52 protein-coding genes, 4 tRNA genes and 1 pseudogene (2 of these 57 cut by a window edge) are annotated in these 56,718 nt (G+C 59.6%); 32 read left to right on the top strand and 25 right to left on the bottom strand.

Features of this window, described 5'->3' with window-relative positions; genetic code table 11:
* From msrQ to mrcB, 9 genes are all read right to left on the bottom strand, one after another.
* Nucleotides 1-436, bottom strand: partial view of a protein-methionine-sulfoxide reductase heme-binding subunit MsrQ gene (gene msrQ, locus AC3IX1_RS24285; RefSeq protein ID WP_489386100.1) — the 5' portion only. Its footprint begins 185 nt before the window's first position; 436 of the gene's 621 nt are visible here — the first part of the coding sequence; the start codon lies at nt 434-436; the stop codon falls past the left edge of the window.
* Nucleotides 436-1,449: a protein-methionine-sulfoxide reductase catalytic subunit MsrP gene (gene msrP, locus AC3IX1_RS24290; protein ID WP_489386101.1), complete on the bottom strand. Its 1,014-nt coding sequence runs from the start codon at nt 1,447-1,449 to the stop codon at nt 436-438. The genes msrQ and msrP overlap by 1 nt, the downstream gene beginning before the upstream one ends.
* Nucleotides 1,450-1,512: 63 nt before the next feature.
* Entirely contained in the window at nt 1,513-2,370 is an 858-nt protein-coding gene (gene pssA / locus AC3IX1_RS24295; protein ID WP_489386102.1) for a CDP-diacylglycerol--serine O-phosphatidyltransferase, read from the bottom strand.
* A gap of 143 nt (nt 2,371-2,513) precedes the next feature.
* The gene (gene ilvC, locus AC3IX1_RS24300) at nt 2,514-3,530 is read right to left on the bottom strand and encodes a ketol-acid reductoisomerase (protein WP_003228216.1); all 1,017 of its coding nucleotides are present in this window, start codon (nt 3,528-3,530) and stop codon (nt 2,514-2,516) included.
* Between the two features lie 45 nt (nt 3,531-3,575).
* Nucleotides 3,576-4,067: an acetolactate synthase small subunit gene (gene ilvN / locus AC3IX1_RS24305; RefSeq protein WP_003176102.1), complete on the bottom strand. Its 492-nt coding sequence runs from the start codon at nt 4,065-4,067 to the stop codon at nt 3,576-3,578.
* 2 nt (nt 4,068-4,069) lie between these two features.
* Nucleotides 4,070-5,794: an acetolactate synthase 3 large subunit gene (locus AC3IX1_RS24310; RefSeq protein WP_489386103.1), complete on the bottom strand. Its 1,725-nt coding sequence runs from the start codon at nt 5,792-5,794 to the stop codon at nt 4,070-4,072.
* Between the two features lie 483 nt (nt 5,795-6,277).
* Nucleotides 6,278-6,613, bottom strand: a complete 336-nt coding sequence (locus tag AC3IX1_RS24315; RefSeq protein WP_126047562.1) for a YqcC family protein — start codon at nt 6,611-6,613, stop codon at nt 6,278-6,280.
* A complete protein-coding gene (locus AC3IX1_RS24320; protein ID WP_489386104.1) occupies nt 6,613-7,350 on the bottom strand; it encodes a tetratricopeptide repeat protein in 738 nt (245 codons plus the stop codon). Before AC3IX1_RS24320 ends, AC3IX1_RS24315 begins: the two co-directional genes overlap by 1 nt.
* A gap of 16 nt (nt 7,351-7,366) precedes the next feature.
* A complete protein-coding gene (gene mrcB / locus AC3IX1_RS24325) occupies nt 7,367-9,685 on the bottom strand; it encodes a penicillin-binding protein 1B (RefSeq protein ID WP_489386105.1) in 2,319 nt (772 codons plus the stop codon).
* A 116-nt stretch (nt 9,686-9,801) separates the two neighbouring features.
* On the opposite strand from mrcB, the gene AC3IX1_RS24330 reads away from it, so the two are divergent.
* The 4 genes from AC3IX1_RS24330 to AC3IX1_RS24345 all read left to right on the top strand — a co-directional run bounded on the left by AC3IX1_RS24330 (nt 9,802) and on the right by AC3IX1_RS24345 (nt 12,964).
* Entirely contained in the window at nt 9,802-11,358 is a 1,557-nt protein-coding gene (locus AC3IX1_RS24330) for a bifunctional aminoglycoside phosphotransferase/ATP-binding protein (RefSeq protein WP_489386106.1), read from the top strand.
* A gap of 91 nt (nt 11,359-11,449) precedes the next feature.
* Nucleotides 11,450-11,794 carry a pentapeptide repeat-containing protein gene (locus AC3IX1_RS24335; protein WP_489386107.1) on the top strand — a complete coding sequence of 115 codons (345 nt, stop codon included), beginning with the start codon at nt 11,450-11,452 and terminating at the stop codon, nt 11,792-11,794.
* 247 nt (nt 11,795-12,041) lie between these two features.
* Nucleotides 12,042-12,314, top strand: coding sequence for a TfoX/Sxy family protein (locus AC3IX1_RS24340; protein ID WP_008053897.1), 273 nt, complete (start codon nt 12,042-12,044; stop codon nt 12,312-12,314).
* A 332-nt stretch (nt 12,315-12,646) separates the two neighbouring features.
* The gene (locus AC3IX1_RS24345) at nt 12,647-12,964 is read left to right on the top strand and encodes a Rieske (2Fe-2S) protein (RefSeq protein ID WP_489386108.1); all 318 of its coding nucleotides are present in this window, start codon (nt 12,647-12,649) and stop codon (nt 12,962-12,964) included.
* Here AC3IX1_RS24345 and sfsA read toward each other — a convergent pair.
* Both sfsA and AC3IX1_RS24355 read right to left on the bottom strand, forming a co-directional pair.
* Nucleotides 12,961-13,674: a DNA/RNA nuclease SfsA gene (sfsA, locus tag AC3IX1_RS24350; protein WP_489386109.1), complete on the bottom strand. Its 714-nt coding sequence runs from the start codon at nt 13,672-13,674 to the stop codon at nt 12,961-12,963. The two genes, AC3IX1_RS24345 and sfsA, sit on opposite strands and share 4 nt — an antisense overlap.
* Nucleotides 13,674-14,846 (bottom strand): pyridoxal phosphate-dependent aminotransferase, encoded by a 1,173-nt coding sequence (locus tag AC3IX1_RS24355; protein ID WP_489386110.1) that lies wholly within the window; start codon nt 14,844-14,846, stop codon nt 13,674-13,676. Before AC3IX1_RS24355 ends, sfsA begins: the two co-directional genes overlap by 1 nt.
* 333 nt (nt 14,847-15,179) lie before the next feature.
* Between AC3IX1_RS24355 and dksA the strand changes: the two genes are divergently transcribed.
* The 16 genes from dksA (at nt 15,180) to AC3IX1_RS24435 (ending at nt 36,060) form a co-directional block, all read left to right on the top strand.
* On the top strand, nt 15,180-15,620 hold the full coding sequence (dksA, locus tag AC3IX1_RS24360; RefSeq protein WP_008053890.1) for an RNA polymerase-binding protein DksA: 441 nt from the start codon (nt 15,180-15,182) through the stop codon (nt 15,618-15,620).
* 77 nt (nt 15,621-15,697) lie between these two features.
* A complete protein-coding gene (gene gluQRS / locus AC3IX1_RS24365) occupies nt 15,698-16,588 on the top strand; it encodes a tRNA glutamyl-Q(34) synthetase GluQRS (protein WP_489306222.1) in 891 nt (296 codons plus the stop codon).
* 77 nt (nt 16,589-16,665) lie between these two features.
* Nucleotides 16,666-16,842 (top strand): hypothetical protein, encoded by a 177-nt coding sequence (locus tag AC3IX1_RS24370; protein ID WP_003176118.1) that lies wholly within the window; start codon nt 16,666-16,668, stop codon nt 16,840-16,842.
* Nucleotides 16,826-19,780: a sensor histidine kinase gene (locus tag AC3IX1_RS24375; RefSeq protein WP_223446840.1), complete on the top strand. Its 2,955-nt coding sequence runs from the start codon at nt 16,826-16,828 to the stop codon at nt 19,778-19,780. The genes AC3IX1_RS24370 and AC3IX1_RS24375 overlap by 17 nt, the downstream gene beginning before the upstream one ends.
* 22 nt (nt 19,781-19,802) lie before the next feature.
* Nucleotides 19,803-21,242: a sigma-54-dependent transcriptional regulator gene (locus tag AC3IX1_RS24380; RefSeq protein ID WP_489386111.1), complete on the top strand. Its 1,440-nt coding sequence runs from the start codon at nt 19,803-19,805 to the stop codon at nt 21,240-21,242.
* Nucleotides 21,243-22,084: 842 nt separating this feature from the next.
* Nucleotides 22,085-23,485, top strand: coding sequence for a polynucleotide adenylyltransferase PcnB (locus AC3IX1_RS24385; RefSeq protein ID WP_046041814.1), 1,401 nt, complete (start codon nt 22,085-22,087; stop codon nt 23,483-23,485).
* A gap of 3 nt (nt 23,486-23,488) precedes the next feature.
* Entirely contained in the window at nt 23,489-23,974 is a 486-nt protein-coding gene (gene folK / locus AC3IX1_RS24390; protein WP_489386112.1) for a 2-amino-4-hydroxy-6-hydroxymethyldihydropteridine diphosphokinase, read from the top strand.
* A 299-nt stretch (nt 23,975-24,273) separates the two neighbouring features.
* On the top strand, nt 24,274-25,074 hold the full coding sequence (gene panB, locus AC3IX1_RS24395) for a 3-methyl-2-oxobutanoate hydroxymethyltransferase (protein WP_095965623.1): 801 nt from the start codon (nt 24,274-24,276) through the stop codon (nt 25,072-25,074).
* Nucleotides 25,071-25,931, top strand: a complete 861-nt coding sequence (gene panC, locus AC3IX1_RS24400) for a pantoate--beta-alanine ligase (protein WP_489386113.1) — start codon at nt 25,071-25,073, stop codon at nt 25,929-25,931. The genes panB and panC overlap by 4 nt, the downstream gene beginning before the upstream one ends.
* Before the next feature lie 248 nt (nt 25,932-26,179).
* The gene (gene panD / locus AC3IX1_RS24405) at nt 26,180-26,560 is read left to right on the top strand and encodes an aspartate 1-decarboxylase (protein ID WP_104451429.1); all 381 of its coding nucleotides are present in this window, start codon (nt 26,180-26,182) and stop codon (nt 26,558-26,560) included.
* 224 nt (nt 26,561-26,784) lie between these two features.
* Nucleotides 26,785-28,449 carry a glucose-6-phosphate isomerase gene (gene pgi, locus AC3IX1_RS24410; RefSeq protein WP_489386114.1) on the top strand — a complete coding sequence of 555 codons (1,665 nt, stop codon included), beginning with the start codon at nt 26,785-26,787 and terminating at the stop codon, nt 28,447-28,449.
* Nucleotides 28,450-28,641: 192 nt separating this feature from the next.
* A complete protein-coding gene (gene acs, locus AC3IX1_RS24415; protein WP_489386115.1) occupies nt 28,642-30,579 on the top strand; it encodes an acetate--CoA ligase in 1,938 nt (645 codons plus the stop codon).
* 144 nt (nt 30,580-30,723) lie between these two features.
* Nucleotides 30,724-31,596, top strand: a complete 873-nt coding sequence (locus AC3IX1_RS24420; protein ID WP_489386116.1) for an oxygenase MpaB family protein — start codon at nt 30,724-30,726, stop codon at nt 31,594-31,596.
* Nucleotides 31,597-31,699: 103 nt separating this feature from the next.
* Nucleotides 31,700-32,716 (top strand): class I SAM-dependent rRNA methyltransferase, encoded by a 1,017-nt coding sequence (locus AC3IX1_RS24425; RefSeq protein WP_489386117.1) that lies wholly within the window; start codon nt 31,700-31,702, stop codon nt 32,714-32,716.
* A 60-nt stretch (nt 32,717-32,776) separates the two neighbouring features.
* Entirely contained in the window at nt 32,777-35,767 is a 2,991-nt protein-coding gene (locus AC3IX1_RS24430; protein ID WP_489386118.1) for a DUF748 domain-containing protein, read from the top strand.
* On the top strand, nt 35,767-36,060 hold the full coding sequence (locus tag AC3IX1_RS24435) for a DUF2845 domain-containing protein (RefSeq protein WP_489386119.1): 294 nt from the start codon (nt 35,767-35,769) through the stop codon (nt 36,058-36,060). The genes AC3IX1_RS24430 and AC3IX1_RS24435 overlap by 1 nt, the downstream gene beginning before the upstream one ends.
* A 152-nt stretch (nt 36,061-36,212) precedes the next feature.
* On the opposite strand, the gene AC3IX1_RS24440 is transcribed toward AC3IX1_RS24435, so the two are convergent.
* Entirely contained in the window at nt 36,213-36,569 is a 357-nt protein-coding gene (locus tag AC3IX1_RS24440; RefSeq protein WP_489386120.1) for a BON domain-containing protein, read from the bottom strand.
* Between the two features lie 299 nt (nt 36,570-36,868).
* Complete coding sequence (locus tag AC3IX1_RS24445) at nt 36,869-37,291, bottom strand: pilin (RefSeq protein WP_489386121.1); 423 nt, start codon at nt 37,289-37,291, stop codon at nt 36,869-36,871.
* Between the two features lie 227 nt (nt 37,292-37,518).
* On the opposite strand from AC3IX1_RS24445, the gene AC3IX1_RS24450 reads away from it, so the two are divergent.
* The 4 genes from AC3IX1_RS24450 to yacG are packed head-to-tail and all read left to right on the top strand — an operon-like array spanning nt 37,519 to nt 40,427.
* Entirely contained in the window at nt 37,519-38,736 is a 1,218-nt protein-coding gene (locus AC3IX1_RS24450) for a type II secretion system F family protein (RefSeq protein WP_489386122.1), read from the top strand.
* A gap of 1 nt (nt 38,737) precedes the next feature.
* Nucleotides 38,738-39,610: a prepilin peptidase gene (locus AC3IX1_RS24455; protein WP_489386123.1), complete on the top strand. Its 873-nt coding sequence runs from the start codon at nt 38,738-38,740 to the stop codon at nt 39,608-39,610.
* Nucleotides 39,607-40,230: a dephospho-CoA kinase gene (coaE, locus tag AC3IX1_RS24460; RefSeq protein WP_489386124.1), complete on the top strand. Its 624-nt coding sequence runs from the start codon at nt 39,607-39,609 to the stop codon at nt 40,228-40,230. The genes AC3IX1_RS24455 and coaE overlap by 4 nt, the downstream gene beginning before the upstream one ends.
* Nucleotides 40,227-40,427 carry a DNA gyrase inhibitor YacG gene (yacG, locus tag AC3IX1_RS24465; RefSeq protein ID WP_007970539.1) on the top strand — a complete coding sequence of 67 codons (201 nt, stop codon included), beginning with the start codon at nt 40,227-40,229 and terminating at the stop codon, nt 40,425-40,427. The genes coaE and yacG overlap by 4 nt, the downstream gene beginning before the upstream one ends.
* Nucleotides 40,428-40,462: 35 nt before the next feature.
* On the opposite strand, the gene AC3IX1_RS24470 is transcribed toward yacG, so the two are convergent.
* Nucleotides 40,463-41,152 (bottom strand): energy-coupling factor ABC transporter permease, encoded by a 690-nt coding sequence (locus AC3IX1_RS24470; protein WP_489388785.1) that lies wholly within the window; start codon nt 41,150-41,152, stop codon nt 40,463-40,465.
* 71 nt (nt 41,153-41,223) lie between these two features.
* Nucleotides 41,224-42,156: a LysR family transcriptional regulator gene (locus tag AC3IX1_RS24475; RefSeq protein WP_489386125.1), complete on the bottom strand. Its 933-nt coding sequence runs from the start codon at nt 42,154-42,156 to the stop codon at nt 41,224-41,226.
* Between the two features lie 121 nt (nt 42,157-42,277).
* On the opposite strand from AC3IX1_RS24475, the gene AC3IX1_RS24480 reads away from it, so the two are divergent.
* Entirely contained in the window at nt 42,278-42,520 is a 243-nt protein-coding gene (locus tag AC3IX1_RS24480; protein ID WP_489386126.1) for a DUF2790 domain-containing protein, read from the top strand.
* 9 nt (nt 42,521-42,529) lie between these two features.
* Here the strand turns inward: AC3IX1_RS24480 and AC3IX1_RS24485 are convergent, their stop codons facing one another.
* From AC3IX1_RS24485 to AC3IX1_RS24495, 3 genes are read right to left on the bottom strand one after another with little or no spacing between them, the layout of a single operon-like run.
* Complete coding sequence (locus tag AC3IX1_RS24485) at nt 42,530-43,798, bottom strand: OprD family porin (protein WP_489386127.1); 1,269 nt, start codon at nt 43,796-43,798, stop codon at nt 42,530-42,532.
* A 16-nt stretch (nt 43,799-43,814) separates the two neighbouring features.
* Entirely contained in the window at nt 43,815-45,035 is a 1,221-nt protein-coding gene (locus AC3IX1_RS24490; protein ID WP_489386128.1) for a benzoate/H(+) symporter BenE family transporter, read from the bottom strand.
* 3 nt (nt 45,036-45,038) lie between these two features.
* On the bottom strand, nt 45,039-46,382 hold the full coding sequence (locus tag AC3IX1_RS24495; protein WP_489386129.1) for an aromatic acid/H+ symport family MFS transporter: 1,344 nt from the start codon (nt 46,380-46,382) through the stop codon (nt 45,039-45,041).
* Between the two features lie 220 nt (nt 46,383-46,602).
* Here AC3IX1_RS24495 and AC3IX1_RS24500 point away from each other — a divergent pair, with 220 nt between their 5' ends.
* From AC3IX1_RS24500 to AC3IX1_RS24510, 3 genes are all read left to right on the top strand, one after another.
* Nucleotides 46,603-47,229 (top strand): DUF1780 domain-containing protein, encoded by a 627-nt coding sequence (locus AC3IX1_RS24500; RefSeq protein WP_007970534.1) that lies wholly within the window; start codon nt 46,603-46,605, stop codon nt 47,227-47,229.
* A 104-nt stretch (nt 47,230-47,333) separates the two neighbouring features.
* Complete coding sequence (locus AC3IX1_RS24505; protein WP_008022453.1) at nt 47,334-47,507, top strand: DUF3094 domain-containing protein; 174 nt, start codon at nt 47,334-47,336, stop codon at nt 47,505-47,507.
* A gap of 60 nt (nt 47,508-47,567) precedes the next feature.
* Nucleotides 47,568-48,866: an NAD(P)/FAD-dependent oxidoreductase gene (locus AC3IX1_RS24510; protein WP_223594588.1), complete on the top strand. Its 1,299-nt coding sequence runs from the start codon at nt 47,568-47,570 to the stop codon at nt 48,864-48,866.
* Between the two features lie 173 nt (nt 48,867-49,039).
* Here the strand turns inward: AC3IX1_RS24510 and AC3IX1_RS24515 are convergent.
* The 7 genes from AC3IX1_RS24515 to rluD form a co-directional block, all read right to left on the bottom strand.
* A tRNA-Pro gene (locus AC3IX1_RS24515) sits at nt 49,040-49,116 on the bottom strand.
* 95 nt (nt 49,117-49,211) lie between these two features.
* Nucleotides 49,212-49,287 (bottom strand) — tRNA-Lys (locus AC3IX1_RS24520).
* Nucleotides 49,288-49,292: 5 nt separating this feature from the next.
* Nucleotides 49,293-49,369: transfer RNA gene (locus AC3IX1_RS24525), tRNA-Pro, on the bottom strand.
* A 9-nt stretch (nt 49,370-49,378) separates the two neighbouring features.
* Nucleotides 49,379-49,454, bottom strand: a tRNA-Asn gene (locus AC3IX1_RS24530).
* Nucleotides 49,455-49,755: 301 nt separating this feature from the next.
* Complete coding sequence (gene clpB / locus AC3IX1_RS24535) at nt 49,756-52,320, bottom strand: ATP-dependent chaperone ClpB (protein ID WP_489386130.1); 2,565 nt, start codon at nt 52,318-52,320, stop codon at nt 49,756-49,758.
* 130 nt (nt 52,321-52,450) lie between these two features.
* A complete protein-coding gene (gene pgeF, locus AC3IX1_RS24540; RefSeq protein ID WP_489386131.1) occupies nt 52,451-53,176 on the bottom strand; it encodes a peptidoglycan editing factor PgeF in 726 nt (241 codons plus the stop codon).
* A complete protein-coding gene (gene rluD, locus AC3IX1_RS24545) occupies nt 53,173-54,135 on the bottom strand; it encodes a 23S rRNA pseudouridine(1911/1915/1917) synthase RluD (RefSeq protein WP_007990414.1) in 963 nt (320 codons plus the stop codon). Before rluD ends, pgeF begins: the two co-directional genes overlap by 4 nt.
* A 151-nt stretch (nt 54,136-54,286) precedes the next feature.
* On the opposite strand from rluD, the gene AC3IX1_RS24550 reads away from it, so the two are divergent.
* From AC3IX1_RS24550 to AC3IX1_RS24565, 4 genes and pseudogenes are all read left to right on the top strand, one after another.
* On the top strand, nt 54,287-55,309 hold the full coding sequence (locus AC3IX1_RS24550) for an outer membrane protein assembly factor BamD (RefSeq protein WP_489386132.1): 1,023 nt from the start codon (nt 54,287-54,289) through the stop codon (nt 55,307-55,309).
* A 200-nt stretch (nt 55,310-55,509) separates the two neighbouring features.
* Nucleotides 55,510-55,743, top strand: coding sequence for a PP0621 family protein (locus AC3IX1_RS24555; protein WP_489386133.1), 234 nt, complete (start codon nt 55,510-55,512; stop codon nt 55,741-55,743).
* Between the two features lie 46 nt (nt 55,744-55,789).
* Nucleotides 55,790-56,092 (top strand): annotated as a pseudogene (locus AC3IX1_RS24560) (hypothetical protein); the annotation flags it as partial.
* Nucleotides 56,089-56,718, top strand: partial view of a sigma-54-dependent transcriptional regulator gene (locus AC3IX1_RS24565; protein ID WP_489386134.1) — the 5' portion only. Its footprint extends 711 nt past the window's final position; only the first 630 of its 1,341 coding nucleotides appear in the window; the start codon lies at nt 56,089-56,091; the stop codon falls past the right edge of the window. The pseudogene AC3IX1_RS24560 and the gene AC3IX1_RS24565, both read left to right, overlap by 4 nt.

The raw sequence follows: 56,718 nt of genomic DNA on the forward strand, positions 1-56,718 counted from the left end.
GATGCAACTTCTTCCAGCGGGAACCCAATCGTCGCTGACTGTATCGATTGGAAGTCACCGCCAATGCCAGCAAACCAAGAAAACCCAGCACCCCGACAATAATGTAAGGCCGCTTGCGCAACTCGACACCCAGCTGCGACCAGTCAAAACCAAGAATGAATGCGCAATAACTACTGAGGTGGAGCAGCACATAGACAAAGCACCACAATCCCAACTGCCGCCGCACGGCATTCCACCCCGCCCAACCGGTGAGTTTCTGCAAAGGCGTCAAGCTCAAGATTACGAGCAGCAGAACAAGCGCCCCCAAACCCAGCCGGTCGACCAGTACCTTGCCCGGATCCGGCCCGAGAACATCCTCCAAGGCCTGATACAACCAAAGCATCGGCCACACCAGCACCACGACAAAGACACCGATACGCCAAAACGGATAGCGCATCAGTAGTTCTTCCTCAGGTCGAGCCCCGTATATAGAGAGGCGACTTCCTCTGAATAGCCGTTGAACATTTGCGTGTCGCGCACATTGGGCTTGAACAAGCCACTGGGCAGGCGGCGCTCACGGGCCTGAGTCCAGCGAGGATGGTCAACAGTGGGATTCACGTTCGCATAAAAGCCATATTCATCCGCAGCAATGCTCTGCCAGGTGGTTTTCGGCTGCTCGCTGACCAGACTGATACGCACGATGGACTTGATGCTCTTGAAGCCATATTTCCAGGGCACCACCAAACGCAACGGCGCGCCGTTTTGATTAGGCAACTCACGCCCGTACATGCCTACCGCAAGAATCGCCAACGGGTTCATCGCCTCATCCAGACGCAGCCCCTCTATATAAGGCCAGTCGATCAAGGCAAAACCGGAGCGCTGACCCGGCATACTTTTGGGATCCTGCAGGGTTTCGAAGCGAATAAATCTGGCTTTCGAGGTTGGCTCGACTTCCTTGAGCAAGGCCGAGAGGGGAAAACCGATCCAGGGAATGACCATCGACCAGGCTTCCACGCAGCGCAGTCGGTAGATTCGCTCCTCCAACAGATACGGTTTCATGAAGTCCTCCAGCGCATACCGCCCGGGCTTGCCCACCTCCCCGTCCACCACCACCGACCACGGCTCCGTCTTCAGCGTGCCGGCATTCGCGGCCGGATCACCTTTGTCGGTGCCGAACTCGTAGAAGTTGTTGTAGTGGGTCGCGTCCTTGAACGGCGTGATCGCCTCATCCTTGACGACAACCGCCCCCCACTTGACCGAGGAAAGCTTTTCGCTGAACCAGGAAGGCGCCTTGCCAGGCTCGACGTCCGCATAACGCGCCACATCGTCGGCAGCCGCCCACCGAGGAAGACCGCTCACGGCCAAACCGGCAACAGCAACACCCAATACATTGCGTCGAGAAAGATAGATGGACTCAGGCGTGACATCCGACTCATGGCAGTCGGATGCTTTAGGGACTTTGATCAGCATGGCTACTCCGCAGTATTGGAGAACAGATGCACCAACAGACTGCGGAGTATGAGGGAAATTACATCACTCGACGCTTTTACGCCGACGAAGATGTAACAGGTACTGAATCGGGCCGGACGCGGCATAGGCGAGGAAAACCAGCAGCAGAATACGCGGCGGGTCACTGAACACCACGGCGAACACCAGCACCACGGCGAGAATCGCCACGAAAGGCACTCGCCCCTTCAGGTCCAGCTCCTTGAAGCTGTTGTACTTGATGTTGCTGACCATCAGCATGCCGGCCGCCGCAACCATCAGCGCAACCAGGAAAGACATCTTGGAACCCTGGATGCCGTAGTCGCTGAACGCCCAGACGATACCTGCAACCACACCCGCAGCGGCAGGACTGGCCAGACCGATGAAGTAGCGCTTGTCCGCGGTGCCGACCTGCGTGTTGAAGCGCGCGAGACGCAACGCTGCGCCCGCCACATAGATGAAGGCGACCATCCAGCCGACCTTGCCCATGTCACCCAAGGCCCAACCGAAGGCCAGCAATGCCGGGGCAACACCAAAGGCAACCATGTCCGACAGCGAGTCGTACTCGGCACCAAAGGCGCTCTGGGTGTTGGTCATGCGAGCCACGCGCCCATCAAGACCATCGAGCACCATGGCGACGAAGATCGCGATGGCCGCGAACGCGAAATACTTGCTCGCATTGGCCGAGTCACCAGCACTCAAGGCCGCCTGGGCGCTCATCGAGTTGATGATGGAATAGAACCCCGCGAACAGGTTCGCAGTGGTGAACAGATTCGGCAGAAGATAGATACCACGATGCCGGACTTTACGACCTTCGGCGTCATGCCCTTCCTCGACATGTTCATCGATGGGTAGCAGGCTTTCGGCGTCAGAAGCCTGGTTTGGCTCTTCGGGGCGTTCGCTCATGGACATTACCTTGCAACGGGTGGAAAGTTTGGACAGGTGTCTGGGACGACGGTTCGGCCGCAAACGATGCAGCTTTATACCAGAACCGGCCCCCCAAACGAAAAAACGCGGCCTAAGCCGCGTTTTTCGTACAAGGGCGTGACTTAGTTTTTAGCTTTGTCGACGATCTTGTTGGCACCGATCCACGGCATCATGGAGCGCAGTTGCTCGCCGATGATTTCGATACCGTGAGCGGCGTTGTTACGACGCTTGGCGGTCATCGAAGGATAGCCGGTAGCGCCTTCGCTGATGAACATCTTGGCGTATTCGCCGTCCTGAATACGTTTCAGGGCGTTGCGCATGGCCTGACGGGATTCGGCGTTGATGACTTCAGGGCCGGTCACGTACTCGCCGTATTCGGCGTTGTTGGAGATCGAGTAGTTCATGTTGGCGATACCGCCTTCGTACATGAGGTCAACGATCAGCTTCAGTTCGTGCAGGCACTCGAAGTAGGCCATTTCCGGCGCGTAGCCAGCTTCAACCAGAGTTTCGAAACCGGCTTTCACCAGCTCAACGGTACCGCCGCACAGAACGGCTTGTTCGCCGAACAGGTCGGTTTCAGTCTCGTCCTTGAAGGTGGTTTCGATGATGCCGGTACGACCGCCGCCAACACCGGCAGCGTAGGACAGAGCGACGTTCTTGGCGTTGCCCGAGGCGTCCTGGTAGATAGCGATCAGGTCAGGGATACCGCCGCCCTTCACGAACTCGGAACGCACGGTGTGGCCTGGAGCCTTCGGCGCGATCATGATCACGTCGAGGTCAGCGCGCGGCACAACCTGGTTGTAGTGGATCGCGAAACCGTGGGAGAAGGCCAGGGTGGCGCCTTTCTTGATGTTCGGCTCGATTTCGTTCTTGTACAGGGAGGACTGGAACTCGTCCGGGGTCAGGATCATGACCAGGTCGGCAGCTGCAACAGCGGAAGCAACGTCGGTCACTTTCAGGCCGTGGGCTTCAGCCTTGGCAACGGTAGCCGAACCTTTACGCAGGCCGACAGTCACGTCAACGCCGGAATCTTTCAGGTTGCACGCTTGAGCGTGGCCCTGGGAACCGTAACCGATGATGGCAACTTTCTTGCCCTGGATGATCGACAGGTCGCAGTCTTTATCGTAGAAAACTTTCATGAATTTCCCCTATATCAGGCCGTTCAGGCCGTTCGCTAATTTGGTTTAGATGCTGAGTACTTTGTCACCGCGGGCAATGCCGGTCACGCCACTACGGACGGTTTCCAGAATCGAGGCGGTGCCGATGGACTGAATGAAGCTGTCGAGCTTGTCGCTGGTACCGGTCAGTTGAACGGTATACACGCTGGCGCTGACATCGACGATCTGTCCACGGTAAATATCGGTGGTGCGCTTGATCTCGGCGCGCTGGGCGCCGGTGGCCTTGACCTTGACCAGCATCAGTTCGCGCTCGATGTGAGCACTCTCCGACAGGTCGACCAGTTTTACCACTTCGATCAGCTTGTTCAGGTTCTTGGTGATCTGCTCGATGACTTCATCGTGACCAACCGTGGTCAGCGTCAGACGCGACAGGGTCGGGTCTTCGGTCGGGGCCACGGTCAGGCTTTCGATGTTGTAGTTGCGCTGCGAGAACAGGCCAACCACACGAGACAGAGCGCCGGGTTCGTTTTCCAGAAGCAAGGAAATAATGTGCCGCATGATTAAGTACGCTCCGTCTTGCTCAGCCACATATCGCGCATGGAGCCGTCTTTGATCTGCATCGGGTAGACGTGCTCGCTGGTATCGACCGAAACATCGATCACTACCAGGCGATCCTTCATGGCGAACGCTTCTTCCATCTTCGACTTCAAATCTTTCGAATCGGTGATGCGCATGCCGACGTGACCATAGGCCTCTGCCAGCTTGACGAAATCAGGCAACGACTCCATGTAGGAGTGCGAATGACGGCTGCCGTAGCTCATGTCCTGCCACTGGCGAACCATACCCAGCACACCGTTGTTCAGGATGACGATTTTTACCGGCAAACCGTATTGCAAGCAGGTCGACAGTTCCTGGATGTTCATCTGGATACTGCCTTCGCCGGTGACGCAAACTACGTCGGTATCCGGGAAGCTCAACTTGATGCCCATGGCGGCCGGGAAACCGAACCCCATGGTGCCCAGGCCGCCGGAGTTGATCCAGCGGTTGGGCTTATCAAACGTGTAGTACTGCGCAGCGAACATCTGGTGCTGGCCCACGTCCGAAGCCACAAAGGCGTCGCCCTTGGTCACTTCGCACAGGGTTTCGATCACGGTCTGCGGCTTGATGACACTGCCGTCGCCCTTGTCGTAAGGGAACAGGCCGCGATCACCACGCCACTCATCAACTTGCTTCCACCAGCTGGCTACGGACTCCTTGTTAGGGGTCTCGCCGATTTCCTTGAGGATCGCAACCATTTCGGTCAGGACGCTCTCGACCGGACCCACGATAGGCACGTCGGCCTTGATGGTCTTGGAAATCGAAGCCGGGTCGATGTCGATGTGAATGATCTTGGCGTTCGGGCAAAATTTCGAGGCGCCGTTGATTACACGGTCATCGAAACGCGCACCGACGGCGAGGATCACGTCAGCATGGTGCATCGCCAGGTTGGCGGTGTAGCTGCCGTGCATGCCGAGCATGCCGATGAACTGACGATCGGTGCCAGGGAAGCCACCGAGGCCCATCAGGGTATTGGTCACTGGCAGGTTGAGCATCTTCGCCAGTTCGGTCAGTGGTGCGGAACCACCGCCGAGGATCACGCCGCCGCCCGAATACATTACGGGACGCTTGGCCGCCAGGAGCATTTCTGCCGCCTTGCGGATTTGACCGGAGTGACCGCGAACAGCCGGGCTGTAGGAGCGCAACTTGGCTTTTTTCGGGAAGACGTATTCGAACTTCTCGGCCGGGTTGGTCATGTCTTTCGGGATATCGACAACGACCGGGCCAGGACGACCGGATTGCGCCAGGTAGAACGCCTTCTTCATGACTTCCGGGATTTCCGACGCGTGCTTGATCATGAAGCTGTGCTTCACGATCGGCCGGGAGATACCGATCATGTCGGTTTCCTGGAACGCATCGGTGCCGACCATGGTGCTAGGCACCTGACCGGAGATAATCACCATTGGAATGGAGTCCATGTAGGCGGTCGCGATACCGGTAATGGCGTTTGTTGCGCCAGGACCGGAAGTCACCAGTACCACACCGGCTTTACCGGTGGCACGGGCGTAGCCGTCAGCCATATGGGTAGCCGCTTGTTCGTGACGAACCAGGATGTGGGTCACTTCCGGTTCTTTGAACAGGGCATCGTAGACATGAAGAAGAGCACCACCCGGGTACCCGTAGATATATTTGACGCCTTCGTCACGCAAGAAGCGGACGAGCATCTCACCGCCAGATAAAAGCTCCACGTTGCTCACCTCTAAAACGCCAGAATACCGCCCACGAAAAATGGGACGGGTCTTAATAGGTTTACTTCTCGGCAGAGCATGAGCGACGGTGGTCGCCGACTACGTCAGCACTGACTGAGCAAGTATTGGGATCGTCCCAAGTGTTGCGGGGCTTTCCCACCCAGCGCGAGGTAACGCGTTGCGGGTGTAACAGGTCGACGCGGATATGCGCCTCATGATCTGCTGAGAGGGTCTGCTTCTGGCAGTCCCTGTACAGCGGACTTTGGATTCTTCTGTTTCGTCCCCTGCAAGTCAAGTCGTCTATGAGCTTTATTCTAGTAAGCACATGAGAACGCAAGAAAAAACCTGTAAATCAGCCGTGTGTTAGCTTCGATTGCGCAACTTTTGGCAAAAAATTGGCACGCGAATGCACTTACCCTGCGGCGGCCGACAAAATAGAGAGATATTGTGAACAACTGCCAGCGGACGCTGGCAGCTTCTGGCTCAGCGGGACGCGGTGATCAGTTGATCGAATTCTTTGAGCAGCACCTGTAACTGCCGATCCTTGCCCTGGACATTGCGCCCGGCAAAGACCATCTCAGCCATTTCCTGAATGCCCGATGCGTTGGGGAGCGGCAAATCCTGCTCGAGGATCATCTTCATGCGTGGCAGGAAGATCCATTGCAGCCATTGCTCGAAATCCAGTGTATCGACCGAAAACGGCTCGACACTGGAAAGCGCTTCAGCAGATGGCGAGACTTCATCCCACCATCCTTGCACCCGCAACTCGCGCTCGATCAACAACAGTTGATCGGCGATTTTCAGAAAGCGCGCATCCATCACAGCGTTACCTTGGCCTTCTGACGAGCCAATGCCGCGCCCTGGGAGTCACCCTGCTTCGCGCGCGCCTGGGCAATCAGCTCCCACAAGTTGGCCTGAAGGGCTGGACGGCCATTGGCAAGGGTCAGCCCACGGCGAGCGAACTGCTCGGCCTGGGCGGCATCGCCCTGAGCCATTCGCACCTGCGCCAGACGGTAAAGCACCTGCGGCTCACGCGGTGCAACGCGCTGGGCGCGTTCGAGGCTGGAGGAGGCACCATTGAGATCACCGCTCGCCTGTTGCTGTTGAGCGGTGGTCAGCAAAGCCAATACCGGGCCGTCCAGTTGCTCGTCGGCAGAAAGTCCGCCCGAACTGGCCGATGGAATCCCGCTTGGCGACGACGGCATGCTGTAGCTGCCCTGATTGATCGGCGCCGATTGGACCGGCGACGTGTCAATCGGCCCCGGCGTGATCGGCCCCGGGGTAATCGGCGTGGTACTGATCGGCGTCGAAGTCGTTGCCGCGCCTGGCACCATCACCACTACACCGCTGTCACCCTGCGGAATCGCCTGGATCTGCGACTGACCTTGCGCTGGGCGCTTGACGGTCGTCTGGCGGAAGCCGCCATTGGCCGAGATCCGCTCACTGTTGGACACGGCGGTGCCGGAATCCACAACCGGAATCGAGCCACGTTGTACGCTAGAACAACCGCTGAGCAAAGCTACGGCGGCAACCGCTGGAATCAACCACTTGTTCACTTGAAACCCTCTTTGCTTAATTCATCCAGCCCTTGACCCAGTCCATCACCGACTCAGCAGGGTTTTCACCACCGCAAGCGGCACCGGGAGGCGGTTCGCTGCCGCGAATATACGGCATCTGCACGGCACCCGGGCAACCGGCGTCAGAACCTTGCCCGGTTCGCGAATCAACCCAAGCCTGAACGATATTATCCGGCTGCGGCATGTCCAGCGGCAACGGGTCGGCCTTGCGCATGAAACTGGTCCAGACCTGCAAGGCCCCAGTGGCGCCGGTGAATGGCGTCTTGCCATTGTCGTCGCGCCCCAGCCAGACCACCGCCAGCAAGTCCTGGCTGAAACCGGCAAACCAACTGTCCCGAGAGTCGTTACTGGTACCGGTTTTACCCGCCAGTGTCAGGGTCCTTGGGAGAGCGTTATAGACCGAGCTGCCGGTACCTTCACGCATCACCCGCTGCATGGCGCTCTGGATCAGGTAAATGGAGGCCGGATCGAACCGCTGCTGGATCTGGAACGGATAACGCTTGAGCGGCTCGCCCTCGGCAGTCAGCACGCTACGAATCCCGCGCATCGGCGTATTGAAGCCGCCGTTGGCGAGGGTCTGGTACATGGTCGCCACTTCGATTGGCGTCATGCCGCCGGCCCCGAGCAACATCGACGGGAAGGCCGGGAATTCACGCGTCACACCCAGGCGCTCCACCGTCTTCAATACGTTCGGCACTCCGACCGCCAAACCGAGACGCGCGGTCGACAGGTTGTAGGAATGCGCCAGACCTTGATAGAGGAACACCGTACCGTGAGAGCGACGATCATAGTTCTGCGGTTTCCAGACCTGACCATCCGCGCCTTTGACCGAGAAGGACTCGTCCGACAGCCAACTGGTCAATGTGTACTGGCTTGGTTTCTCCAGCGCAGTCAGGTAAACCGCCGGCTTGATCAGTGAGCCGATCGGCCGTACCGCATCCAGCGCCCGGTTGAACCCGGCAAAACTGGCCTGGCGACTGCCGATCATGGCCTGCACTTCCCCGGTCTCCGGGTTGGTCACGACCATTGCCGCTTCGACGTCATCGGAACCCTTGCGCCCCGCCAGACGCTTGAAGGTGTCGTCGACCGAGGCTTCAGCCTTCATCTGCAGGATCGGGTCGAAACTGGTGAAGATGCGCAGCCCTTCTTCGGTCAAGTCTTCGTCGCGATAGTCTTCGCGCAACTGACGCTTGACCAGATCGAGGAAGCCGGGGAATGAACTGTCCGCCAGGCTGCCGCGCTTGGTCACGCCCAGCGGCATTTTCTTCGCCGCCTCAACCTGCTCGGCGGTCGCGACGCCCTGCTCTTGCAGCACATCGAGTACCAGGTTGCGCCGCTCGAGGGCACGCTCCGGATTACGACGGGGGTTATAGGAAGAAGGCCCCTTGACCATGCCCACCAGCAGCGCGACCTGATGCAGCTTGAGTTCGGCCAGCGGCTGGCTGAAGAAGAACTGGCTGGCCAGACCGAAACCGTGCACCGCGCGCTGACCGTCCTGCCCGACAAACACTTCGTTGAGGTAAGCCTCAAGGATTTCGCGCTTGTCGTAGTGCAGTTCAAGCAGCAGCGCCATCATCGCTTCGGTGAGTTTGCGGCTCAGGCTGCGCTCGTTGGTCAGGTAGAAGTTCTTGACCAACTGCTGAGTCAGGGTACTGCCGCCCTGACGCATGCGCCCGGACGAACCATTGACCCAGATTGCACGGGCGATCGACTTCGGCGAAACACCAAAGTGATGATAAAAATCGCGATCCTCGACCGCCACCAGCGTTTCAAGCAAGTACGGTGGCACCTGATCGATCTTGATCAGAATCCGGTCTTCGAGGTTTTTCGGGTACAGGCCGCCGATCAACAGCGGCTCCAGGCGCACCACCGACAGCTTCGAGCCTTTTGCCCCCGCCAACTCGGCCACGTAATCGCCGGAGAAACGCACCCGCACCGGTTGCGCTTGTTCCATGCCTTCATAGAACTGGAAGCCACGGGTGTTCAGATCAACGGTATTGCCGTTGACCGACGCCGCCCCCGGACCATTGGCCACGCTTTCACGGCGATAGCCCAGGGCATCGAGTTCGGTCAGGAAATCATCCCGGCTCAGCTTCTGTCCGACGAACAGCTCTAGCGGGCGCGCGTAAACCTTGGCCGGGATGGTCCAGCGCTTGCCGGAGAACTTCTCCTGGACGATTGCATCAAGGTAAACGGCGAATCCGGCCAGCACCACAAGGGCGACCAGACTGAGTTTAATGGCCCAGCCCAGCCACGGGCGCAGGCCCCTGGAGGGTGGTTTTTTCGGAGTGCGGGGAGTTCGAGTACGAGTCATGGCGGCGGATTATACGCACTTTATTCATCCTCAACAGGAGCGCTCCGAGGTTTGCGTCAAGCGGACTTGCGGCCATAATGACGGCCTTGAATTTCCCAGACTCTGAAGGATCGCCTGTGAGCCAGTCCCTGATCGCTGCCCTGCAAAACCCTGCCCTCTACCCGCATCCTGTAGAGGGATTCCAGGTCATCGAGACCCATATTTCCTGGGTACTGCTCACCGGCCCCTATGCCTATAAAGTGAAGAAGCCGGTCAATTTCGGTTTTCTCGACTTCACCAGCCTTGAGGCTCGCGAACACTTTTGCGCTGAAGAACTGCGCCTGAACCAGCGCCTGACCAACGATTTGTACCTCGAAGTGCTGCCCGTCACCGGCAGCGCCGAGGCTCCGCAACTGGGCGGCGAAGGCCCGGCCATCGAATACGTACTGAAGATGCGCCAGTTCCCGCAAAACGGCTTGCTCAGCACCCTGCAAGCCAATGGCGAACTGACCACCGCACACATCGACGAGATGGCCGAGCAAATCGCCCGCTTCCACCTCAACGCACCGAGAGTGCCGGCCGGGCACGAAGCCGGCACCCCGGACAGCGTCATGGCGCCGGTGCGGCAGAACTTCGAACAGATCCGTCCGTTCCTCAGCGACAAAGCCGACCTGTTGCAACTCGACGCCCTGCAAGCCTGGGCCGAAAGCAGCTTCGAGCGCCTCAAGCCGCTGTTAGCTCAGCGCAAGGCCGAAGGTTTCATTCGTGAATGCCACGGTGACATCCACCTGGGCAACGCCACCGTGATCGACGGCAAGGTCGTGATCTTCGACTGCATCGAATTCAACGAACCGTTTCGCTTTACCGACGTTTACGCCGACACCGGTTTCCTGGCGATGGACCTGGAAGATCGCGGCCTGAAGTGCCTGGCGCGTCGTTTCATCAGCCAGTACCTGGAGCTGACCGGCGACTATCGCGGCCTCGAACTGCTGAACTTCTATAAAGCCTACCGCGCACTGGTTCGCGCCAAGGTTGCCCTGTTCAGCATGCCGGCCGACGCCACTGCGGTGCAGCGCGCCACGACCCTGCGCCAGTACCGCAACTACGCCAACCTGGCGGAAAGCTACAGCACCATTCCTTCGCGCTTCATGGCCATTACCCACGGTGTTTCCGCTGTCGGCAAGAGCCATGTCGCCATGCGCCTGGTCGAAGCTCTGGGCGCGATCCGCCTGCGTTCCGATGTCGAGCGCAAGCGCCTGTTCGGCGAGCAAACCGTCGAGAACGACGTACAGGCCGGCATCTATAGCGCCGACGCCAGTGCAGCGACCTATGCCCGCCTGCACGAAATCGCCGACGCCATTCTGCGTGCGGGTTTCCCGGTGGTGGTCGACGCCACTTACCTCAAGCAAGATCAGCGTGACAGTGCAGCGAAGGTTGCCGAAGCCACCGGCGCACCCTTCCTGATCCTCGACTGCAATGCGCCACAGGCCGTGATCGAAAGCTGGCTGGCCATGCGTCAGGCAGACAAGAAAGATCCGTCCGACGCCACCCTGGCCGTTATCGCAGCCCAGCAAGCCAGCCGTGAAGCGCTGACACCCGCGGAAATCCTCTGCAGCAAGCGTGTCCAGACCAATGAAAGCGGGACGCTCGATACCGTTGTGGAACAGATTCGCCAGCGCCTGCCAGGCCTGTAAGAAACTATTTCGGTCGTGAGGTCCGCACTGGCTTCACGACCGTCAAATAGTGGCACTATAATGGCGTCATAAAACCATCAGGTGATGCGACATGAGCCAGCCTAAACTTCTCGACACACCGCTATATGCCCTGCTGCACAAAGACGACATCCAAGGCTTCAACAGTGAACGCCCCAAGGATGGCCCTATCGACATGGTGGGTGGAGATTTCCGGGGGCTGGACCTGCGCGAGCTGAATACCGACGGTGTGGATTTCAGCGACGCCTACTTCCGTTCCGCCGACTTGCGTGGGATCGATTTTCGCAAAGCGAACCTGGAAGGCGCGAGCCTGGCACACGCGCAAATCTCCGGTACGTACTTTCCGGTGGAACTCAGTGCCGACGAAATCCTGATGTCGATGAACTTCGGCACGCGCTTGCGCTATCGCACCCGCTGATCATCGTCGCTGCCTGACACGTCCGGCGCCTCTCGTTGCGCTGGACTGCGGGGATGTTCGCCCTTGATTTCCAGATTCTTCCTCGCCTCTTTCTCTTGCGCTCATAGACTTGTTCACGCACTGCCAATACTCGTTTCTTAGAAGCATTTACGTCGTAAACGAGCAAACAATCACGCTTTTCCTACTGATGGCTACACTCCTCAGAAGATTGCCCACGCTCTCCATTCGGCCATCGCAAGGAGGCTTGATGAATGATGAACTGCAACACCTGAAGAATCTTGGCAAGACGTCAGCGCAATGGCTGCATGCCGTGGGCATCCATAGCGCTTCGGACTTGCGTCGCCTCGGGGCGGTGGATGCTTATCGGGCCGTGCGCACGCGCGGTTTTCGGGCGTCCAAGGTGTTGTTGTACGCAATTGAAGGCGCCCTGATGGACGTTCACTGGAATGATATTCCTGCTGAGCGCAAGGAAGCCCTGAACAAACAGCTGGAAGCCATTTCTACACGCCACAAGAATTGATCCGACAAATATTTCTGAAGCTTTTCAGCCTGAAACCCAATGATTACAAGCCCTGCAGACACAAACCCGGCGAATCGCAAGGAAATCGCAAAACAGCAGTTGACTTGGTAATGAGAATCGATATGATTATCACAACTGGTCGCGAGACTGGTCGATATTCTGAAAAGCCCTTGGTTCGGACTCTCGGATTATCTCCTCATCAGGCTAATCACGGTTATTTGACCCGGCTCTTGCCGGGTCTTTTTTTGTCTGTGGAAAAGTACGGCCATTTGATAGCATTTACTGTCAAGCTCAGCCACATCCGGCCACGAGCCGCGGGACCGAGGGTAGACATGAAGTTGCTTTGCGCAGGTGCCGAGCTGGCCGATGACAGCAGCCGCGGGTTCGACATCGATGGCCAAAAGTTTTTTGCCGTGCGCCGCAGCGGACAGGTTTACGTCTACATCAATCGCTGCCCGCACCGAGGCGTTGCCCTGGAGTGGCATCCCGACCAGTTTCTCGATCCCAGCAACAGCCTGATCCAGTGCGCCACCCATGGCGCACTGTTCCTGATCGAAGACGGTGAGTGCGTCTCCGGCCCTTGCGCGGGGCAAGCCCTGACCAGCGTGGCCTGTCACGAGGATGAACAAGGGATCTGGATCAGCCTTTAGCCACCCGGCAACACGTCCAGGCGCCGGTCGACCAGCATTTCTTCATGGCTCAACCGCACACCGTAAGCCAGCACCTCGACCCCACAGGCAATCGCCTCACGCAAGGCCTGCGCATAAGCCGGATCGATTTCCTGCGCCGGGCGCACGGCCTCGATGTCGGTCAGGCAAACACAGTACAACTGCACCGCGCGAATACCGTCCCTGGCCAAGTGGGCCAACTCCCGCAGATGCTTGGCGCCACGCTGGGTGACCGCATCGGGAAACGCCGCCACCGCCGTACCGTCGAAACCCAGGGTCACGCTTTTGACCTCGACGTAGGCCGGCCCGTCGGGATAATCAAGGCGGAAATCGATACGACTGTTTTCCTGACCATAAGCCACTTCGCGCTTGAGTCCGGTAAAACCGTTCAGCTCGGTGATGACGCCCGCCCGTAGCGCTTCTTCGATCAAACCGTTGGCGCGGGCGGTGTTCACGCAAAACAGCCGCCCTTGCGGGGTTTCACCGATCTCCCAGGTGCCGGGCAACTTGCGTTTCGGGTCGTTGGAGCGGCTGAACCAGACCTGCCCGCCTTCGACCTGACAATTGAGCATCGAACCTGTGTTCGGACAGTGAATGGTGAGCAACTCACCGCCAACGGTTTCGATATCGGTGAGAAAACGTTTGTAACGTCGGATCAGGCGACCTTCTTCGAGGGGAGGATGAAAACGCATCAGCCTTGCCAGCTCCGCAACCCACGGGCAATGCGCTCGACCGCTTCCTGCAAACGCTCGAGATTTTGCGTATAGGCGAACCGCACATGATGCCCGGCCTGATAACGCCCGAAATCCAGCCCCGGGGTGAATGCTACATGTTCGGTTTCGAGAAAATGTTTACAGAACGCGAAGGCATCGCCGCCGAATTTGCTGATATCGGCGTACAAGTAGAACGCCCCTTCCGGCTCCACGGCAATGCCAAAGCCTAATTCACGCAAGGCCGGCAGCAGGTAATCCCGACGCCGGCCAAATTCGGCGCGGCGCTCTTCGAGAATGCTGATGGTCGCCGGCTCGAAACAGGCCAGCGCAGCGTACTGCGCCATGCTTGGCGCACTGATGTAGAGGTTCTGGGCGAGCTTTTCCAGCTCACCGACGGCCGCGTCGGGGGCCACCAGCCAGCCAAGCCGCCAACCGGTCATCCCGAAGTACTTCGAAAAGCTGTTCAGAACGAATGCACTGTCGTCGACTTCCAGCACGCTGGCCGCATCGGTGCCGTAGGTCAGGCCGTGATAAATCTCGTCGACCACCAGATGACCGTGGCGCTCCTTGATCGCGACAGACAGCTTCGCCAACTCGTCGCGGGTCAGGATCGTGCCGGTCGGATTGGCTGGCGACGCCACCAGTGCGCCGACGCTGTCGTGGTCCCAATGACGCTCGATCAGGCCCGGCGTCAATTGATAACGCACATCCGGACCGACCGGCACCAGTTGTGCCGCGCCTTCGACCAGTCGCAGGAAGTGTCGGTTACACGGGTAGCCCGGGTCCGCCAGCAGCCAGTGTTTACCGGGGTCGACCAGCAAGGCGCTGGCCAGCAGCAACGCGCCGGACCCGCCCGGCGTGATGAGGATGCGCCGCGGGTCGATGTTCAAACCATAACGCTGCTGATAAAAGCCCGAAATGGCCTCACGCAGCTCCGGAATGCCACGCGCAGCGGTGTAACGGGTCTTCCCCGCTGTCAGCGCAGCCTGGCCGGCCTGGATGATCGGTTCGGCGGTGGTAAAGTCCGGCTCGCCGATTTCCAGGTGAATCACATCGTGGCCGGCCGCCTGCAATTCATTGGCCCGCGCCAACAGCGCCATGACATGGAAAGGTTCGATCGCACGACTGCGGGCACTGTAGGACTGAGCCATTGGCCTTCCTTCAACGGAAAAAAAACCGATTCTACCCAAGCGCAGGAACGAGCGAGAACCTAAAGCGGTCAGAGGCCTTGTAACCCCGATCACAAACGACTCAAGCGCGCGCGCAAGGTTTGACTAAAATCAATAATTAAGCAGGGTTCCAGAGCCACCAGACAACGGTTTGTCATCATTTGCAAGCAGCATGTGCCGCGAGCTCGACATCCAGGAGTAGCGCGGCCCGAGTTGATCTGGTAAGTTCGCCCGCTTGCAGCCGCAGGGCCGGCAGGTGTCGGTGATGGAGCAATCCTGCGCAGATGGATTACAAGAGTAGAGGCGGTCTATTTCATGTCCACCCAAGCAAAGCAGCAAAACCAGACGATCAGCGGCTTCGAGCCCTATGTTCAGAAAACCGGCGAAGAGTACATGGGCGAGCCCATGCGCAAGCACTTCACCAAGGTCCTGAATCAGTGGAAAAAAGAGCTGATGGAAGGTGTCGACAAGACCGTGGACCACATGAAGGACGAAGCGGCCAACTTTCCTGATCCGGCAGACCGTGCCAGCCAGGAAGAGGAATTCGCCCTCGAACTGCGTGCCCGCGATCGTGAACGCAAGTTGATCAAGAAGATCGACAAGACACTTCAGTTGATCGAAGACGAAGAGTACGGCTGGTGCGAATCCTGCGGCATCGAGATTGGCGTCAAGCGCCTCGAAGCGCGCCCTACCGCCGACCTGTGCATCGACTGCAAGACCCTGGCGGAAATCAAGGAAAAGCAAGTCGGCAAATAATTGCGACTTGAACGAAGAACGGAGCGTGCGAACGCTCCGTTTTTGTTTCTGATGTTTTTTTGGCTTTAAATGCATTCATGACCGCCAACACCCCCTACATCGGGCGCTTCGCCCCCACCCCCAGCGGCCATCTGCACTTCGGCTCGCTGGTCGCAGCACTGGCCTCCTACCTTGACGCGCGCTCGGTGGGCGGACGCTGGCTGATGCGCATGGAAGACCTTGATCCACCCCGCGAGGAACCCGGCGCCCAGGCGGCCATCCTCAAGGCCCTGGAAAGCTATGGCTTCGAGTGGGATGGCGACCTGGTTCGCCAAAGCGAGCGGCACGATGCCTACGCCGAGGTGCTCAATCGCCTGTTCAATCACGGCCTGGCCTACGCCTGCACCTGCTCGCGCAAACAGCTGGAGCCGTATCACGGGATTTATCCGGGGCTGTGCCGCAATGCCGGCCATGGCACTGACGATGCGGCCATCCGTCTGCGCGTACCGGAACTGGAATACCACTTCATCGACCGGGTGCAGGGCCAATACCGCCAGCATCTGGGCCGGGAAGTCGGCGATTTCGTGATCCGTCGCCGCGACGGGCTCTATGCCTATCAATTGGCCGTGGTCCTGGACGATGCCTGGCAGGGCATCACCGATATCGTTCGCGGTGCCGACCTGCTGGACTCCACGCCCCGCCAGCTCTATCTGCAAGAACTGCTCGGCCTGCCTCAACCGCGTTATCTGCATATCCCGCTGATTACCCAGCCTGATGGCAACAAACTCGGAAAATCCTACCGTTCGCCGCCGTTGACCGAGGATCAGGCAACGCCGCTGCTGCTGCGGGCGCTACGGGCGCTGGGACAGAACCCGGGAACCGAACTGACGTACGCCACGCCACGGGAAGTGCTGAATTGGGGCATTGCCCACTGGGATGCCTCGCTGATCCCGCGCACACTTAGCCTGCCCGAGGCACAGCTACTGTGATCGCACTTGCAGTGGCGCGCCCATCCGTTACCATCGCCGCACGTTTTCGGGCACGCGCATAAAAAAGAGAGGCCGGGATGTACATCTATCGCTTGGTCCTGCTTTTGGTAGTGGGGATTTACCTGTTTTCCCCGGCCATCATGGATTGGTGGATCGACGCCACTGGCGCCTGGTATCGCCCTTATCTGCTCTGGCTGATTCTGATCGTCGTGACCTTCATCCTGCAGAGCCAAAAAGATGCCGATGAGCTTTAGCCTGACCCAGATGATCCTGATCAGCGCCGCGTACCTGGCGGTGCTGTTCGGTGTGGCCTGGATCAGCGAACGGGGCATGATTCCCCGGGCGATCATTCGCCACCCGCTGACTTACACCCTGTCACTGGGCGTCTACGCCAGTGCCTGGGCGTTTTACGGCACCGTGGGCCTGGCCTATCAATACGGCTACGGCTTTTTGTCCAGCTACCTGGGCGTTTCCGGGGCATTTCTGTTGGCGCCGGTGCTGCTCTACCCGATCCTGAAGATCACCCGCACCTATCAACTGTCGTCGCTGGCGGACCTGTTTGCCTTCCGCTTCCGCAGTACCTGGGCCGGTGCGCTGACCACGATTTTCATGCTGGTCGGCGTACTGCCGCTGCTGGCCTTGCAGATTCAGGCGGTCGCCGACTCCATCAGTATCCTCACCCGAGAGCCGGTACAGCATCGCGTGGCCCTGAGCTTCTGCGCACTGATTACGCTGTTCACGATTTTCTTCGGCTCCCGCCACATCGCCACCCGCGAAAAGCATGAAGGCCTGGTGTTCGCGATTGCCTTCGAGTCGGTGATCAAGCTGATCGCCCTCGGCGGTGTCGGGCTGTATGCGCTGTACGGCGTGTTCGACGGCCCGCAACAGCTTGAACTGTGGCTGCTGCAAAACCAGACCGCGCTCGCCGCCCTGCACACGCCTTTGCAGGAAGGCCCGTGGCGTACGCTGTTGCTGGTGTTCTTCGCCTCGGCGATCGTGATGCCGCACATGTATCACATGACCTTTACCGAGAACCTCAACCCGCGTTCGCTGGTCAGTGCGAGCTGGGGCCTGCCGCTGTTCCTGCTGCTGATGAGTCTGGCGGTACCGCTGATTCTCTGGGCCGGCCTGAAGCTCGGCGCCACCACCAACCCGGAATACTTCACCCTGGGCATCGGCATTGCCGCCAACAGCAAGGCTTTGGCATTGCTGGCCTATGTCGGCGGGCTGTCCGCCGCCAGCGGCCTGATCATCGTCACTACGCTGGCGCTGTCCGGGATGGCCTTGAACCACCTGGTGCTACCGCTGTATCAACCACCGGCCGAAGGCAACATCTACCGCTGGCTGAAGTGGACCCGCCGGGCGCTGATTGTCGCGATCATCATGGCCGGCTACGGCTTCTACCTGATGCTCGGTGCCGAGCAGGACCTGGCCAACCTCGGCATTGTCGCTTTCGTCGCCACTTTGCAGTTCCTGCCGGGCGTGCTCTCGGTCCTGTATTGGCCGACCGCCAACCGTCGCGGCTTCATCGCCGGCTTGCTGGCGGGGATCCTGGTGTGGCTGGTGACCATGCTGTTGCCCCTGGTCGGCAACCTGCAAGGCTTCTACATTCCGCTGCTGAACATGATCTACGTGCTGGACGACACCAGCTGGCACATGGCGGCGATTGCCTCGCTGGCGGCCAACGTGCTGATGTTCACCCTGATCTCGTTGTTCACCAATGCCAGCACCGAAGAGGCCAGCGCTGCCGAAGCCTGCGCCGTGGATAACGTTCGCCGCCCGCAACGCCGGGAACTGCACGCCGCCTCGCCCCAGGAGTTCGCCACGCAACTGGCCAAGCCACTGGGTGCAAAAGCGGCGCAGAAAGAAGTGGAACAGGCACTGCGCGATCTCTATCTGCCTTTCGACGAACGCCGACCCTATGCCCTGCGCCGCCTGCGTGACCGTATCGAGGCCAACCTCTCCGGCCTGATGGGCCCGAGCGTGGCCCAGGACATGGTCGAGACGTTCCTGCCGTACAAGGCTGGCGGCGAAAACTACGTCACCGAAGACATTCACTTCATCGAAAGCCGCCTCGAGGACTACCACTCGCGCCTGACCGGCCTGGCCGCCGAGCTCGATGCCCTGCGCCGCTATCACCGCCAGACCCTGCAGGAGTTGCCAATGGGCGTCTGCTCGCTGGCCAAGGATCAGGAAATCCTCATGTGGAACAAGGCCATGGAGGAACTCACCGGCATCGCTGCGCAGCGTGTGGTCGGTTCGCGCCTGAGCACCATTGCCGATCCATGGAAAGAACTGCTGCAAGGCTTCATCAATCTGCCGGACGAACACTTGCACAAGCAGCACCTGGCCCTCGACGGCCAGACACGCTGGTTGAACCTGCACAAAGCGGCGATCGACGAACCTCTCGCGCCGGGCAACAGCGGCCTGGTATTGCTGGTGGAAGACCTGACCGAAACCCAGATGCTCGAGGACAAACTGGTGCACTCCGAGCGCCTGGCCAGTATCGGTCGGCTGGCGGCCGGCGTGGCCCATGAAATCGGCAACCCGATCACCGGTATCGCGTGCCTGGCGCAGAACCTGCGCGAAGAACGGGAAGAAGACGGCGAGCTGAAGGAAATCAGCGGGCAGATCCTCGAGCAGACCAAACGCGTGTCGCGCATCGTCCAGTCGCTGATGAGCTTTGCCCATGCCGGCAGCCATCAACACAACGACGAGCCCGTCTGTCTGGCCGAAGTGGCTCAGGATGCCATCGGCCTGCTGGCCCTGAACCGACGCAATTTTGAAGTGCAGTTCTACAACCTGTGCGACCCCGAACACTGGGTCGAGGGCGACCCGCAACGGCTGGCCCAGGTATTGATCAACCTGCTGTCAAACGCCCGTGACGCCTCGCCTCCCGGCAGTGCGGTACGGGTCAAGAGCGAAGCCGGCGAACACACGGTCGATCTGATCGTGGAAGACGAAGGCAGCGGTATTCCGTCGAGCATCATGGACCGATTGTTCGAACCTTTCTTCACCACCAAGGACCCTGGCGAAGGCACCGGTCTGGGCCTTGCACTGGTCTATTCCATCGTTGAAGAGCATTATGGACAAATCACCATCGACAGCCCGGCTGATGTTCAAAGCCAACGCGGCACCCGAATCAGGGTTACCTTGCCGCGTCATGTCGAAGCGACGTCCGCTGTGAACTGAGACCGTCGAGAGTATCGAATCAATGCCGCACATTTTGATCGTCGAAGACGAAACCATTATCCGCTCCGCCTTGCGCCGCCTGCTGGAACGTAACCAGTACCAGGTCAGCGAAGCCGGATCAGTGCAGGAAGCACAAGAACGCTTCACCATTCCCTCGTTCGACCTGATCATCAGTGACCTGCGCCTGCCGGGCGCGCCTGGCACGGAGTTGATCAAGCTCGCCCAGGGCACGCCGGTGCTGATCATGACCAGCTATGCCAGCCTGCGCTCGGCGGTTGACTCGATGAAAATGGGCGCAGTGGACTACATCGCCAAGCCATTCGACCATGACGAAATGCTGCAAGCCGCCGCACGAATCCTGCGTGACCGACAAACGGTACAAGCCAGCGGGGAAGCGGTTGCCGGCAAAGCCGCCAATGGCTCGGCGAAATCCGGTACCGACAACAGCAACGGTGAAATCGGCATTATCGGCTCGTGCCCACCGATGCAGGACCTGTACGGCAAGATCCGCAAAGTGGCACCGACCGACTCCAACGTTCTGATCCAGGGCGAATCGGGTACCGGTAAAGAACTGGTGGCGCGCGCCCTGCACAACCTGTCCAAACGTGCCAAGGCGCCGATGATTTCGGTGAACTGCGCGGCCATTCCGGAAAGCCTGATCGAATCCGAACTGTTCGGCCACGAAAAAGGCGCATTCACCGGTGCCAGCGCCGGGCGCGCCGGTCTGGTGGAAGCGGCGGACGGCGGCACCCTGTTCCTCGACGAAATCGGCGAACTGCCACTGGAAGCCCAGGCTCGTCTGCTGCGTGTATTGCAGGAAGGCGAAATTCGTCGCGTGGGCTCGGTGCAGTCGCAAAAAGTCGATGTGCGCCTGATCGCCGCGACTCACCGCGACCTCAAGAGCCTGGCGAAGATCGGCCAGTTCCGCGAAGACTTGTATTACCGCCTCCACGTTATCGCGCTGAAGCTGCCGGCCCTGCGCGAACGCGGTGCAGACGTCAACGAAATCGCCAATGCGTTCCTGGCGCGGCAAAGTGCGCGAATCAACCGCACCGACCTGAAATTCGCCGCGGATGCCGAACAAGCCATTCGTCACTACTCCTGGCCAGGCAACGTTCGTGAACTGGAAAACGCCGTCGAGCGCGCCGTCATCCTGTGCGAAAGCCCGGAAATTTCCGCCGAGCTGCTGGGCATCGACATCGAACTGGGCGACCTGGAAGACGACGAGTTCATTGGCCTGGCGCCCCAACAGGGCAACGGCAGCACCAGTAACAGCAACCACGAACCGACCGAAGACCTCTCCCTGGAAGACTACTTCCAGCATTTCGTCCTCGAGCATCAGGACCACATGACCGAAACCGAGCTGGCCCGCAAGCTCGGGGTCAGCCGCAAATGCCTGTGGGAGCGCCGTCAGCGCCTGGGCATCCCGCGGCGCAAGACCGGAGTGGCCAGCGAAAGCTGAACCGTACCTGTCGCATGTGCGGGTAACACGTGACTTTGTGAAAAAACTGTTACCTCAGCTTTTTCACGTAACAGAAGCCGGGGCTTACGGTAACGAAGCCCCGGCTTTTTTTGGCCCTCGAAATGCCTGCCGACCGGCCTAACCCCTTGTTTTATTGGGCTTCGCAAAAGTTGGCACGCACCCTGCTATATGTTTGGTACAAGAACAATAACAAGCAATGCACAAGACAATAAAAATAAGACGAATCGACTCACGCACAATAAAAACAAGACGGCGAGAGGCGCAGCTAACTGATTCTTTTGGAGAGGCGTTGTATTTGGGGCTTGCCCCACGACCAGGCCGAGAACAACAAAAAACTGTCTTAAGACAGAGCCTGTACTGGTTGGATCGAAAGATCACTGCAATTCAGCGACCAAAGCAATCCGTTTGCTCTTGGCTCCCGATTGGGAGGGTCATGAAGGAAAGCTTCATGGCGAGGGCACTCAACAAAAACAAGAAGCCCGAAACCAAAAATAAAAATAGAGCATGCAACTACTTCTTGGGGAGCTTCGGCTCCCCTTGTGGTTTGTGGCGAGGGGGCTTGCCCCCGTTCCAGTGCACAGCACTGGCATGATTTCGGAAACACTCAAGAACTTGGGACTGCTTCGCAACCCAACGGGGCGATACGGCGTTCCGACAAGCCCCCTCGCCACACGGCAGTTGCTACAGAACCCCGCGCCAGACATCCCCTTCAAGCACTTGCGCAGCTTCCTACACCATCCCCCGACTAAATGCTAGAATCCCCGCCCATCATGCGGTCATTCTTCTGTTATGGCCGAATATTCCTTCAAACAGTGCATCCCATGCTGAAGAAGCTGTTCCAGTCATTCCGTACCCCCAAGCGTCCTACGCAACACATTCGCAGCACGCCTGAAGTGCTCAACAGCGGTCAACACTCGCTGCAGAAGGCGCAGTTCAGCCGCTACGCGGTGAATATCGTTGAACGCCTGCAGAACGCCGGTTATCAGGCTTACCTGGTTGGCGGTTGCGTGCGCGACATGCTGCTGGGTATCACACCGAAAGATTTCGACGTTGCCACCAGCGCCACACCGGAACAGGTACGGGCCGAATTCCGTAACGCGCGAATCATCGGGCGCCGGTTCAAGCTGGTGCACATCCACTTCGGCCGCGAAATCATCGAAGTCGCGACCTTCCGCGCCAATCACCCGCAAAACGAAGACGAGGAAGACAGCAACCAGTCTTCGCGCAACGAAAGCGGGCGCATCTTGCGCGATAACGTGTACGGCACCCTGGAAGAAGACGCGCAACGTCGCGACTTCACCATCAATGCCTTGTATTACGATCCGGTCAGCGAACGCATCCTCGATTACGCCAACGGCGTACACGACATCCGCAATCACCTGATCCGCCTGATCGGCGATCCGACGCAACGCTACCAGGAAGACCCGGTACGGATGCTGCGGGCCGTGCGTTTCGCCGCCAAGCTGAACTTCGGCATCGAAAAACACAGCGCCCTGCCGATCCGCGGCCTGGCGCCGATGCTGCGCGAGATCCCGTCGGCCCGCCTGTTCGAAGAGGTGCTCAAGCTGTTCCTCTCCGGCCATGCCGCCGATACGTTTGAAATGCTGGTCGACCTGCAGTTGTTCGATCCACTGTTCCCGGCCAGCGCCGAAGCACTGGAATACAACCCGACGTACACCCACACCCTGATCAGCGAAGCCCTGATCAATACCGACCTGCGGATCAAGCAGAACAAACCGGTAACCCCGGCGTTCCTGTTTGCAGCCCTGCTCTGGCCTGCCCTGCCGGCCCGCGTCCTGCGCCTGCAGGAGCGTGGCATGCCGCCGATTCCGGCGATGCAGGAAGCGGCGCACGAGCTGATCGCCGAGCAGTGCCAGCGCATCGCGATTCCGAAACGCTTCACCATGCCGATCCGCGAAATCTGGGACATGCAGGAACGCCTGCCCCGCCGCAGCGGCAAGCGTGCCGATCTGCTGCTGGACAATCCGCGCTTCCGCGCCGGCTACGACTTCCTGCTGCTACGCGAAAGCGCTGGCGAGCAGACCGATGGCCTGGGCGAATGGTGGACGGACTATCAGGACGCCAACGAAAGCGAGCGTCGCGACATGATTCGCGACCTCAGCGGCAAGGATGAAGGCACCGGCGCCCCGCGCAAGCGTCGCCGCAGCGGTGGTTCCAAGCGCAAACGCGCCGCCGGCGCTTCGAGCACCACGGGCGAGTAATCCATGGAACGCATCTACATCGGCATGGGCAGCAACCTGGCTGACCCCGCCGAACAATTGCGTAGCGCCGTCGAGGCGCTGGCGCACTTGCCGCAAACGGAACTGGTCGGGGTTTCTGCGTTTTATCAAAGCGATTCGCTGCTCCCCGGACAACCGCGCTACACCAATGCGGTGGCCGCTCTCGACAGCACGCTGACGCCGCTGGACCTTCTGGACGCCTTGCAGTCCATCGAAAACGGCCAGGGTCGCGAGCGCCTTGAGCGCTGGGGGCCGCGCACGCTGGACCTCGACATCTTGCTGTTCGGTGATCGCCTGATCGACGAACCGCGCCTCAAGGTTCCCCATTACCACATGCAGGAGCGAGCCTTCGTGCTGTATCCGCTGGCGGAACTGGCCCCTGCGGATTTGCGCCTGGCCGATAGCCGGACCTTGGCCGAACTGCTCAAGACATGCCCGTTCGTCGGCCTGGAACGCCTCCCCCGGAATTGACCAAGCTCCCACATTGGTTTGTGGCGAACACAAAAGTGCAGCCAACCGCCGAATCGAACAAACCTGCTGAATCGCATCAGTTACCCCGGTAACACCCCACCCGTAACAATGCGGTAACACACGCAATTGACTTCCCTCGTTCTCCTCACGACTATAGGCGTCCCGCTGCCGCCAACACGGCGTTCAAGGGCGCAATCCAGGCCTTAAAAGCACGACGAAAGAGCGTGCGCCTGCATTCAACGAAGAATCACGCGCGTTACTCGCAGTAGTTTCCACAGCGCCTGAATGAGGAACTTTTCATGCCAGCCATCACCCTGACCACCCTGCAAGGTCTGAAGCAAAAAGGTGAAAAGATCACCATGCTGACCTGCTACGACGCGACCTTCGCCCACGCCTGTAACCAGGCCGGCGTCGAAGTGCTGCTGGTGGGCGACTCCCTCGGCATGGTATTGCAGGGCCACGACAGCACCTTGCCTGTCACCACCGCAGAAATGGCTTACCACGTGGCTGCCGTCAAACGCGGTAACAGCGATGCCCTGATCCTCGCCGACCTGCCTTTCATGGCCTACGCCACCACCGAGCAAGCCATGACCAACAGCGCCCTGTTGATGCAGGCCGGCGCGCACATGGTCAAGGTCGAAGGAGCGTTGTGGCTGGCCGATTCGATCCGCCTGCTGGCCGAGCGCGGCATCCCTGTCTGCGCGCACATGGGCCTGACGCCGCAATCGGTGAACATCCTTGGCGGCTACAAGGTCCAGGGCCGCAATGAAAACCAGGCGCGGCAGATGCGTGCCGACGCCATCGCCCTGGAACAGGCTGGCGCGGCAATGCTGCTGCTCGAGTGCGTCCCGAGCGAACTGGCGGAAGAAATCACCCAGGCGGTGAAGATTCCGGTGATTGGTATTGGCGCCGGCAATCGCACTGACGGCCAGGTTCTGGTTCTGCACGACATGCTGGGGCTGTCCATTACCGGCCGCGTGCCCAAATTCGTGAAAAACTTCATGACTGGCCAGACCAGCATTGAAGCTGCATTGAATGCCTACGTGACTGAAGTCAAAGCGGCGACCTTCCCTGGGATCGAACACGGATTCTCTGCATGAACACCGTAAAAACCGTACGCGAACTGCGGGCCGCCGTGACCCGAGCCCGTAGCGAAGGCAAGCGCATCGCCTTTGTGCCAACCATGGGCAACCTGCACAGCGGCCACGTGGCACTGGTGACCAAAGCCTCCCAACGGGCGGACTTCGTGGTTGCGAGCGTTTTCGTCAACCCGCTGCAATTCGGTGTTGGCGAAGACCTCGACAAGTACCCGCGCACCCTCGCCGCCGACCAGGAAAAACTGCTCCAGGCCGGCTGCCATCTGTTGTTTGCCCCCACTGTCGAAGAGATGTACCCCGACGGCATGGCCGGCCAGACCCGCGTCAGCGTCCCGCAATTGTCCGAAGGCCTGTGCGGCGCCAGCCGTCCGGGGCATTTCGAAGGCGTGGCGACGGTGGTCAGCAAGCTGTTCAACATGGTCCAGCCGGACCTGGCGATTTTCGGCGAGAAAGACTTCCAGCAACTGGCGGTGATTCGTGCACTGGTCCATGACCTGAACATGCCGATCCAGATCATCGGTGAGCCCACTGTTCGCGCAACCGATGGCCTGGCGCTGTCGTCGCGCAACGGTTTCCTCAGCGAAGAGCAACGCACTGTGGCACCGGTGGTCTACCGCACGCTGAATGCGATCAGCGAAGCGATCAAGCAGGGCGAACGCGACTACCCGACGCTGATCGGCACCCAGATCAAACAGCTCGAAGCAGCCGGCCTGCGTCCTGACTATCTGGAAATCCGCCATGCCCTGACCTTGCGCCCGGCGACGGCGCAGGATCGGGACCTGGTGATTCTGGTGGCGGCGTTCCTTGGGACCACGCGGTTGATCGACAACCTGCACCTGAACCTCGACGCGCCAAACTAAACACTCTTTAGCCCTGTGGAGTGAGTCTGTGGCGAGGGGGCTTGTCGGACCGCCGCACCGCCCCGTTGGGCTGCGAAGCGGCCCTAAACTTTCGAGCGTTTCTGAAATTTTGCCAGTGCTACGCACCGGAACGGGGGCAAGCCCCCTCGCCACAAAAGTACACTTCAAACCCTCGCTTCATTCGTATTGCCGCCCACAACCCCTTCGGGCAAACTGCCCGCCGTTCGATTCCGACCTGGGAAACACTCATGCACGCCATCATGCTCAAAGCCAAGCTGCATCGCGCCGAAGTCACCCACGCTGTACTCGATTACGAAGGCTCCTGCGCCATCGACGGTGAATGGCTGGACCTGTCCGGCATTCGCGAGTACGAACAGATCCAGATCTACAACGTCGACAACGGCGAGCGCTTTACCACCTACGCCATCCGGGGCGAAGAAGGTTCGCGCATGATCTCGGTCAATGGCGCTGCGGCGCACAAGGCCAAGGTCGGTGATCGCGTGATCATCTGCGCTTACGCTCATTACAGCGAAGCCGAACTGCTCAACTTCAAGCCGAGCATGCTTTACATGGCACCGGGCAATGAACTGAGCCACACCAGCAACGCCATTCCGGTCCAGGTCGCTTGATCCGAGTCCTGTCTCTTCCGTTTGTCGGACCATTCCTAACTTCGATGTTAAAAAAGTACCGGAAACAGGTCAGACAAAGTCAAGACAGATCATGGCGCGGGGTTTACTGTATCCGCCCTGCGCCATGAAATCGTGTCGACGCAGTTGACCGGAACGCCCACCCACAGCGCTCCGGGATTTTTAGTGTTCAAAAGGCCGTTCAAGTAATAAGGAAACCCGCAGCGATGGCGTATTACCGCACTCCTCATGACGTTACCGCTCTGCCCGCCTGGCAAGCGTTGAATGACCACCGCCAAGCCATGCAGGATTTCAGCATGCGCGAGGCCTTCAATGCCGATCCGCAGCGCTTTACTCAATTCACCCTCAGCAGTTGCGGCCTGTTTCTCGACTATTCGAAGAACCTGATCAATGTCGAGACCCGCAATCTGCTGGTGGGCCTGGCCAACGAAGTCGACCTCAAGGGCGCGATCAAGTCGCTGTTCGAAGGCGAAATCGTCAACGCTTCCGAAGGCCGTCCAGCCCTGCACACTGCCCTGCGCCGCCCGGTTGGCGACAAGCTGTCGGTCAACGGCGTCAACGTGATGCCGGAAGTGCACAAGGTGCTGAACCAGATCACCGACCTCGTCGGCCGTATCCACGATGGTCTGTGGCGCGGTTACACCGAGAAGCCGATCACCGACGTGGTCAACATCGGCATCGGCGGCTCCTTCCTCGGCCCGGAGCTGGTGTCCGAAGCCTTGCTGTCCTACGCCCAGAAAGGCGTACGTTGCCATTACCTGGCGAACATCGATGGCAGCGAGTTCCACGAACTGGCCATGAAGCTGCGCGCCGAGACCACGCTGTTCATCGTCTCGTCGAAATCCTTCAACACCCTCGAAACCCTGAAGAACGCCCAGGCTGCCCGTGCCTGGTACCTGGCCCAGGGTGGTTCGGAAGCCGAGCTGTATCGCCACTTCATCGCGGTATCGAGCAACAACGCCGCCGCGGTAGCGTTCGGCATCCGCGAAGAGAACATCTTCCCGATGTGGGACTGGGTTGGCGGGCGTTACTCGCTGTGGTCGGCCATCGGTTTGCCGATTGCCCTGGCCATCGGCATGTCCAACTTCAAGGAGTTGCTGTCCGGTGCCTACACCATGGACCAGCACTTCCAGACCGCGCCGTTCGAACAGAACATGCCGGTGCTGCTGGCCTTGCTCGGCGTGTGGTACGGCAACTTCTGGGGCGCGCAAAGCCACGCGATCCTGCCGTACGATCACTACCTGCGTAACATCACCAAGCACCTGCAACAGCTGGACATGGAGTCCAACGGCAAGAGCGTGCGCCAGGACGGCAAGCCCGTGTCCACCGACACCGGGCCGGTGATCTGGGGCGGCGTTGGCTGTAACGGCCAGCACGCCTACCACCAGTTGCTGCACCAGGGCACCCAGTTGATCCCGGCCGACTTCATCGTGCCGATCGTCAGCTTCAACCCGGTGTCCGACCACCACCAGTGGCTGTACGCCAACTGCCTGTCGCAGAGCCAGGCGCTGATGCTCGGCAAGACCCTTGCCGAGGCCGAAACCGAGCTGCGCGACAAAGGCATGAGCGAAGACGATGTGCAGAAACTCGCGCCGCACAAGGTGATCCCGGGCAACCGTCCGAGCAACACCCTGGTGGTCGAACGCATCAGCCCGCGTCGCCTCGGCGCACTGGTGGCGATGTACGAACACAAAGTCTTCGTGCAAAGCGTGATCTGGGGCATCAACGCCTTCGACCAGTGGGGCGTGGAGCTGGGCAAAGAGCTGGGCAAAGGTGTCTACAATCGCCTGGTCGGCAGCGAAGAAACTCCCGCCGAGGACGCCTCGACCCAGGGGCTGATCAATTACTTCCGTGGTCGTCACCGCGGGTGATCTAGAGCCACACTGCTATCCCTGTGGGAGCGAGCCTGCTCGCGAATGCGGTTTGTCAGTCAACGTTTATGTTGATTGACCCAACGCTTTCGCGAGCAGGCTCGCTCCCACAGTTGTTTTGTGTATGACTTGAACCCTCTGACCTCTCGGCGCATCTTAATCTTTGTCGCAAAACAAGAATAAGGAACCGTCATGTTCGATATCAGCACGTTCCCCAAAGCCGATGCCGTCCGCCGGGCTGCACAATTGAGTCAAGACGACTATCAGCGCCTGTACCGCGAATCCGTTGAACACCCCAGTACGTTCTGGGCCGAACAGGCCACCCGCTTCCTCGACTGGAGCGCACCGTGGCAGACCGTCCAGCGCTACGACCTGAAGACCGGTGAGGCCAGCTGGTTTGCCGGCGCAAAGCTGAACGTCAGCTACAACTGCATCGACCGGCACCTGGAAAAACGTGGCGATCAAATCGCGATCATCTGGGAAGGCGACGATCCCGCCGAATCCACCCAGATCACCTACAAAAAACTCCATCACAATGTCTGCCGCCTGGCCAACGTGCTCAAAAGCCGTGGCGTGAAAAAAGGCGACCGCGTGTGCATCTACATGCCGATGATTCCTGAAGCAGCCTACGCCATGCTCGCCTGCACACGCATCGGCGCGGTGCACTCGGTGGTGTTCGGCGGTTTCTCCCCGGATTCACTGCGCGACCGGATTCTCGACGCGGACTGCCGTACCGTCATCACCGCCGATGAAGGTGTGCGTGGCGGTAAATTCGTACCGCTGAAACAGAACGTCGACAAGGCGCTGCAAAGCTGCCCGGACGTGAGCACCGTGGTAGTGGTCGAGCGCACCCAGAACCAGGTGAACTGGATCGACGGCCGGGACATCTGGTATCACCAGGCCCTGCGTGACGTCAGCAACGACTGCCCGCCCGAGCCAATGGACGCTGAAGATCCATTGTTCATCCTCTATACCTCCGGCAGCACCGGCAAACCCAAAGGCGTGCTGCACACCACCGGCGGTTATCTGCTGCAAGCGGCGATGACCTTCAAATACGTGCTGGACTACCGCGATGGTGAAGTCTTCTGGTGCACCGCCGATGTCGGCTGGGTCACCGGCCACAGCTACATCGTCTACGGTCCGCTGGCCAACGGCGCCACCACGCTGATCTTCGAAGGCGTGCCGAGCTACCCGAGCACCTCACGTTTCTGGCAAGTCATCGACAAGCATAAGGTGAACATTTTCTACACCGCCCCGACGGCCCTGCGCGCACTGATGCGCGAAGGTCCGGAACCATTGAAGGAAACGTCCCGCGCCAGTGTCAGACTGCTCGGCACCGTCGGTGAGCCGATCAACCCGGAAGCCTGGGAATGGTATTTCCATGAGGTCGGCGAAGAGCGTTGCCCGATCGTCGATACCTGGTGGCAGACCGAGACCGGCGGCATCATGCTCAGCCCGCTGGTGAGCGCACAACGGATCAAACCCGGCTGCGCCACACGACCGATGTTCGGCGTGCAACCGGTGCTGCTCGACGAGCAAGGCAAGGAAATCAAAGGTGCCGGCAGCGGCGTGCTCGCCATAAAATCCAGCTGGCCGGCGCAGATTCGCAGCGTCTATCGTGACCCGCAACGCATGGTCGACACCTACTTCAAGCCCTACCCCGGCTACTACTTCACCGGCGACGGCGCGCGGCGCGATGAGGATGGCGACTACTGGATCACCGGGCGCATCGACGATGTGATCAATGTGTCCGGGCATCGCATCGGCACCGCCGAAGTGGAAAGCGCCCTGGTACTGCACGACAGCATCGCCGAAGCCGCAGCGGTCGGTTACCCCCACGACATCAAAGGCCAGGGCATCTATGTCTTCGTCACGCCCATGAACGGCGTCGAAACCACCGATGAACTGAAGCAGGAATTGCTGGCCCTGGTCAGCAAGGAAATCGGCAGTTTCGCTAAGCCGGACTTGATCCAGTGGGCCCCGGCCTTGCCGAAAACCCGCTCAGGCAAGATCATGCGACGCATTCTGCGCAAGATCGCCTGCAATGAACTCGACAGCCTGGGCGACACTTCAACCCTGGCTGACCCGAGCGTGGTGCAGGGCCTGATCGACAAACGCCTGAATCAATAACGGACTGGCCTTTGTAGGAGCGAGCCTGCTCGCGATGAACTCAAGCGCGCCGCGTACATTCAGGAGAAACGCGTTACCGTTGAAGTCCATCGTCGGAACGCCGCCCGGAGCCGGCTCGCTCCTACAGAAAATTACAGAGTGACCATGGAATTCATCCGTACCCGCATCGAAACCCAGATCATGAGCCTGACCGGTCTATCCTTGGGTAAGCTCGACCTTGAAAACCCCAAGGGCGACCCCGGCCTGTTCGGGCCGGACTCGGTGAGCTGGCAAGTCCATGGCGATTTCAGCAGCATGCTGATCGGCGGCATCAGCGCCCTGATGCTGCAGGCCCTGCACCCGCTGGCATTGGCCGGGGTCTGGGACCATTCGAATTTTCGTGAAGACATGCTCGGTCGCTTGCGCCGCACCGGGCAGTTCATCTCCGGCACCACCTTCGGTTCACGGCAGGACGCCGATTGGTTGATCGAGAAGGTCCGCACCATCCATTTGCAGATTATCGGCACCGCACCGGATGGACGCCCCTACGCCGCCAGCGATCCCGATTTGCTGACCTGGGTGCATGTGGCAGAAGTCAGCAACTTCCTCGCCGCGCATTTGCGCTATCGCAATCCGCACCTGTCCCCAGTTGATCAGGATCGCTACTACGCTGAAATCGCCCTGGTCGCCGAGCGACTCGGGGCCAGGGATGTACCCCGTTCGCGGCAGGAAATTGCCGACTACCTTGAGGGGATCCGTCCACAACTGCTGTGCGACGAACGCAGTCGAGAAGTCTTGCGCCTGTTGCTGAATGCCCCCTCCCCCAGTCGCCTGGCCAAACCTTTCGGCGGATTGATGATGCAGGCCGGGATCGATCTGCTGCCGGACTGGGCCAGTGCCATGCTCGGCGTCAGCCAGAATCCGCTGCAACGCAAGCTGATTCGCGCCAGCGTCAATCGCAGCGCGCCGATGCTGCGCTGGGCGGTGCGTAATGGATCGGTGCAACGGGCCAAGCGGCGGATGGGGTTGCTGAGCTGAAGCTCAGAGCGGCAAGCTGCATGCTTGAAGCTTGAAGCTTGAAGCTTGAAGCTCAGTAACTGTTAAACTCCCGCGCCCAATTCTCCCCTGCAAGGCGCCCAGCATGTCTTCCTTGAATCAGGCGCTGCGCGCCGCCCTCGAACGTCGCCAGGATCTGCTGGCGGAGCTGCACAGCCAGGGAACCGATTGCTACCGCCTGTTCCACGGCAGCCAGGAAGGCGCCGGTGGCCTGACCATCGACCGCTACGGCCCGCAACTGCTGGTGCAAAGTTTCCACCAGGCGCTGGAACGCGAGACGCTGCTGCAACTGCACGAAGCGATCAATCAACACCTGGGTTTTCAAACCCTGCTGGTCTACAACGACCGCTCCCGTGGCAATTCGCGCATCGACCGCGAAGACATCGTCTACCGCGCAGACGAAGCCGCCCTGCAAGACCTGGTCGGCCACGAATGGGGCCTGAACTATCGGGTGCGCGGTCGCCATGCCGGACAAGACCCGCTGCTGTTCCTCGACCTGCGCAACACCCGCGGCTGGGTCAAGGATCACAGCAAGAACAAAAGCGTGCTGAACCTGTTTGCCTACACCTGTGGTGTCGGCCTCAGTGCCGCCGCCGGTGGCGCGCGCGAGGTGTGCAACCTGGACTTCGCCGAAGGCAACCTGGCGGTCGGTCGGGAGAACGGCCAACTCAACCCACAGCTGCCGACCATGGAATTTATCCAGTCCGACTACTTCCCGGCCATTCGCCAACTGGCCGGGCTACCGATCAGCCAGCGGCGCGGGCAAAAACTGCCGAGCTATCAGCGCCTGGAACAGCGCCAGTACGATCTGGTGCTGCTGGACCCTCCGGCCTGGGCCAAGAGCGCGTTCGGTACCGTCGACCTGCTGCGCGACTATCAGAGCCTGCTTAAACCGGCCTTGTTGACCACCGCCGACAACGGCGTGCTGATCTGCTGCAACAACCTGGCGAAAGTCAGCATGGACGACTGGCGCGAGCAGGTTTTGCGTTGTGCAGAGAAGGCCGGGAGACCGGTGCGTGAATGGACCGTGATGAAGCCGGGCGCCGATTTTCCGTCGATGGATCAGCAACCACCGCTGAAAACCCTGATTCTTCAGCTCTGACCGTCGTCGGAGAAATCTGAAAATTGCTGAACAAGCCAATCACTTCGGAACCGGAAACGCATGCCATACTCCAAGGCTCTCCGATTCAGACAGATGAAGCCTCACATGTACAAAGGATTGATTCGCGCCATCGGCGCCTTGTTGACTGCTCTGGCCCTCTACAGCTTGCTGGGTTTTCTGATTTTGCCGGGTGTCGCGTTGCGCGTTGCCAACCAGCAACTGGCCAACTACGCCACCACACCCGCCACGATCCAGCGGATCGAATTCAATCCGTTCAGCCTCGAACTGACACTCTGGGGCCTGAACATCGGCGAACCCGGCAAGGAGCAGGTCGGTTTCGAGCGGTTGTACGCCAACCTGCAATTGGACAGCCTGTGGACCAAGGCGGTGCACCTGTCCGATGTCGAACTGGACAAGCCCAAGACCGAAATCCTGTTCAGCAAGGACGGCAAACTCAATCTGCTTGGGTTGTTCAAACTGCCAGCGAGTGAGCCCACACCCGTCGACCCTGATGCCAAGCCGTTTCCGCTGCGCATCGAGCGGATCAAACTGGCGGGCGGCGCCGTGCACTTTGAAGATGCCCGGCCCAGCGAACCCATCGAGTTTCTCTACGACACACTCGATTTCGAGCTGAAAAACCTCAGCACCCTGCCCGATGACAGCGCCGACATGACCCTGGTGGCTGTCGGTCCCAATGGTGGGCAGATCGACTGGACCGGTAACTTCAGCCTGGTCCCGATCGCCTCCGAAGGTAAGCTGAAAATCACTGATGGCAAGATGAAAGCCTTTTGGCCGTATGTGCGCGATGCCGTGCCACTGGATCTCGAAAACGGCGTCATGAGCATCAGCACCGACTACAAACTCAATCTGGCCAAGGAAACCGAGCTGCTGCTGAACAACGTAGCAGTCAGCATCGCCCCCTTCGCGATCAAGGCGCCGGATGGCCGGCCGCTGGTAAAGCTGGAGCGCCTGGACGTCAGCGAAACCACCGTGGACCTGGCCAAACAGCAAGTGGTGGTCGGCAAGATCCGCAGCCACAAACTGGAAACCTGGGCCGCACTGGAATCGGACGGCCAACTCGACTGGCAGAAACTGTTTGCCAGCCAACCGTCAAAACCCACCGCCAAAGCCAAGGCGGATGCCGAACCGGCCAGTACTCCGGCGGTGGCAGACTCACCGAAACCTGAACCGGCCGCCCCAGACAAACCCTGGCAAGTGCTGCTCAAGGATGTGCAACTGCGCGACTACCAGGTGCATCTGGCCGACCGCAAGGCACAACCTGCCGTAGCCCTGGACCTGAGTCCGCTGAACCTCGATCTGCAAAACTTCGACAGTCTCAACGGCTCGCCCTTTACCCTCAAACTCGATACCGGTGTAGGCAAGCAGGGCAAGATCATGGCCGACGGCGAGGTCAACCTGGCCCCGGTCAGCGCCAGACTGAAGGTACAGACCAAGGACATCGACCTGCGGGTTGCCCAGTCCTACATCACGCCGTTCATTCGCCTGGAACTGCGCAGCGGCATGCTCGGCAGCGATCTGGCGGTCGACCTGAAAAGCACCGAGCCCCTGGCATTCAACGTCACCGGCCGCGCCCAGGTCGATCAGCTCCATACCCTGGACACCCTGAAAACCCGCGACTTCCTCAAGTGGCAACAGGTCGTGGTCGAAGGCCTGAACTATCAGCATGGGGACAGGCTGTCGATCGACAGGATCAACCTGTTACAGCCCTATGCGCGTTTCATGATCAACGATGATCGCACCACCAACATCGATGATCTGCTGATTCCGCAACCGGCGGACGCCGGGGCAAAACCGGCGGCGAACAAACCGGCCAGCAACGAAAAACCCTTGGGCATCCACATCGGCGGTATTTTCATCAATGACGGTTCGGCCAACTTCGCCGACTTCAGCCTGACCCCGAACTTCGCCACCGCCATCCAGCAACTCAACGGGCAGATCGGCACCATCGACAGCCGCCAGCCGAAACCGGCCAGTGTCGACGTCAAGGGCAAGGTCGATCGCTACGCGCCAGTGACCATCAAAGGCTCGGTCAATCCGTTCGACCCGATGGCCAGCCTCGACATCGCCACCAGCTTCAAACGCGTGGAACTGACCACGCTGACGCCCTACTCCGGCAAGTTCGCCGGCTACCGTATCCGCAAGGGCCGGCTCAATCTCGACCTGCACTACCAGATCACCAAGGGTCAGCTCAAAGCCGAAAACAAAGTGGTGGTCGAACAACTGCAACTGGGTGAAAAAGTCGACAGCCCGGATGCCGTGAGCCTGCCGCTGAAACTGGCCATTGCCTTGCTCAAGGACGTCGACGGCAAGATCTCCATCGAACTGCCGGTCACCGGCGACCTGAACAACCCTCAGTTCAGCGTCATGCCGATTATCTGGCAGACCCTGCGCAATCTGGTCGTCAAAGCCGCGGCAGCGCCGTTCAAACTCATTGGCGGGCTGGTCAACGGTAGTGGCGCGGAAGATCTGGGCAGTGTGTCGTTCGCTGCGGGTTCCAGCGACCTGAGCAAGGACGCCGAAGGCGCCCTGGACAAACTGTCCAAGGCGCTCAAGGAACGCCCCGCCCTGCGCCTGGAAATCGAAGGCACCGCCGCCCAGAGCGCCGATGGCCCACTGATTGCCGAACAACGCCTGGAGCGTGAATACCAGTACAACTACTACAAAATGCTCCAGCGCCGTGGCGACAAGGTCCCGGCCCAGGCTTCGTTGCTGGAAGTGCCGGACGACGAAAAAGGCCCGCTGCTTGAAGGTATCTACCGCACCCGCCTGAAAACCCAGCCCCCTGCCGAATGGAAGGACCTGGGCAAGGAAGAACGCACCGCGAAAATGCGCGCTGAAGTGATCAAGTTCTGGAGCTCCAGTGACGTGCTGTTGCGTCAACTGGGCCAGGAACGCGCCAGCAGCATCAAGGATTACCTGGTCGACAAGGCCCAGCTGGAAGATGACCGGGTGTACTTCATCGACGCCAATCTGGGCGAGGCGCAAAGTGACGGCCGCGTGGTGACAGCGATGCATCTGGATGCCGAGTGATGATTCGGCGGCTGGCAGGCCTGGTTCTGGCGATATCGGCCAGCCAGGCCGGGGCGGCCGATACCCTGCGCTGTGGCAGCCAGTTGATCAGCGTCGGCGATCGCTCGAGTGAAGTCCTGCAGAAATGCGGTGAGCCGGTCAGTCGCGACTTGCTGGGGTACAAGCGCAGCGCAGACCGGCGCGAGGAGTTTCAGGTCGAGGAATGGACCTACGGACCGAATGGCGGCATGTATCAATACTTGCGGTTCGAAGGTAATCGGCTGAAGCAGATCACCAGTAAACGCGGAAACTGAACACACCCCCTAATGCATGTGAACACCACTCAATGTGGGAGCGCTGCAAACAGAACAGGCCCCGGCAAAATTGCGCGGGGCCTGTGGTGGCCAAACTCCGTTTGGCCATTCGCATGAACTCTCCCTCTCCCGGTCCAGGCGAGAAGCCTGCCTTATTCGGCTTTGAGGCCGTCAGCGGAGACCGCTTTGACGCCTTTGATTTTCTTGGTGATCGCCACGGCGGTGGTTTTCTGAGCTTCGGTAATGGCGACCGTCGACGACAGCGATACAACACCTTTGTTGGTTTCAACTTTGATGTCGGTACCTGGAATGCCTTTTTCAGTCATCAGGTCACTTTTAACTTTGGTGGTGATCCAGGTATCGGAAGTAGCTTCTTTCGCTTCGGTCATTTCACCGGCAACCAGCACCATTGGCGACTGGGTTGCCTGGGTGGTTTGAGCAAACGCGGCGTTGGCCATGGTCAGGGTCAGCGCGGTAGCAGCAGCGGCAGTGATAGCGAACTTCTTCATACGAGTAACTCCTGTTTTTCGGAAAGTCTGCCGGGTGTCTTGTCGGCAGGGTTACCTAGGATATTGCGAACGCTGTGCCAACTTTGAAACAGAGAACAAAACCTTATCAATCAACAAGTTATAAACAAAGCCCATTTTCGGAATCATGCAAAATGCACGAGCAGCACAAACACTGCATGCAAGTTGCGGGTTTATGGAAAGTTCCTAAGATGCTGAAATTCCGAGCTTTATCTACGGCATTTGACGACGGGTCGACAAACAGGAAAATCCCCGCAAAAGCGGGGACTTGATTCAGCAATTCATGCCGCTGAACCGGAACACCCTTTAGGCAAGTAGTCCTGGGAAACGCTGCTCTTGCATGACCAGCCTTTGGCTTCGTCCCGTGTCAGGGTAACGGTTTTGTCCTGGACCACCCCCGGGGCATTGCGCAACGTACAAACGATTGATCCCGCTCCCGCCTGCGTTGTAGCCGTCACAGACAGGGCGCAATGGTTGGTCGATGTCGCGCCAGCGGGCGCCACGTTGGCAATTGTCGGGGTTTCCCCCTGGTTGATCACATCCTCGAACGGCACCTTCATTGCAGTCAGTTCGGCCAGCGCCGCCGTAACCTTGGCCCGAGCCTGGTACTTGGAATACATCGGCAGGCCCAGTGTTGCCAGGATCCCGATGATCGCCACCACGACGAGCAACTCGATCAGGGTAAAACCTTTCTGATTGTTCATGTACAAACTCCATGCATGAGTCGAAGGCTCATGACCTGCCCCATGGCAGCACAGCCTGTGCCAAGGCCAGAAGCCCCTGTTGGCAGGGGGCGTGGTGGCCGCAAAGCCCTTACCTACTACGTGGATCAGCACTATCTGACGTTTTTTGTCACCTCCCCCTTCCGGGTTTGGCCCCATCCTTTGACTAGGCTATAAGAGCAGTTCAATCGGAATACCCAGGACTGAACATGGCGGTCAAGGCAGCGAAAATCAGTGTGTATGCATGGGAAGGCATCGACCGCAAAGGCACAAAAGTGACTGGCGAACTCAGCGCTCAAAACCCGGCGCTGATCAAGGCGAAGCTGCGCAAGCAAGGCATCACTCCCGGCAAGGTTCGCAAGAAAAACCATTCGGTTTTCAACATGGGCAAGCGCATCACGGCCCAGGACATTGCCCTGTTCACCCGGCAAATGGCGACGATGATGAAGGCCGGCGTGCCGTTGTTGCAGTCCTTCGACATCATCGGCGAAGGCTTTGACAATCCGGCCATGCGCAAGCTGGTGGACGAACTGAAACAGGAAGTTGCGGCAGGCAGCAGCTTCGCCGCCGCCCTGCGCAAGAAGCCCCGGTATTTCGATGAGCTGTATTGCAACCTGGTGGATGCCGGCGAGCAGGCCGGTGCCCTCGACACTCTTTTGGAACGGGTCGCGACCTACAAGGAAAAAAGCGAAAGCCTCAAGGCCAGGATCAGGAAAGCCATGACCTACCCGCTGGTGGTGGTGTTCGTCGCGGCGATTGTCACCGGGATTCTGCTGGTCAATGTCGTGCCGCAGTTCGAGTCGGTGTTCAAAGGCTTTGGTGCCGAACTGCCGGCCTTCACCGTGATGGTCATTGGCCTGTCGCAATTCATGCAGGCCTGGTGGTGGGTGGTCCTTGGCACGCTGGTCACAACGGCCTTCGGCGTGCGCCACGCCCTCAGGACATCCCCGGCCTTGCGTGACCGGATGGACACCTGGCTGCTGAAACTGCCGCTGGTGGGCACCCTGATGCACAAGTCCGCCGTGGCCCGGTTCGCCCGTACACTGTCGACCACTTTCGCTGCCGGCGTGCCGCTGGTGGAGGCCCTGGAATCAGTGGCCGGTGCGACCGGCAATATCGTGTTCAAGCGCGCGGTATTGCGCATCCGGCAGGACATCTCGACTGGCATGCAATTGCATTTCGCCATGCGCACCTGCGGCGTCTTTCCGAACATGGCGATACAAATGACTGCCATCGGCGAAGAGTCAGGCACCCTGGACGCTATGCTCGACAAAGTCGCGGGGTTCTACGAAGACAACGTCGATAACATGGTCGATAACCTCACCAGCCTGATGGAACCGTTCATCATGGTGGTGCTGGGTGTTATCGTCGGTGGACTGGTAGTTGCCATGTACCTGCCCATCTTCCAACTTGGCTCAGCGATCTGACATGCCCTTGAATGAAATCCTGATTCACTCTGCGCTGGCCTTTGTCCTTCTCGCAGGCATCACCGGCCTGCTGGTCGGCAGTTTCCTCAATGTCGTGATCTGGCGCCTGCCGAAAATGCTCGAACGCGACTGGCGTGAGCAGGCCCATGACATTCTCGGGCTGCCTGGCGAAACGCCGCTGCCGACCTACAACCTGTTGCTGCCCCACTCCCAGTGCCCGCACTGCGGTCACCGCATCCGCGCCTGGGAAAACATCCCTCTGCTCAGTTATGTGTTTTTGCGCGGTCGCTGTTCAGCCTGTGCGGCAGCGATCAGCCCGCGCTATCCGTTGACCGAACTGGCCTGCGGGTTGTTGTCGGCGTTTGTTGCCTGGCACTTCGGCTTCGGTTGGCCGGCCGGCCTGATGCTGATCCTGAGCTGGGGGTTGCTGGCGATGAGCCTGATCGACGCCGAACATCAGATATTGCCGGACGTACTGGTGCTGCCGTTGATATGGCTGGGGTTGATCGTCAACAGTTTCGGCCTGTTCGTGTCGTTGCACGAGGCGCTTTGGGGGGCGATCGCCGGCTACGGCCTGCTGTGGTCGGTGTTCTGGCTGTTCAAGCTGGTCACGGGCAAGGACGGCATGGGCTACGGCGATTTCAAGCTGCTGGCGATGCTGGGCGCCTGGGGTGGCTGGCAGATTTTGCCCCTGACCATCCTGCTGTCTTCGCTGGTGGGTGCCATTATCGGGCTGGTGCTGCTGCGCTGGCGCAATGCAAAAACCTCGACGCCGATTCCTTTCGGCCCCTATCTGGCCATTGCCGGCTGGATTGCGTTGCTCTGGGGTGGTCAAATAACCGACCTCTATTGGCAGTTTGTCGGTTTGAAATGAATAGCCCTGTGGAAAAACCCTGGATTCTCGGCCTGACCGGCGGCATCGGCAGCGGCAAAAGTGCGGCCGCCCAACACTTCGTCGACCTGGGCGTGCATGTGGTCGACGCCGATCATGCCGCTCGCTGGGTAGTGGAGCCCGGCCGCCCGGCACTGGCAAAAATCGCCGGGCACTTCGGCCCCGGCGTGTTGCAGGCCGACGGGCAACTGGACCGCGCCGCGCTACGCAAATTGATCTTCGAGGTGCCTGAAGAACGCCGTTGGCTGGAGGCCCTCCTGCATCCGCTGATCGGCGAGGAGATCGCTCACCACCTGGCGCTGGCAAAATCGTCTTATGCGATTCTGGTTTCGCCGCTGCTGATCGAGTCCGGGCAATACGCCATGACCCAACGGGTGCTGGTGATCGATGCCCCTGAACAATTGCAGATCGAACGCACCCTGCAACGTGACCAGACCAGCGAACAGCAAGTCCAGGCGATCCTCAAGGCCCAGTCCAGTCGCCAGGATCGCGTGAGCCATGCCGACGACGTCGTGGTCAATGACCGCGACCTTGCCTGGCTGCACAGTGAGGTCGAACGCCTGCATCACTTTTATCTTTCTTTGCGTGGAGGCCAGTCATGAGCCAACCAACAACCGTCGAATGCCCAACCTGTGGCGCCCCCGTGGAATGGACCGCCGAGAGCAAATTCCGGCCATTCTGCTCCGACCGCTGCAAACTGATCGACCTGGGCGCCTGGGCGTCCGAAGAACACAAGATTCCAGTGGCTCCCGATGCCGAGGACGAGATGTTCAGCGGTGACTTCGACCCGCGCCACTGATCCATCGACTGGGCGATTCCAGGTTTTGATGCGGATCAGGACTTGGGATCGTCGTCCTTCCAGGGAGCCGAGAGGTAGCGTGTGCGGTTGAACGTCTCCAGCCACTCCGGGCAGAACACCACCAGCGCACTGACGATCATGCCGTTGATAAACGCTTCGGGAAAAATGATCAGCCACAGGTAACCGACAAAATCCTCAAGCCAGTACGGCATCTCGAAACGCTCATCGAACCACAGCAACCATAGCCCCAGCAGCAGGCACAGCAACGCCGACAGCGCTGCCGCAAAAAATCCGGAAACGAAGATATACACAAAGGGATTTCGCGGCTGAGCACGCTCCACCAGGATCGCGCAGCACTCGGTGACCAGCACCGGCAGCGCAATCAACAGCGTGCCATTGACCCCGACCGCCGCCAGATCCTGCCGACCGAGCAACACCAGCCCCGTTTGCGCCACCAACCCGCCGACCAGCGCCAGCGGCCAGTCCAGCAGTAGCGTCACCGCTGTCATGCCGATGAAGTGGTAAGACACGCCGGTATCGAAGTCGCGCCGCACCAGCCACAACAGAAACAGCGCAAACACCGTTCCAAATAGCAGATGCTGACGACGGCTGTCGGTGAACAGTTCAACCCACGGTGCGCGACAGATCGCCCAGATCAACACCGGCACATAGATCAGCCAGCCGACCGCAAGGGTTTGCGATGACAGCAACTCTGCACCGATCATGGCTACGCGCGCCTCCCAGGCGAAGAACAACAGGCACTCAGTCTACACCGCCGCTCGCCTGCCCTTCGACTTCAAGCCCAATGCCGCGGATCGTTCATCACCGCGTCATGCTCGGCGAACAGCTTCGGTAGCTCTGACTTGAGAAAGTCCACCCAGGTGCGCACCTTGGCATCGAGAAAGCGTCGCGAAGGATACAGCGCATACACATTGCGTTCGCGCAGGCGCCATGCAGGTAACACGCGCAGCAAAGTGCCGTCGCTCAAGGGCCGCGTTGCGGTGTAGAACGGCAGCAGGCTGATGCCCATGCCAGCCTCAGAAGCCTTGACCATCGACTCGGCAACATTGCACTGAAAGGTCTTGGCCGGGCTGACGGCGTGCTCGCCGTGCTCGCCCTGGAAAAGCCATTGATCGCTGTACAACGGGTCGAGCATGCGCAGGCATTGATGATCGCTCAGCGCCAGCGGTTGCTGTGGCACGCCCCGACGGTGCAGATAGTCAGGGGAGGCACAGGGCACGCTGTAGATCTGCCCGACGGCCTGCGCAACCATTTGCGAGTCGGCCAGTTCGGGAGCGATCGAAATCACCACATCGTGACCCTCCTCCAGTGGATCGGGATTGCGCTGCGACAAGGTCAGCTCGAACACCACATCGGGATAAAGCTCGCTGTAGCGGGCGATCAACGGCGTGAGCAGCACACCCAGGCCGTTCATGCTGTGCACCCGCAGGCGTCCGGCCGGATTGATATGAGCGCCACGGGCCTCGGCCGTCGCCTCATCCATGGCTTCGACGATTTGTCGGCTGCGCAGCAGGAAGCGCTCGCCGGCGTCGGTCAGGCTCAAGCGCCGCGTGGTGCGTTGCAGCAGTCGCGCCTGAACATGCTCCTCCAGATCCGCCACCAATCGGGATACCTGGGCGGTCGACAGATCCAGCGCATCGGCAGCCCCGGTGAAACTGGCGCAGTCCACCACCCGGATGAACACGCGCAAGTTGTTAAGCACATCCATAAGCCCCCCTCGGGCGATGACTGTTACGTTTTATGTAAGGCTGCATCCGCCGTTCGCCCCTTTATCCGTCGGTGGCAAAGACTAAAATTCAGACATCAGAACCGACACGGAGCACGCCAACATGAAAACGCTGATCAGCCTGTTGCTGACCGTCATCGCCACCTCGGCCATGGCCGCCGACAACGGGCCCCTCGCGGTCCTGTACAACCCGGCGCAGCCACTGGACATCGCCAAGGTGGTTTCTGTGTCCGACACGGCGACTGCGTGCGGGGTTGTGCCGGCGACCATGGAGTATGTCGATCATCAGGGCCAGACCCACCGCGTGACCTACGACGTCATGGGTGATTGCACCAGCAACCTGTGATCAAAGGGCTCACAGCAAGGTCCACGTGTAGCTGAGGATCAAGCGGTTCTCGTCGATATCACTGCGGTAGTTTGAACGCGCCATCGCGTTGCGCACACGGATGCCAAGGCCTTTGAGGCTGCCGCTCTGCAGCACATAGCCGATGTCCAGATCACGCTCGCGATCCTTGCCTTCATAGCCCTTGCCGGTATCGACATTGTTGCCGCTGATGTAGCGCACGGTACTGGTCAGCCCCGGTACGCCGAGCGCCGCGAAGTCATAGTCGTAGCGCGCCTGCCAGGAGCGTTCATCGGTGAAGGCGAACTCGTAGGTCGGCACTTCGTTGCCCAGCGGCGAGATGTTGGCAAACACCCGTGGGAAAGCACTGTCACCGAACATGCCCTGATAGCCGACGTAAAACGTATGGCCGCCACGCTTGGCCGACAGCAACGAGAAGAACGCCTGGTTGTCGATGTTGCCCAGCAGTTTCTTGCCGTCCTCGCGCGAATCGTAGTAACCGAGGTTGGCGCCGAGGATCCAGTCGCCCAGCGGCTCACTGTGCTTTAAACCCAGAAAACGCTGGTTGTAGATATCTTCCAGTTGCCCGTACCAGGCGCTGACCGAACTGCGCTTGTCGTTGAAGACATAATCAGCGCCGGCAAAATTGAAACCGTCACTGCTGACCTGGCGCTGCGGCACATGACCCAGCATCGCTTGCATCTTTTCGTCGCCAGCCTCGTTGCGCAGGCTGGTTGAACTCAAGTGGCCACCCTGCAGCGTCAGGCCATTGATCTCGTTGGAGGTGATGCTTGCGCCCTGATAACTCGGTGGCAACAGGCGAATATCGCTGAATGCCAACACCGGCAGATTGGGTTGCAGCTCACCGACTTTCAGCTCGGTTTTGGAGTAGCGCATCTTCAACGCGCCTTCCAGGCGGCTGTAGTTGTCCGCCGCACGGCCGTCGTCCTGCACCGGCAGCAAACCGGTATTGGTCCGGTCAGGGGCGCTGTCGAGCTTGAGGCCGAGCAAGCCGATGACGTCCACACCAAACCCGACGGTGCCCTGGGTGTATCCGGACTTCACGTTGAGGATGAAACCCTGGGCCCACTCTTCGGCCTTCGATTGCTGGTTGGCGCCGACGATGTCGGAATAGTCGCGGCTGAAGTAGTAATTGCGCGCCTGCAACGTCGCGGTGGTGTCTTCGATAAAGCCTTTTTCAGCAGCCATCGCGCCTGTGGAGAAACCCGAGACGACAGCCAGGGACAACGCCGAACCGGTTGTTGGGAGAATCTGTTTCATCATTTTTCTCTTATTGTTATTGATCGACGGGTTGAAGGACTTCAGTTGCAGTGGATTTGCGACGAGGGACGGAACGACGGGCGCTCAACAGCACATGGGTGACCATGCCGAAAATCAGCCCCCAGAACGCCGCGGACAAACCGAACAACGACATGCCCGAAGCCGTGACCAGAAAGGTCACCAGCGCGGCTTCACGATCGCTCGGCACCGCCATGGCTCCCGTCAACGCGCCGGCAATGGCGGCGAACAGGGCCAGCCCGGCCAGCGCCGCGACCAGCTCTTTGGGGAACGCTGAAAACAGCGAGACCAGCGTGGCGCCGAAGATCCCCAACAGCAGGTAGCACAGGCCGCCGACGATCCCGGCCACGTAGCGTTTGCGAGGGTCTTCGTGGGCTTCGCGACCGGTGCAGATCGCCGCGGTGATCGCCGCCAGATTCAGTCCATGGCAACCGAACGGCGCCAGCAATGCCGTGCCCAGCGCGCTACTGGCGATGATCGGGCTCGCCGGCGTTGGATATCCACTGGCGCGCAGCACCGCCATGCCGGGCACGAACTGACCGGTCAGCGCCACCATCACCAGCGGCAAGGCGATATTGAGGATCGCGCTCAGGCTGAACTCGGGCGTGATCCACACCGGCGTGGCCATACCGATCATCAGCGCTTCGCGATGCAAATCACCGTTGAGCGCGGCAATCGAACAGCCCACCAGCAGCACCATCAACACTGCATATCGCGGCATCAGCCGCTTGCAGATCAGGTAGCTGGCAAACATCGTCAGTACCAGCAGCGGCTTGTGCTGCATCGACACGAACAAACCGGTGCCGAAGCTGAACAGAATGCCCGCCAGCATCGCCGCTGCAATCGCCCCGGGGAGTTTGCTGATGATCCGGTCGAAAGCCCCCGAGATGCCAACCACGAAAATGATCAGGCTGCTGACCAGATAAGCCCCCACCGCCTCTGCCATGGAAATTTCCGGCAACAGCGTCACCAGCAACGCCGAGCCCGGCGCCGACCAGGCGATAATCACCGGAGCGCGGTAGCGCAGGCTCAAACCGATACCGAGCACGGCGCTGCCAATGGAGATCGCCCAGATCCAGGACGACAACACTTCCCGCGAAAGATGTGCCGCTTCTGCCGCCTGAAAGATGATCACCAACGGGCCGGCATAGGAAATCACCGTGGCGATGAATCCAGCCACGGCGGCTGACAACGAGAAGTCCTGGAAAAACGCTTTCATGATTCAGGCACCGGTCGCTGACAACGCTGGGTTGACGCCAGCAGCGCTGCGTCGGCTGCTGATGGCGAACACAGTCATGGCCAGGGCCGCCACCGCACCGGGCAAGGCAAACGCCATGAAGTTCAGTTGCAGGGGCAAGCTGATCCCGAGCAAGGCACCACCCAGCAGCGGACCGACGATGGCCCCGTTGCGCCCGATGCCCGACGCCCAGCCCAGACCGGTTGAACGAATCGTCATGGAATAAAACTGCGCGGCGCAGGCGTACAAAAGAATCTGCGAGCCAATGGTGGTGGCACCCGCAATGGCGATCAGCAGATACAACACCGGCATCGGGCTGTTGAAGCCCAACAGCGTGATCGACACCGCCGCCATGGCGAAAAACACCGACAGCACCCGCGGCAGATTGAGTTTGTCGCCCAGCACCCCGCCGCCGACCGCGCCGAAAATCGCCCCGAAGTTCAACACCAGCAGGAACGACAGGCTCGAACCGAGGCTATAGCCGGCGTTGGCCATCAGTTTCGGCAACCACGAACTCAACGCGTAAACCATCAACAGGCAGCAGAAAAACGCCAGCCACAGCATCAACGTGCGCAGCGCACGCCCCTCACGGAATAACTGCAACACCGGGGTGCCCGTGCCTTTCACTTCGGCCATGTGTAATTGATCAGACGTTTGCGAAACGTAGGCCGGATCAATCCGCTGGAGAATATTGCGCGCCTCTTCATTGCGCCCCTGACGCAACATGAAGCCCACCGATTCGGGCAGGAAATACATGATCAGCGGCAACAACAGCAACGGCAGGACCGCCACATAAAACACCGACTGCCAGCCGAAACTCGGGATCAGCACAATGCCCAGCCCAGCGGACAGCATGCCGCCCACCGAGTAACCGCTGAACATGATCGCGACCAGCGTGCTGCGGATTTTTTTCGGCGCGTACTCGTTCATCAGCGCCACGACGTTAGGCATCACGCCGCCAATGCCGAGCCCGGCAATGAAGCGACAGAGGCCGAACTCGGTGGGGTTGCGGGCGAAACCGTTGAGCACGGTGAAACCACTGAAGAGCATCACGCAGATCGTGATGGCCTTCTTGCGGCCGATCCTGTCCGACAGCGGACCGAAGAACAGCGCGCCGAACATCATGCCGAACAGTGCATAGCTGCCCAGTGCACCCGCCTGCAGAGGACTGAGCCCCCACTCTTTCATCAGCATCGGCAAGACCACGCCGTAGATCACCAGATCGTAACCGTCGAAGATGATGATCAGGGCACACCAGAACAGCACCATCCAGTGAAAGCGGTTGAAGCGAGCGTTGTCGATAACCTCATGTACGTCGATCTTGCGCATGGCATATATCTCTTGTTGTTGTTTTTTTTAGAGCGGCGGTAACACGGCTTACGTCCGTACAGCCGAGGGTAGAGCCGCCCGATACGTGGCAATAGCCAGTGAGCGCAGATCACTATCCGTTTTGTGCAGGGCCCTGGCACGGGCATGGGAACGGAAGGCATCGAGCCTCCGCGACAAATTGTCTTCTTTGCGATCACATTTGAACGCTAAGCTTGGGCCTATGGATGACTCAGATTATTTACGCCTGCTGACCATCGCGGCCGAGCAAGCCAACGCCTTCCTTTCCAATGCCCGCAAATGGGAGCGAGAGCGTTGGGTGTGCCAGCGCCTGCTGCAAGGCTTGAACATTCCCTACCGCGCCGACGAGTTCGCCCCCGCCGGGGAGCCGCCGGATGTGTTGTTTCGCGATGCCAGTTTCGAGGTGTTCTTCGTGCTCGACGAGGGGCGGCGCCTCAATGATGAATGGCGCGACGAACTGCAACGCCGACGCAGCGCGTTTTCCTTGAGCCAACTGGTGCGCCGCGAGGCCAAGCCACGACGCATCCCCGCCAACGAGTTCTTGCTGCGATTGGCGCCGACCTTGCGCAAAAAAGCGCACAACTACAAAGAACGCGGCATGGATCTGGGCGAACTGGACATCATTGCCTTCGCCAGCCTCAAACGCGAAGTGCTGGACCTCAACAGCCATTTCCCGCCGCCAACCGAATACCTGCGCCAGGGCTGGCGCTCGCTGTCATTGGTTGGGCCGACATTTGCCCGCGTGTTGTTCGCTCACCCGGATGCGCCGGACTTCTTGCGCAGCAACCTGGGGCGCAGCATCGTATTTGACGTCGGGATCAGCTTGTGAGGCTCGAGCCTTTCCCCGGTCAGCAGCTAAGCTTCGTTCACAGCTGATTAATTTCCCTGTAGCTTCCACACATTCAGCAACGTCTACTCCTGACGAGGCCCGATATGACCAGCCGCCTGAACCCCGACGACCAAAAGCATGTCGAAGAGTACCTGCAGTTGTCCCAGCACCAAGTCGAGCGCCGGCCTTTCCGGCCGTGGATGCTCCTTGTACTGGTATTGGCAGTGACCATTGGTCTTGGCCTGTTGAGCCGATTTATCAGTTACCTGACGCTATGAGCTGCCTCGCGCTCGCTCGGGTAATTGCACCGATTTCCTTTAGCCTTGCGAGTTATCCCCATGTCCCATCGTATTGTCATTGTCGGCGGCGGCGCCGGCGGTCTGGAGTTGGCTACCCGCCTGGGTAAGACTCTGGGCAAGCGCGGCACAGCCAGCGTGATGCTGGTCGACGCGAACCTGACCCACATCTGGAAACCCTTGTTGCACGAAGTGGCAGCCGGTTCCCTGAACTCTTCCGAAGATGAACTCAACTATGTCGCCCAGGCCAAATGGAACCACTTCGAGTTCCAGCTGGGGCGCATGAGCGGGCTCGATCGCGCGAAGAAAAAAATCCAGCTGGCCGCCACCTATGACGAAGCCGGTCTGGAGCTGGTGCCGGCCCGCGAAGTGCCATACGACTCGCTGGTGATCTCCGTCGGCAGCACCACCAACGATTTCGGCACCCAGGGCGCGGCGCAGCACTGCCTGTTCCTCGACACCCGCAAACAGGCCGAGCGCTTCCACCAGCAACTGCTCAATCACTATTTGCGCGCTCACGCCGGTCAGACCGACACGATCGAGCAAATCAGCGTGGCCATCGTCGGCGCCGGTGCCACCGGGGTCGAACTGGCCGCCGAACTGCACAACGCCGCCCACGAACTGGCAGCCTATGGCCTGGACCGGATCAAACCGGAAAACATGCACATCACCCTGATCGAAGCCGGGCCACGGGTGCTGCCGGCGCTGCCGGAGCGCATTGGCGGGCCTGTGCATAAAACCCTGGAGAAACTCGGGGTCAATGTGATGACCAACGCTGCTGTCAGTGAAGTGACCGCCGACAGCCTGATTACTGCGGACGGCAAAGTGATCAACGCCAGCCTGAAAGTCTGGGCGGCGGGGATTCGTGCACCGGGTTTCCTCAAGGACATCGATGGCCTGGAAACCAACCGCATCAATCAGCTGCAAGTGCTGCCGACCCTGCAAACCACCCGCGACGAAAACATTTTCGCCTTCGGTGACTGCGCCGCCTGCCCGCAACCGGGCACCGACCGCAATGTGCCGCCACGTGCCCAGGCCGCTCACCAGCAGGCTTCGTTGCTGGCCAAATCGCTGAAACTGCGCATCGAAGGCAAGGCACTGCCGGAGTACAAGTACACCGACTACGGCTCGCTGATCTCACTGTCGCGTTTTTCGGCTGTGGGTAACCTGATGGGCAACCTCACCGGCAGCGTGATGCTCGAAGGCTGGCTGGCGCGGATGTTCTACGTGTCGCTGTACCGCATGCACCAGATGGCGTTGTACGGACCGTTCCGCACGGCGATGCTGATGCTGGGCAGCAAGATCGGTCGCGGGACTGAGCCACGCCTGAAACTGCACTAAACGAACCCTTGTGGGAGCGGGCTTGCTCGCGAAGAGGCCGTGTCATTCAACTTTATGTCGACTGACACACTGCATTCGCGAGCAAGCCCGCTCCCACATTAACTTTGCGGCGTTCCTGAATTTCTTATGGACAAAAAAAATCCCCGTATCTTTCGATACGAGGATTTTTAATATGGTCGGGGTAAGGGGATTCGAACTCCTGACATCCTGCTCCCAAAGCAGGCGCGCTACCGGACTGCGCTATACCCCGGTAAAAAAAAGGCACCTTTGAAAGGCGCCTTCTTCGATCAGCGCTTTTGGCCTCTGATCTTAAGATTCGATTCCAGCGCTAACTGGTTTCAAAAATGGTGGGTCGTGTGGGATTCGAACCTACGACCAATTGGTTAAAAGCCAACTGCTCTACCAACTGAGCTAACGACCCAAAAATGGTCGGGGTAAGGGGATTCGAACTCCTGACATCCTGCTCCCAAAGCAGGCGCGCTACCGGACTGCGCTATACCCCGGTTTGAAATTGGCTCCGTGACCAGGACTCGAACCTGGGACCCAATGATTAACAGTCATTTGCTCTACCGACTGAGCTATCACGGAACTACACATTTCAATTTACAACTTTGAAGCTTTTACTGCGTTCTCTTCGACCCGTTCGCATCGCTGCGTTCGTGTGTCTGAGGCGCGCTATTCTACAATCTTCAGCACCTCTGTCAACCCCCTAAATTGCTTTCAAGTTAATGATTTGCAACTTATTTTGGATTCCTGCTTGGGGAGCGGAAACCCTGGCGGGTGACTTACTGCGGGGCGCACTTTACAAGCCTTTTCCTTTGAGTTCAACAGCCTAACGAAAAAAAGGCCTCGTTATGCGAGGCCTTTTCGATTTTGCTGCCGTTATGGATCAGACGAAGACGATTTCGTCGTTTTCCACCACGCCGTGAGCGGTATCGCCCGGCATGAATCGACCGGACAGAATCAGCTGCGCCAGCGGGTTCTCGATCCAGCGCTGGATAGCGCGCTTGAGCGGCCGTGCGCCATATACCGGGTCGTAGCCGACCGCGATCAGCTTGTCCATGGCTTCCGGGCTGAGCTCAAGCTTCAGCTCGCGCTCGGTCAGGCGGCTGCGCAGGCGACCCAGCTGGATCTCGGTAATGCCGGCGATCTGATCCCGCGCCAACGGTTCGAAGATCACCACTTCGTCGACCCGGTTGATGAACTCCGGCCGGAAGTGGCTGGAAATCGCATCCATCACCGCCGCGCGCTGCGCCTCACGGTCGCCGACCAGTTCCTGGATCTGTACCGACCCCAGGTTGGAGGTCATGACAATCACGGTGTTCTTGAAGTCCACCGTGCGGCCATGGCTGTCGGTCAGACGACCATCCTCGAGCACTTGCAGCAAGATGTTGAACACATCCGGGTGCGCCTTCTCGACTTCGTCCATAAGGATCACCGAATACGGCTTGCGACGTACGGCCTCGGTCAGGTAACCGCCCTCTTCGTACCCCACGTAGCCTGGTGGCGCACCGATCAAGCGAGCCACGGAATGTTTCTCCATGAACTCGGACATGTCGATCCGCACCATCGCCTCTTCAGTATCAAAGAGGAATTCGGCCAATGCCTTGCACAGCTCGGTTTTACCGACACCGGTCGGGCCGAGGAACATGAACGAGCCGCTCGGGCGATTCGGGTCGGACAACCCGGCGCGGGAACGCCGCACCGCATTGGAAACCGCAACCACCGCTTCATCCTGGCCGATCACACGCTGGTGCAACAGGCTTTCCATCTTCATCAGTTTGTCGCGCTCGCCTTCGAGCATCTTCGACACCGGAATACCGGTCCACTTCGACACGACTTCGGCGATCTCTTCTTCAGTCACCTTGCTGCGCAGCAACTGGTTTTCGGCTTTGCCATGCTGGTCGACCATTTGCAGGCTGCGTTCCAGGTCCGGGATCACCCCGTACTGCAACTCGGCCATGCGATTCAGGTCGCCTTTGCGGCGGGCCGCTTCCAGCTCCTGACGGGACTGCTCGATTTTCTGCTGGATCTGCGCCGAACCCTGGACTTCGGCTTTCTCCGAATTCCAGATTTCTTCGAGATCCGAGTACTCACGCTCATGACGGGCGATTTCTTCCTGCAGTTTTTCCAGACGCTTCTTCGCCGCGTCGTCGCTTTCTTTCTTCAGTGCCTGGGATTCCACCTTCAGCTGAATCAGGCGACGCTCCAGACGGTCCAGCACTTCCGGCTTGGAGTCGATCTCCATGCGGATGCGGCTGGCGGCCTCGTCAATCAGGTCGATGGCCTTGTCGGGCAACTGCCGGTCAGTGATGTAGCGATGGCTGAGCTTGGCTGCGGCAATGATCGCGCCGTCGGTAATTGCCACCTTGTGGTGAACCTCATAACGCTCCTTGAGGCCACGCAGAATGGCGATGGTGTCTTCTTCGCTCGGCTCGTCCACCAGGACTTTCTGGAAGCGCCGCTCGAGGGCCGCATCCTTCTCTATATATTGGCGGTACTCGTTGAGCGTGGTCGCACCGACACAGTGCAGCTCACCGCGGGCCAGGGCCGGCTTGAGCATGTTGCCCGCATCCATCGAGCCTTCGCCCTTACCGGCGCCGACCATGGTGTGCAGTTCGTCGATGAACAGAATGATCTGCCCTTCCTGCTTCGACAGTTCATTGAGCAAGGCCTTTAGCCGCTCTTCGAACTCACCGCGATACTTGGCACCGGCAATCAGCGCCCCCATGTCCAGGGACAGCAGGCGCTTGCCCTTGAGGCCATCCGGCACTTCACCGTTGATGATGCGCTGGGCCAGGCCTTCGGCGATGGCGGTTTTACCCACGCCAGGCTCACCGATCAGCACCGGGTTGTTCTTGGTCCGACGTTGCAGCACCTGGATTGTGCGGCGAATTTCATCGTCACGGCCGATCACCGGATCGAGCTTGCCGTCTTCGGCGCGCTTGGTCAGGTCGACGGTGTATTTATCCAGCGCCTGACGAGCTTCCTCGTGGTTCGGGTCATTGACGGCCTCGCCACCACGCAGGTTGTTGATCGCGTTTTCCAGGGCTTTCTTGCTCACGCCCTGACCGAGCAACAGTTTGCCGAGCTTGCTGTTCTCGTCCATGGCAGCGAGCAGCACCAGCTCACTGGAGATGAACTGGTCGCCCTTCTGCTGGGCCAGACGGTCGGCCTGGTTGAGCAGGCGCGCCAGATCCTGCGACATGTTCACGTCGCCGGTCGGGTTCTGGATTTTCGGTAGCTGGTCGAGCTCTTTGGTCAGCTCTTTACGCAGGCTGTTGACGTCGAAGCCCACCTGCATCAACAGGGGCTTGATCGAGCCGCCCTGCTGTTCGAGCAAGGCTTGCATCAAGTGCGCCGGCTCGATGGCCGGATGATCGAGGCCGACAGCCAGGGATTGGGCATCGGACAACGCTAACTGCAATTTGCTGGTTAAACGGTCTATACGCATGGGTCACCTTCCTTTTGAGCAGGCCGGACCTATAAAACATCCTGAATGAAGAAACCTGCCAGATACCACAATAGATGTGGTCAATTCTGGGAGTTTCAAGCGTCGTGACGTTGATGCAGGTCAGGCAAGTCTAGCGGTCGAGCCAGATCAAGGAAGCAAATCGACCAGTGCGTGGACTGCGACGATAAGAAAAGAAGCGCGGATCGGTTACGGTGCAAAAACCGCCACCGTAGACAGCGGTGACGCCGCGAGCTGCCAGACGCAGGCACGCAAGCCTATAGATGTCGGCCATGAACTTGCCGGGGTTTTGACTTGGCACGAAGGCTTCAGCCGCTTGCGGCAACTGCTGCACGAAGGTTTCGCGCACTTCCGGGCCGACTTCAAAGGCTTGCGGGCCGATGGCCGGGCCGAGCCAGACCAATACCTCGGCAGGCGGTACCGCCAGACTGTCGAGAGTGGCTTCCAGCACGCCAGCCGCCAGCCCGCGCCAACCGGCATGGGCCGCAGCGACGCGGGTGCCGGCACGGTCGCAAAACAGCGCAGGCAGGCAATCGGCGGTCATCGCCGCGCAGGCGACGCCCGGCGTTGATGTCCAACTGGCGTCAGCCGTGTCCACCCGGCCTGGATTGGCATGGGCCACGACAATGCCGTGGACCTGCTGCAGCCAGGCCGGTTGAATGGAGAAGTGATCAGTAAGACGCCGGCGATTCTCGGCAACAGCTTCAGGGCTGTCGTCGACGTGATCGCCGAGGTTGAGGCTGTCGAACGGCGCCACACTGACGCCGCCCGCGCGGGTGGTGACGCAGGCTTTGACCCCGGCCGGCGCGGGCCAGTCAGGAATCAGCCAGTCACTCATCCGATGAACGCCTCGCGGTCTTGCTTGAGCAGGGTCAGCAACCAGACAAAATCTTCCGGCAACGGCGATTCCCAGCTCATGCGCTTACCGGTGGTCGGATGATCCAGTTCCAGGAAACGCGCATGCAGCGCCTGACGCGGGAAGTTTTTCAGCGACTCGACCATGGTTGGGTTGGCTGCCGGCGGGATACGGAAACGACCGCCGTAGGCAGGATCTCCGACCAACGGGTAGTTGATGTGCGCCATGTGCACGCGAATCTGGTGCGTACGACCGGTTTCCAGCTTCACCCGCACGTGAGTGTGGGAGCGGAAGCGCTCGAGCACGCGGTAATGGCTGACGGCTTGCTTGCCACCTTCCATCACGGCCATGCGCTGGCGTTGCTGGCCGTGACGACCGATCGGCGCGTTGATCTTGCCGCCAGCTGTCACCACACCGATCACGATGCACTCGTAGATCCGGCTGACGCTACGGCTCTGCAACTGTGTAACCAGCTGCGTCTGCGCTTGAATGGTCTTGGCCACCACCATCAGACCGGTGGTGTCCTTGTCCAGGCGATGCACGATACCGGCGCGGGGCACATTGATGATGTCCGGCACGTGGTGCAGCAAGGCGTTGAGCAAGGTGCCGTCGGCATGACCGGCAGCCGGGTGCACCACCAGGCCCGCAGGCTTGTTGATCACCAGGATATCGTCGTCTTCGTAGACGATATCCAGGGCTATGTCTTGAGCGACCCATTCGCCCTGAGCTTCCTGCTCGGCAGTCAGCTCAAGGATGGCGCCGCCGTGGACGATGTCTCGCGGGCGGATAACCGCCCCATCCACAGTCAGGCGGCCGTCTTTGATCCAGGCGGAAAGGCGCGAGCGCGAGTGCTCAGCGAATAATTGTGCGGCGACTTGATCGAGGCGTTGGCCGCCCAATTCGGACGGCACCTCTGCGCGAAGTTCAATTTTATCGGACATGCTCAGACTAGGCGTCGGCACAGCCTTTGGTTTCGGCTGCGCGCTTGTGGTTAAATACGGCGTCTTTTGCCCCGAGGCTATTCAACGGGGCGCTCATCATAACAGGACGGCCACGCCCAAGACAGCGGCCGTCATAGGGACGCAAGCCGCCATGCAAGTGAAACACCTGCTGCTGATCGCCATCCTCGCATTGACCGCTGCTTGCTCATCGAAGGAAGTCGTAGACGAAAACCTCAGTGAAGTCGAGCTGTACCAACAGGCTCAAGCCGACCTGGACAATAGCAGCTACACCAGCGCCATCGCCAAGCTGAAGGCTCTGGAATCACGTTATCCGTTCGGTCGCTATGCCGATCAGGCGCAACTCGAACTCATCTATGCCAACTACAAGAACACCGAGCCAGAAGCGGCAAAGTCCGCTGCGGAACGCTTCATTCGCCTGCACCCACAGCATCCGAACGTCGATTATGCCTACTACCTCAAGGGCCTGACTTCTTTCGACCAGGATGTCGGCCTGCTGGCGCGTTTCCTGCCGCTGGACATGACCAAGCGTGACCCGGGTGCCGCCCGCGACTCCTATAACGAGTTCGCCCAGCTGACCAGCCGCTTCCCGAACAGCCGTTACGCACCAGACGCCAAGCAGCGCATGATCTATCTGCGCAACCTGCTGGCAGCCTACGAAATTCACGTGGCCGACTACTACCTGACCCGCCAGGCCTATGTCGCCGCCGCGAACCGCGGTCGTTACGTGGTGGAAAACTTCCAGGAAACCCCTTCGGTCGGCGACGGCCTGGCAGTGATGACCGAGGCCTACCAGCGCATGCACCTGGACGAACTGGCGGCCACCAGCCTGGAAACCCTGAAGCTCAACTACCCGAACCACCCGACGCTGGTAGACGGTCAGTTCGTACCGACCGTGGCCGAAGCCGACAACCGTTCGTGGCTGAGCAAGGCGACCCTGGGCCTGATCGAGTCCCGTCCGCCGCTGCCACCGGGCGAAACCCGCGCCAACCAGGACGTACAGAAGCAATTCCAGGACGCCAAGGACGCAATCCCGAGCGAGCTCAAGCCTAAAGACGACAATGGCGACGCGATCGAAGAAGAAAATCACGAAGCGGAAGGCAACAACAGCGACCGTTCGTGGTTCAGCTACATGACCTTCGGCGTGTTCGACTGACACCCCAGGTTGTGCAAAAAGGGAGACTTGTAGGAGCGAGCTTGCTCGCGATGGACGTCAACGTTAACGCGCTTTGTCTGAATAAACGCGTCGTCCTTGAGACCATCGCGAGCAAGCTCGCTCCTACATAAGCTATTAGGCTGTGCGCTGGCCATGTCCTTGGCTAAACTAGCTAATCACTAGTCAAAAAGCAGCTCACCATGCTTCGTTTATTGTTCTGGATTGCCCTGATTGCCGCTGCAGTATGGTTCTGGCGCAAGTTCAAGGGTCAGGCTTCCACCCCCAGACCTCCTGCCGAGCGGGAAGCGGCGCCCATGGTCCGCTGTGCCCATTGTGGCGTCCACCTGCCCCGTGACCGCGCGCTGAGCCTCGACCAGCAATGGTATTGCAGCCAGGCTCATCTCGAGCAAGGTAAGGACTCCAGTGGCCACTGACACTTGAGCAGAAATGGCAGCCGTTTAAGGACTATCGCGCGTCCCCAAGGAACTGAAAGGCGTTGATCGACGTCTGACGCAGATTACTCAAGACCTCTCTGTGCGAATGAACCGGGTAATCGAAAACGTCCTGCACCTGCAGCGCCGCGAGCAAATGTCGCCGCTACGGCTCGATCTGAAATCACTGGAAATACTCGATAATGAAGCCCCAGCCCGCCATATCAAGGGCCTGGGGCTTTATCTGTCCGGCCAGCCGGGCGAAAGCATTCCGTCCCGCCTAGACTTCAAGGCACGCCAGGAAAGCGGCTGCTTTTGCATGACCTATGCATACGGACGGAACCCACGTTGAACACGAGACCACGACAAAAAGTCTTGATCGTCGATGACGAACCGGACATTCGCGAACTCCTGGAAATCACCCTGGGAAGGATGAAGCTGGAGACGTTCAACGCCCGCAACGTCGGCGAAGCGCAATCCCTGCTCAAACGCGAAACCTTCGATCTATGCCTGACCGACATGCAGTTGCCGGACGGTACCGGCCTGGAGCTGGTGCAGCACATCCAGCAACGCCACCCCCAGGTCCAGGTGGCGATGATCACCGCCTATGACAGTCTCGAAAACGCGATCAATGTGCTCAAGGCCGGGGCATTCGACTTCCTGACCAAACCGGTGGACCTTGTGCGCCTGCGTGAACTGGTCACCAACGCCCTGCTGGTTCCGGCGGCCCGAGGGGTCGGCATCGATCGACGCTTGCTCGGCGACTCATTGCCCATGCGCAGCCTGCGCAAACACATCACCAAACTGGCCAGCAGCCATGCGACGGTATACATCAGCGGAGAGTCCGGCAGCGGCAAGGAGTTGGTCGCGCGCCTGATCCATGATCAAAGCCCCCGCGCCAATCAGCCGTTCATTGCGATCAACTGCGCGGCGATTCCTTCGGAGCTGCTGGAGAGCGAATTTTTCGGTCATCGCAAA

Source organism: Pseudomonas sp. KH_046_2 (genome assembly GCF_057838985.1).

Excerpts from the sequence above, each read along its gene's own strand:
- AC3IX1_RS24370 (WP_003176118.1), top strand. The coding sequence starts at position 16,666 with ATGTACATCTATCGCTTGGTCCTGCTTTTGGTAGTGGGGATTTACCTG.
- clpB (WP_489386130.1), bottom strand. The coding sequence starts at position 52,320 with ATGCGTATAGACCGTTTAACCAGCAAATTGCAGTTAGCGTTGTCCGAT.
- AC3IX1_RS24425 (WP_489386117.1), top strand. The coding sequence starts at position 31,700 with ATGTCTTCCTTGAATCAGGCGCTGCGCGCCGCCCTCGAACGTCGCCAG.
- AC3IX1_RS24345 (WP_489386108.1), top strand. The coding sequence starts at position 12,647 with ATGAAGTTGCTTTGCGCAGGTGCCGAGCTGGCCGATGACAGCAGCCGC.
- AC3IX1_RS24355 (WP_489386110.1), bottom strand. The coding sequence starts at position 14,846 with ATGGCTCAGTCCTACAGTGCCCGCAGTCGTGCGATCGAACCTTTCCAT.
- AC3IX1_RS24385 (WP_046041814.1), top strand. The coding sequence starts at position 22,085 with ATGCTGAAGAAGCTGTTCCAGTCATTCCGTACCCCCAAGCGTCCTACG.
- AC3IX1_RS24430 (WP_489386118.1), top strand. The coding sequence starts at position 32,777 with ATGCCATACTCCAAGGCTCTCCGATTCAGACAGATGAAGCCTCACATG.
- AC3IX1_RS24500 (WP_007970534.1), top strand. The coding sequence starts at position 46,603 with ATGGATGACTCAGATTATTTACGCCTGCTGACCATCGCGGCCGAGCAA.
- gluQRS (WP_489306222.1), top strand. The coding sequence starts at position 15,698 with ATGACCGCCAACACCCCCTACATCGGGCGCTTCGCCCCCACCCCCAGC.
- AC3IX1_RS24505 (WP_008022453.1), top strand. The coding sequence starts at position 47,334 with ATGACCAGCCGCCTGAACCCCGACGACCAAAAGCATGTCGAAGAGTAC.
- ilvN (WP_003176102.1), bottom strand. The coding sequence starts at position 4,067 with ATGCGGCACATTATTTCCTTGCTTCTGGAAAACGAACCCGGCGCTCTG.
- AC3IX1_RS24475 (WP_489386125.1), bottom strand. The coding sequence starts at position 42,156 with ATGGATGTGCTTAACAACTTGCGCGTGTTCATCCGGGTGGTGGACTGC.
- AC3IX1_RS24315 (WP_126047562.1), bottom strand. The coding sequence starts at position 6,613 with ATGGATGCGCGCTTTCTGAAAATCGCCGATCAACTGTTGTTGATCGAG.
- AC3IX1_RS24450 (WP_489386122.1), top strand. The coding sequence starts at position 37,519 with ATGGCGGTCAAGGCAGCGAAAATCAGTGTGTATGCATGGGAAGGCATC.
- dksA (WP_008053890.1), top strand. The coding sequence starts at position 15,180 with ATGTCCACCCAAGCAAAGCAGCAAAACCAGACGATCAGCGGCTTCGAG.
- AC3IX1_RS24340 (WP_008053897.1), top strand. The coding sequence starts at position 12,042 with ATGAATGATGAACTGCAACACCTGAAGAATCTTGGCAAGACGTCAGCG.
- pgi (WP_489386114.1), top strand. The coding sequence starts at position 26,785 with ATGGCGTATTACCGCACTCCTCATGACGTTACCGCTCTGCCCGCCTGG.
- AC3IX1_RS24495 (WP_489386129.1), bottom strand. The coding sequence starts at position 46,382 with ATGCGCAAGATCGACGTACATGAGGTTATCGACAACGCTCGCTTCAAC.
- AC3IX1_RS24555 (WP_489386133.1), top strand. The coding sequence starts at position 55,510 with ATGCTTCGTTTATTGTTCTGGATTGCCCTGATTGCCGCTGCAGTATGG.
- AC3IX1_RS24510 (WP_223594588.1), top strand. The coding sequence starts at position 47,568 with ATGTCCCATCGTATTGTCATTGTCGGCGGCGGCGCCGGCGGTCTGGAG.
- AC3IX1_RS24455 (WP_489386123.1), top strand. The coding sequence starts at position 38,738 with ATGCCCTTGAATGAAATCCTGATTCACTCTGCGCTGGCCTTTGTCCTT.
- yacG (WP_007970539.1), top strand. The coding sequence starts at position 40,227 with ATGAGCCAACCAACAACCGTCGAATGCCCAACCTGTGGCGCCCCCGTG.
- AC3IX1_RS24420 (WP_489386116.1), top strand. The coding sequence starts at position 30,724 with ATGGAATTCATCCGTACCCGCATCGAAACCCAGATCATGAGCCTGACC.
- AC3IX1_RS24435 (WP_489386119.1), top strand. The coding sequence starts at position 35,767 with ATGATTCGGCGGCTGGCAGGCCTGGTTCTGGCGATATCGGCCAGCCAG.
- AC3IX1_RS24335 (WP_489386107.1), top strand. The coding sequence starts at position 11,450 with ATGAGCCAGCCTAAACTTCTCGACACACCGCTATATGCCCTGCTGCAC.
- AC3IX1_RS24480 (WP_489386126.1), top strand. The coding sequence starts at position 42,278 with ATGAAAACGCTGATCAGCCTGTTGCTGACCGTCATCGCCACCTCGGCC.
- pssA (WP_489386102.1), bottom strand. The coding sequence starts at position 2,370 with ATGAGCGAACGCCCCGAAGAGCCAAACCAGGCTTCTGACGCCGAAAGC.
- panD (WP_104451429.1), top strand. The coding sequence starts at position 26,180 with ATGCACGCCATCATGCTCAAAGCCAAGCTGCATCGCGCCGAAGTCACC.
- AC3IX1_RS24490 (WP_489386128.1), bottom strand. The coding sequence starts at position 45,035 with ATGAAAGCGTTTTTCCAGGACTTCTCGTTGTCAGCCGCCGTGGCTGGA.
- sfsA (WP_489386109.1), bottom strand. The coding sequence starts at position 13,674 with ATGCGTTTTCATCCTCCCCTCGAAGAAGGTCGCCTGATCCGACGTTAC.
- mrcB (WP_489386105.1), bottom strand. The coding sequence starts at position 9,685 with ATGACTCGTACTCGAACTCCCCGCACTCCGAAAAAACCACCCTCCAGG.
- ilvC (WP_003228216.1), bottom strand. The coding sequence starts at position 3,530 with ATGAAAGTTTTCTACGATAAAGACTGCGACCTGTCGATCATCCAGGGC.
- AC3IX1_RS24470 (WP_489388785.1), bottom strand. The coding sequence starts at position 41,152 with ATGATCGGTGCAGAGTTGCTGTCATCGCAAACCCTTGCGGTCGGCTGG.
- pgeF (WP_489386131.1), bottom strand. The coding sequence starts at position 53,176 with ATGAGTGACTGGCTGATTCCTGACTGGCCCGCGCCGGCCGGGGTCAAA.
- AC3IX1_RS24445 (WP_489386121.1), bottom strand. The coding sequence starts at position 37,291 with ATGAACAATCAGAAAGGTTTTACCCTGATCGAGTTGCTCGTCGTGGTG.
- AC3IX1_RS24440 (WP_489386120.1), bottom strand. The coding sequence starts at position 36,569 with ATGAAGAAGTTCGCTATCACTGCCGCTGCTGCTACCGCGCTGACCCTG.
- AC3IX1_RS24485 (WP_489386127.1), bottom strand. The coding sequence starts at position 43,798 with ATGAAACAGATTCTCCCAACAACCGGTTCGGCGTTGTCCCTGGCTGTC.
- msrP (WP_489386101.1), bottom strand. The coding sequence starts at position 1,449 with ATGCTGATCAAAGTCCCTAAAGCATCCGACTGCCATGAGTCGGATGTC.
- AC3IX1_RS24375 (WP_223446840.1), top strand. The coding sequence starts at position 16,826 with ATGCCGATGAGCTTTAGCCTGACCCAGATGATCCTGATCAGCGCCGCG.
- panB (WP_095965623.1), top strand. The coding sequence starts at position 24,274 with ATGCCAGCCATCACCCTGACCACCCTGCAAGGTCTGAAGCAAAAAGGT.
- coaE (WP_489386124.1), top strand. The coding sequence starts at position 39,607 with ATGAATAGCCCTGTGGAAAAACCCTGGATTCTCGGCCTGACCGGCGGC.
- acs (WP_489386115.1), top strand. The coding sequence starts at position 28,642 with ATGTTCGATATCAGCACGTTCCCCAAAGCCGATGCCGTCCGCCGGGCT.
- folK (WP_489386112.1), top strand. The coding sequence starts at position 23,489 with ATGGAACGCATCTACATCGGCATGGGCAGCAACCTGGCTGACCCCGCC.
- rluD (WP_007990414.1), bottom strand. The coding sequence starts at position 54,135 with ATGTCCGATAAAATTGAACTTCGCGCAGAGGTGCCGTCCGAATTGGGC.
- AC3IX1_RS24550 (WP_489386132.1), top strand. The coding sequence starts at position 54,287 with ATGCAAGTGAAACACCTGCTGCTGATCGCCATCCTCGCATTGACCGCT.
- AC3IX1_RS24380 (WP_489386111.1), top strand. The coding sequence starts at position 19,803 with ATGCCGCACATTTTGATCGTCGAAGACGAAACCATTATCCGCTCCGCC.
- panC (WP_489386113.1), top strand. The coding sequence starts at position 25,071 with ATGAACACCGTAAAAACCGTACGCGAACTGCGGGCCGCCGTGACCCGA.